The sequence below is a fragment of the Ruegeria sp. L11 genome (assembly GCF_056531755.1).
The window spans coordinates 1-56,741 of record NZ_JBQFMI010000016.1; the positions used below are offsets into that span (position 1 = coordinate 1).

At 59.7% G+C, this 56,741-nt stretch carries 50 protein-coding genes and 4 pseudogenes (1 of these 54 running past the window's edge); 26 read left to right on the forward strand and 28 right to left on the reverse strand.

All coding sequences use genetic code 11. The features are described from left to right. Positions 1 to 35 precede the first annotated feature (35 nt). The 3 genes and pseudogenes from ACR0CE_RS17355 to ACR0CE_RS17365 form a co-directional block, all read right to left on the reverse strand. Positions 36 to 415 (reverse strand): annotated as a pseudogene (locus ACR0CE_RS17355) (transposase); the annotation flags it as partial. 533 nt (positions 416 to 948) lie between these two features. Further along, a complete protein-coding gene (locus ACR0CE_RS17360; RefSeq protein ID WP_480833320.1) occupies positions 949 to 1,488 on the reverse strand; it encodes a DUF4142 domain-containing protein in 540 nt (179 codons plus the stop codon). A 175-nt stretch (positions 1,489 to 1,663) separates the two neighbouring features. Then, the gene (locus ACR0CE_RS17365; RefSeq protein WP_480833321.1) at positions 1,664 to 2,569 is read right to left on the reverse strand and encodes a LysR family transcriptional regulator; all 906 of its coding nucleotides are present in this window, start codon (positions 2,567 to 2,569) and stop codon (positions 1,664 to 1,666) included. A 92-nt stretch (positions 2,570 to 2,661) separates the two neighbouring features. On the opposite strand from ACR0CE_RS17365, the gene ACR0CE_RS17370 reads away from it, so the two are divergent. Further along, positions 2,662 to 3,975, forward strand: a complete 1,314-nt coding sequence (locus ACR0CE_RS17370) for a cytochrome-c peroxidase (RefSeq protein WP_480833322.1) — start codon at positions 2,662 to 2,664, stop codon at positions 3,973 to 3,975. 221 nt (positions 3,976 to 4,196) lie between these two features. Here the strand turns inward: ACR0CE_RS17370 and ACR0CE_RS17375 are convergent. The 3 genes and pseudogenes from ACR0CE_RS17375 to ACR0CE_RS17385 all read right to left on the reverse strand — a co-directional run. Beyond that, positions 4,197 to 4,367 (reverse strand): annotated as a pseudogene (locus ACR0CE_RS17375) (transposase); the annotation flags it as partial. Positions 4,368 to 4,443: 76 nt separating this feature from the next. Further along, positions 4,444 to 4,693: pseudogene (locus tag ACR0CE_RS17380) on the reverse strand (transposase); the annotation flags it as partial. Positions 4,694 to 4,718: 25 nt separating this feature from the next. After that, positions 4,719 to 6,080: a tetratricopeptide repeat protein gene (locus ACR0CE_RS17385; RefSeq protein WP_480833323.1), complete on the reverse strand. Its 1,362-nt coding sequence runs from the start codon at positions 6,078 to 6,080 to the stop codon at positions 4,719 to 4,721. A 108-nt stretch (positions 6,081 to 6,188) separates the two neighbouring features. Here ACR0CE_RS17385 and ACR0CE_RS17390 point away from each other — a divergent pair, with 108 nt between their 5' ends. The 3 genes from ACR0CE_RS17390 to ACR0CE_RS17400 are packed head-to-tail and all read left to right on the forward strand — an operon-like array spanning position 6,189 to position 8,888. After that, positions 6,189 to 6,431 carry a hypothetical protein gene (locus tag ACR0CE_RS17390; protein WP_480833324.1) on the forward strand — a complete coding sequence of 81 codons (243 nt, stop codon included), beginning with the start codon at positions 6,189 to 6,191 and terminating at the stop codon, positions 6,429 to 6,431. Further along, a complete protein-coding gene (gntH, locus tag ACR0CE_RS17395; RefSeq protein WP_480833325.1) occupies positions 6,428 to 7,894 on the forward strand; it encodes a guanitoxin biosynthesis MBL fold metallo-hydrolase GntH in 1,467 nt (488 codons plus the stop codon). Before ACR0CE_RS17390 ends, gntH begins: the two co-directional genes overlap by 4 nt. A gap of 4 nt (positions 7,895 to 7,898) precedes the next feature. Further along, positions 7,899 to 8,888: a CobW family GTP-binding protein gene (locus ACR0CE_RS17400; RefSeq protein WP_480833326.1), complete on the forward strand. Its 990-nt coding sequence runs from the start codon at positions 7,899 to 7,901 to the stop codon at positions 8,886 to 8,888. Positions 8,889 to 9,932: 1,044 nt separating this feature from the next. On the opposite strand, the gene ACR0CE_RS17405 is transcribed toward ACR0CE_RS17400, so the two are convergent. Further along, a complete protein-coding gene (locus tag ACR0CE_RS17405; protein WP_480833327.1) occupies positions 9,933 to 11,519 on the reverse strand; it encodes an ABC transporter substrate-binding protein in 1,587 nt (528 codons plus the stop codon). Between the two features lie 38 nt (positions 11,520 to 11,557). After that, a complete protein-coding gene (locus ACR0CE_RS17410; protein ID WP_480833328.1) occupies positions 11,558 to 13,084 on the reverse strand; it encodes a sulfatase family protein in 1,527 nt (508 codons plus the stop codon). 97 nt (positions 13,085 to 13,181) lie between these two features. On the opposite strand from ACR0CE_RS17410, the gene ACR0CE_RS17415 reads away from it, so the two are divergent. Continuing rightward, a complete protein-coding gene (locus tag ACR0CE_RS17415; RefSeq protein WP_480833329.1) occupies positions 13,182 to 14,087 on the forward strand; it encodes a LysR family transcriptional regulator in 906 nt (301 codons plus the stop codon). Between the two features lie 82 nt (positions 14,088 to 14,169). Here the strand turns inward: ACR0CE_RS17415 and ACR0CE_RS17420 are convergent. From ACR0CE_RS17420 to nth, 3 genes and pseudogenes are all read right to left on the reverse strand, one after another. Next, positions 14,170 to 14,268, reverse strand: a pseudogene (locus tag ACR0CE_RS17420) (IS6 family transposase); the annotation flags it as partial. 264 nt (positions 14,269 to 14,532) lie between these two features. Continuing rightward, complete coding sequence (locus ACR0CE_RS17425; protein ID WP_480774276.1) at positions 14,533 to 15,522, reverse strand: adenosine kinase; 990 nt, start codon at positions 15,520 to 15,522, stop codon at positions 14,533 to 14,535. Continuing rightward, the gene (gene nth, locus ACR0CE_RS17430) at positions 15,519 to 16,163 is read right to left on the reverse strand and encodes an endonuclease III (protein ID WP_209598429.1); all 645 of its coding nucleotides are present in this window, start codon (positions 16,161 to 16,163) and stop codon (positions 15,519 to 15,521) included. The genes ACR0CE_RS17425 and nth overlap by 4 nt, the downstream gene beginning before the upstream one ends. 117 nt (positions 16,164 to 16,280) lie before the next feature. Here nth and ACR0CE_RS17435 point away from each other — a divergent pair, with 117 nt between their 5' ends. Together ACR0CE_RS17435 and ACR0CE_RS17440 are read left to right on the forward strand one after the other, a co-directional pair. Further along, positions 16,281 to 17,132 (forward strand): bifunctional helix-turn-helix domain-containing protein/methylated-DNA--[protein]-cysteine S-methyltransferase, encoded by an 852-nt coding sequence (locus ACR0CE_RS17435; RefSeq protein ID WP_480474266.1) that lies wholly within the window; start codon positions 16,281 to 16,283, stop codon positions 17,130 to 17,132. 177 nt (positions 17,133 to 17,309) lie between these two features. Beyond that, positions 17,310 to 17,744 carry a glyoxalase superfamily protein gene (locus ACR0CE_RS17440; RefSeq protein WP_480833330.1) on the forward strand — a complete coding sequence of 145 codons (435 nt, stop codon included), beginning with the start codon at positions 17,310 to 17,312 and terminating at the stop codon, positions 17,742 to 17,744. Positions 17,745 to 17,805: 61 nt separating this feature from the next. On the opposite strand, the gene ACR0CE_RS17445 is transcribed toward ACR0CE_RS17440, so the two are convergent. Next, positions 17,806 to 19,245, reverse strand: a complete 1,440-nt coding sequence (locus ACR0CE_RS17445; RefSeq protein WP_480774273.1) for an aldehyde dehydrogenase family protein — start codon at positions 19,243 to 19,245, stop codon at positions 17,806 to 17,808. 214 nt (positions 19,246 to 19,459) lie between these two features. Between ACR0CE_RS17445 and ACR0CE_RS17450 the strand changes: the two genes are divergently transcribed. Then, complete coding sequence (locus ACR0CE_RS17450) at positions 19,460 to 20,110, forward strand: peroxiredoxin (RefSeq protein WP_480482809.1); 651 nt, start codon at positions 19,460 to 19,462, stop codon at positions 20,108 to 20,110. Positions 20,111 to 20,244: 134 nt separating this feature from the next. Here ACR0CE_RS17450 and ACR0CE_RS17455 read toward each other — a convergent pair whose 3' ends face one another. Further along, the gene (locus ACR0CE_RS17455; protein ID WP_480833331.1) at positions 20,245 to 20,934 is read right to left on the reverse strand and encodes an outer membrane protein; all 690 of its coding nucleotides are present in this window, start codon (positions 20,932 to 20,934) and stop codon (positions 20,245 to 20,247) included. Between the two features lie 267 nt (positions 20,935 to 21,201). Between ACR0CE_RS17455 and ACR0CE_RS17460 the strand changes: the two genes are divergently transcribed. Further along, on the forward strand, positions 21,202 to 21,837 hold the full coding sequence (locus ACR0CE_RS17460; RefSeq protein ID WP_480482813.1) for a DUF1326 domain-containing protein: 636 nt from the start codon (positions 21,202 to 21,204) through the stop codon (positions 21,835 to 21,837). A gap of 12 nt (positions 21,838 to 21,849) precedes the next feature. On the opposite strand, the gene ACR0CE_RS17465 is transcribed toward ACR0CE_RS17460, so the two are convergent. Together ACR0CE_RS17465 and pnp are read right to left on the reverse strand one after the other, a co-directional pair. Then, positions 21,850 to 22,854, reverse strand: a complete 1,005-nt coding sequence (locus tag ACR0CE_RS17465; RefSeq protein ID WP_480833332.1) for a Hint domain-containing protein — start codon at positions 22,852 to 22,854, stop codon at positions 21,850 to 21,852. A gap of 177 nt (positions 22,855 to 23,031) precedes the next feature. Continuing rightward, a complete protein-coding gene (pnp, locus tag ACR0CE_RS17470; protein ID WP_209505097.1) occupies positions 23,032 to 25,182 on the reverse strand; it encodes a polyribonucleotide nucleotidyltransferase in 2,151 nt (716 codons plus the stop codon). 331 nt (positions 25,183 to 25,513) lie between these two features. Between pnp and ACR0CE_RS17475 the strand changes: the two genes are divergently transcribed. Then, complete coding sequence (locus ACR0CE_RS17475; protein ID WP_480833333.1) at positions 25,514 to 27,226, forward strand: adenylate/guanylate cyclase domain-containing protein; 1,713 nt, start codon at positions 25,514 to 25,516, stop codon at positions 27,224 to 27,226. Positions 27,227 to 27,391: 165 nt separating this feature from the next. Then, on the forward strand, positions 27,392 to 28,291 hold the full coding sequence (locus ACR0CE_RS17480) for a hypothetical protein (RefSeq protein WP_480833334.1): 900 nt from the start codon (positions 27,392 to 27,394) through the stop codon (positions 28,289 to 28,291). A gap of 88 nt (positions 28,292 to 28,379) precedes the next feature. On the opposite strand, the gene rpsO is transcribed toward ACR0CE_RS17480, so the two are convergent. The 6 genes from rpsO to rbfA form a co-directional block, all read right to left on the reverse strand. Next, complete coding sequence (gene rpsO / locus ACR0CE_RS17485; RefSeq protein ID WP_170329634.1) at positions 28,380 to 28,649, reverse strand: 30S ribosomal protein S15; 270 nt, start codon at positions 28,647 to 28,649, stop codon at positions 28,380 to 28,382. A gap of 144 nt (positions 28,650 to 28,793) precedes the next feature. Beyond that, positions 28,794 to 29,828 carry a calcium-binding protein gene (locus ACR0CE_RS17490; protein WP_480774269.1) on the reverse strand — a complete coding sequence of 345 codons (1,035 nt, stop codon included), beginning with the start codon at positions 29,826 to 29,828 and terminating at the stop codon, positions 28,794 to 28,796. A 94-nt stretch (positions 29,829 to 29,922) separates the two neighbouring features. Beyond that, entirely contained in the window at positions 29,923 to 30,426 is a 504-nt protein-coding gene (locus tag ACR0CE_RS17495) for a DUF1643 domain-containing protein (RefSeq protein WP_480833335.1), read from the reverse strand. 21 nt (positions 30,427 to 30,447) lie between these two features. After that, positions 30,448 to 31,353, reverse strand: coding sequence for a tRNA pseudouridine(55) synthase TruB (gene truB / locus ACR0CE_RS17500; RefSeq protein ID WP_480487926.1), 906 nt, complete (start codon positions 31,351 to 31,353; stop codon positions 30,448 to 30,450). Between the two features lie 54 nt (positions 31,354 to 31,407). Continuing rightward, the gene (locus ACR0CE_RS17505) at positions 31,408 to 32,151 is read right to left on the reverse strand and encodes a phosphodiester glycosidase family protein (RefSeq protein WP_480833336.1); all 744 of its coding nucleotides are present in this window, start codon (positions 32,149 to 32,151) and stop codon (positions 31,408 to 31,410) included. Further along, a complete protein-coding gene (gene rbfA, locus ACR0CE_RS17510) occupies positions 32,148 to 32,543 on the reverse strand; it encodes a 30S ribosome-binding factor RbfA (RefSeq protein ID WP_209505090.1) in 396 nt (131 codons plus the stop codon). Before rbfA ends, ACR0CE_RS17505 begins: the two co-directional genes overlap by 4 nt. 92 nt (positions 32,544 to 32,635) lie before the next feature. Here rbfA and dapB point away from each other — a divergent pair, with 92 nt between their 5' ends. Continuing rightward, positions 32,636 to 33,445, forward strand: coding sequence for a 4-hydroxy-tetrahydrodipicolinate reductase (gene dapB, locus ACR0CE_RS17515; protein WP_480547389.1), 810 nt, complete (start codon positions 32,636 to 32,638; stop codon positions 33,443 to 33,445). 39 nt (positions 33,446 to 33,484) lie between these two features. Beyond that, positions 33,485 to 34,168 (forward strand): DUF2306 domain-containing protein, encoded by a 684-nt coding sequence (locus tag ACR0CE_RS17520; RefSeq protein ID WP_480833337.1) that lies wholly within the window; start codon positions 33,485 to 33,487, stop codon positions 34,166 to 34,168. Here ACR0CE_RS17520 and ACR0CE_RS17525 read toward each other — a convergent pair. The 3 genes from ACR0CE_RS17525 to tmpA are packed head-to-tail and all read right to left on the reverse strand — an operon-like array spanning position 34,155 to position 36,543. Beyond that, positions 34,155 to 34,823, reverse strand: coding sequence for an ureidoglycolate lyase (locus ACR0CE_RS17525; protein WP_480482837.1), 669 nt, complete (start codon positions 34,821 to 34,823; stop codon positions 34,155 to 34,157). The genes ACR0CE_RS17520 and ACR0CE_RS17525 overlap by 14 nt on opposite strands. Next, positions 34,820 to 35,410 (reverse strand): (R)-1-hydroxy-2-trimethylaminoethylphosphonate oxygenase, encoded by a 591-nt coding sequence (gene tmpB / locus ACR0CE_RS17530; protein ID WP_480482839.1) that lies wholly within the window; start codon positions 35,408 to 35,410, stop codon positions 34,820 to 34,822. Before tmpB ends, ACR0CE_RS17525 begins: the two co-directional genes overlap by 4 nt. Beyond that, entirely contained in the window at positions 35,407 to 36,543 is a 1,137-nt protein-coding gene (gene tmpA / locus ACR0CE_RS17535; RefSeq protein WP_480833338.1) for a 2-trimethylaminoethylphosphonate dioxygenase, read from the reverse strand. Before tmpA ends, tmpB begins: the two co-directional genes overlap by 4 nt. A 99-nt stretch (positions 36,544 to 36,642) precedes the next feature. On the opposite strand from tmpA, the gene ACR0CE_RS17540 reads away from it, so the two are divergent. Beyond that, positions 36,643 to 37,497, forward strand: a complete 855-nt coding sequence (locus tag ACR0CE_RS17540; RefSeq protein WP_480622587.1) for a LysR family transcriptional regulator — start codon at positions 36,643 to 36,645, stop codon at positions 37,495 to 37,497. 4 nt (positions 37,498 to 37,501) lie between these two features. Here ACR0CE_RS17540 and ACR0CE_RS17545 read toward each other — a convergent pair whose 3' ends face one another. Next, positions 37,502 to 37,684, reverse strand: coding sequence for a DUF1674 domain-containing protein (locus tag ACR0CE_RS17545; protein ID WP_480538530.1), 183 nt, complete (start codon positions 37,682 to 37,684; stop codon positions 37,502 to 37,504). Between the two features lie 88 nt (positions 37,685 to 37,772). Here ACR0CE_RS17545 and ACR0CE_RS17550 point away from each other — a divergent pair, with 88 nt between their 5' ends. From ACR0CE_RS17550 to ACR0CE_RS17580, 7 genes are all read left to right on the forward strand, one after another. After that, on the forward strand, positions 37,773 to 39,032 hold the full coding sequence (locus tag ACR0CE_RS17550) for an RsmB/NOP family class I SAM-dependent RNA methyltransferase (protein WP_480833339.1): 1,260 nt from the start codon (positions 37,773 to 37,775) through the stop codon (positions 39,030 to 39,032). Between the two features lie 89 nt (positions 39,033 to 39,121). Next, the gene (locus ACR0CE_RS17555; RefSeq protein ID WP_480538534.1) at positions 39,122 to 40,861 is read left to right on the forward strand and encodes a heparinase II/III family protein; all 1,740 of its coding nucleotides are present in this window, start codon (positions 39,122 to 39,124) and stop codon (positions 40,859 to 40,861) included. Positions 40,862 to 40,883: 22 nt separating this feature from the next. Beyond that, on the forward strand, positions 40,884 to 42,473 hold the full coding sequence (purH, locus tag ACR0CE_RS17560; protein WP_480833340.1) for a bifunctional phosphoribosylaminoimidazolecarboxamide formyltransferase/IMP cyclohydrolase: 1,590 nt from the start codon (positions 40,884 to 40,886) through the stop codon (positions 42,471 to 42,473). Further along, positions 42,473 to 42,949 carry a signal peptidase II gene (gene lspA, locus ACR0CE_RS17565; RefSeq protein ID WP_480833341.1) on the forward strand — a complete coding sequence of 159 codons (477 nt, stop codon included), beginning with the start codon at positions 42,473 to 42,475 and terminating at the stop codon, positions 42,947 to 42,949. Before purH ends, lspA begins: the two co-directional genes overlap by 1 nt. A gap of 50 nt (positions 42,950 to 42,999) precedes the next feature. Further along, positions 43,000 to 43,515 (forward strand): DUF3035 domain-containing protein, encoded by a 516-nt coding sequence (locus ACR0CE_RS17570; RefSeq protein ID WP_480482853.1) that lies wholly within the window; start codon positions 43,000 to 43,002, stop codon positions 43,513 to 43,515. Positions 43,516 to 43,597: 82 nt separating this feature from the next. After that, a complete protein-coding gene (locus tag ACR0CE_RS17575) occupies positions 43,598 to 44,938 on the forward strand; it encodes a M16 family metallopeptidase (RefSeq protein WP_480482855.1) in 1,341 nt (446 codons plus the stop codon). After that, on the forward strand, positions 44,935 to 46,245 hold the full coding sequence (locus ACR0CE_RS17580; RefSeq protein WP_480774265.1) for a M16 family metallopeptidase: 1,311 nt from the start codon (positions 44,935 to 44,937) through the stop codon (positions 46,243 to 46,245). The genes ACR0CE_RS17575 and ACR0CE_RS17580 overlap by 4 nt, the downstream gene beginning before the upstream one ends. A 22-nt stretch (positions 46,246 to 46,267) precedes the next feature. Here ACR0CE_RS17580 and ACR0CE_RS17585 read toward each other — a convergent pair whose 3' ends face one another. The 3 genes from ACR0CE_RS17585 to deoC form a co-directional block, all read right to left on the reverse strand. Continuing rightward, entirely contained in the window at positions 46,268 to 47,077 is an 810-nt protein-coding gene (locus ACR0CE_RS17585) for an SDR family oxidoreductase (RefSeq protein ID WP_480538540.1), read from the reverse strand. A gap of 224 nt (positions 47,078 to 47,301) precedes the next feature. After that, positions 47,302 to 49,635 (reverse strand): aldehyde dehydrogenase family protein, encoded by a 2,334-nt coding sequence (locus tag ACR0CE_RS17590; protein ID WP_480833342.1) that lies wholly within the window; start codon positions 49,633 to 49,635, stop codon positions 47,302 to 47,304. 47 nt (positions 49,636 to 49,682) lie between these two features. Further along, the gene (deoC, locus tag ACR0CE_RS17595) at positions 49,683 to 50,681 is read right to left on the reverse strand and encodes a deoxyribose-phosphate aldolase (protein WP_480474226.1); all 999 of its coding nucleotides are present in this window, start codon (positions 50,679 to 50,681) and stop codon (positions 49,683 to 49,685) included. Positions 50,682 to 50,879: 198 nt separating this feature from the next. Here deoC and ACR0CE_RS17600 point away from each other — a divergent pair, with 198 nt between their 5' ends. From ACR0CE_RS17600 to mutL, 5 genes are all read left to right on the forward strand, one after another. Then, positions 50,880 to 51,833 (forward strand): metal ABC transporter solute-binding protein, Zn/Mn family, encoded by a 954-nt coding sequence (locus ACR0CE_RS17600; protein ID WP_480833343.1) that lies wholly within the window; start codon positions 50,880 to 50,882, stop codon positions 51,831 to 51,833. A 3-nt stretch (positions 51,834 to 51,836) separates the two neighbouring features. Next, entirely contained in the window at positions 51,837 to 52,640 is an 804-nt protein-coding gene (locus tag ACR0CE_RS17605) for a metal ABC transporter ATP-binding protein (RefSeq protein WP_480833344.1), read from the forward strand. Positions 52,641 to 52,643: 3 nt separating this feature from the next. Next, a complete protein-coding gene (locus tag ACR0CE_RS17610; protein ID WP_480833345.1) occupies positions 52,644 to 53,849 on the forward strand; it encodes a metal ABC transporter permease in 1,206 nt (401 codons plus the stop codon). Then, complete coding sequence (locus ACR0CE_RS17615; protein WP_480833346.1) at positions 53,846 to 54,775, forward strand: metal ABC transporter permease; 930 nt, start codon at positions 53,846 to 53,848, stop codon at positions 54,773 to 54,775. The genes ACR0CE_RS17610 and ACR0CE_RS17615 overlap by 4 nt, the downstream gene beginning before the upstream one ends. Positions 54,776 to 55,036: 261 nt before the next feature. Beyond that, positions 55,037 to 56,741, forward strand: partial view of a DNA mismatch repair endonuclease MutL gene (gene mutL / locus ACR0CE_RS17620; RefSeq protein WP_480833347.1) — the 5' portion only. The gene runs 158 nt beyond the window's last position; only the first 1,705 of its 1,863 coding nucleotides appear in the window; the start codon lies at positions 55,037 to 55,039; its stop codon lies off the right edge, out of view.

Below are 56,741 nucleotides of genomic sequence, written 5' to 3' on the forward strand. Positions count from 1 at the left end.
TCTCATCGCTGCAAGCAGCGACTGTTGGGTGACAGATATCTCATTCGTCGTCTCCCCCATCCTCGAACATGCTTTTTTTGAGCAGCCGGTTCTCAAAGGTCAGGTCGGCGACTACCTCTTTCAGCGCCGACGATTCCGCTCTCAAATCCTTCACCTCAGAGCTGGTAGCCTGGCGTGCGGTATCGCCAGCCAACCGCTTCTTACCGGCCTCAAGGAACTCTTTCGACCAGCTGTAATACAGGCTCGTAGCTATTCCTTCACGGCGACACAGCTCCGCTATGCTGTCTTCACCACGAAGCCCATCCAACACAATACGGATCTTCTCCTCTGCCGAATGCTGGCGCCGTGTCTTCCTGCGGATGTCTTTGACAACTCTCTCTGCTGACGCTTTCTGTTTCCCGGATTTCATTCTCATCTCCACTCTCTGATGGTTACGATGAGCCTGAAATCCTCCGCTACGCAATCAACCTAGTCTGTTCCATGGGTGCTGATGGCGGACACTCGTTGCCGTCATCGGAACAACCGCAGCATTTCATTGGAGGGCCCAGATCACGACAATGAAGTCGGCCCCAAGCCGACCTTGCGCGAGGTCTTCTGATGCTGCACTTGCAAGCTGCGTTGCTGACATTCGCCGCGAGCGCATATTCCGTTGGATTGCGATTTCACACATCGCGCAACAAAACGGTCTTTCGTCTTTTGAATACACTGACTGCCATCAGCGTAAAGCGGAACCCCGGTTGTGCGCGAAGGGTGGACTGTAGTTATAGCGCGGTCACTTTACCTTCGATTCTTAGCACCGGAAAAAGGACGATCTGGGTGGATTGACTAACAGGGCATTCATTAATGCTACGTGATACTCCGACGGAATGATCCCCGATCGAACGGATCAAGAGGCGTCCCGTGTTTCCGAGAGGCCGCATCCTGAGAGGCAGCCTCTCAAGAGCCAGGTCATTTTGCTATCTCAACACCCAGCCTCTCTGCGGCTTCAATGTTGGCATGCAGATGGTGCTCGAAAGCGGGCAGGACCGCTTTGAAATGCTCCTTCAGCTCGGGCGCATCCGCCTCGGGCAACAGCAGCCCTTCGACCGCCGCAATTGCAGAACGGTGAAAGGCGACTTCATGCGTCAGGTAAGCTGCGTCAAATCCGTCGGGGCCCGCGGCGCGCAAGGTCTCGATTACCTTGTCATGCTCCATGGCCGCTTCGATCCGCGCCGGAGGCAGCACGGGCACGATCCCCAACTCGCTCGCCAACTGGTGGACACCGGCGCGCACACCGGAATGGTCATTCGAGACCATTTTACCAAGGGCCCGGACCTCTTCCGATTGTCCCATGACTTCGCCCAGAAGAGCGGTTTCGATGTCGAAGCTGTTGACCTGGGAATAGATACCGATGATTTCGGCGTCGCTCAGACCATCCGCAATGGCGCCCGTGCCCGACAGGGCGATTGCCGCCACGGCGATCATTGTCTGCATTTGTTTCAAAGGCATGTTTTTTCTCCTGTCAAAGCCATTTGATGCGCACAGGATTCCATTCCCTCGAATAATAGAGAAATTTTATTTTCTGATCTTTTTATTTGCAGAATCTATAGGATCGCCCCGAGGGTGTCGTTATCCGGTTGGACAGGCGGCTTAATCTTTGCACTCACCCGAGACATGTCCGCACTTACCCCCTGCCTTGAACAAGCTTTGGGACGCGGTTGTGGATGTGATCGTGCAGCGCGACCACATGGGGCGGCATGGCAAGATCGGGCTTCCAGGCCCAATGAAATTCGAAACTTGCGGGAGATCGATCATGTGCCAGGAGCAGGAGCGCGCGGTCCTTCTCAATCGAAAGCTTCGCGGACGGCAGAATGCCCGCGCCGACCCCGATCCCGGTCCATTGCTCGATCACCGGGTAGCTTATCGCGGCCCCCGGATAGGGCGTGAAGTTCTCGGCGTTCTGACCAAACAACCGCTCAAGCGAACGGTTCAAGCCACACCCACCGCCAGTCATGATGATCGGAGCATCCGGTAGCATTGCAATCTCGATGCTGCCTCGAGTCGGAACATCAGCCCCATCGCTTGGGATATAAAACAACGGGTCCGCGTAGAACCGCAGATGGTCCCAGCCGGTTTCCACAATGTCACGAGGCACCACGGCGAGATCCACGGAGCCGCTCGCCAAACGCTCGCCCAGGTCATCAATCAGGCATTCCTTGAAATAGATGGCAACGTCCGGGTTGTCCTGCCTGTAGGGCTGAAGAACATCATTGAGCAGCGCCATGTCCACCAACGGAGACAAGCCGATCCGCAGAATCTTGTGTTCAGGGTGCAGATAGGCTTCACAGGCTTTCTCCATTTCGCTGCGCGCATCCAGAACGGCTTCGAGGTAGGGCAGGATGTACCCCCCGAAAGGTGTCAGATCGACCGAGCGCGTCGTGCGTTGAAAAATTTTGGCACCGAGTTCCTCTTCCAACTGCACGACCGCATTCGAGAGGGTTGGCTGGGTTGCGTTGCAAATGTCCGCTGCATGGCTGAACGACCCTGTGCGCGCGATTTCACGGATGAACTCAAGTTGCCGGAGCTTCATTTTATTTCCATTTCTTATAAGTATGATAAAGTCTATCAATTTCACTATTAGTCAAGGCCCTCCTATCCTTCTCTGCAAGAAAGGAGCAGCCAATGTTCTCGACAGCAAGCACAACTCTACCAACTCTTATCCTTGGGCTGTTCGTTGGCGTTTCCGCCTTGGCCATGGTTGCCAACGAACTTGGGAAACGGAGTGGTTTGTCTATCCCTGCTCGGCTCTTGTTGTCGGGCGGATTGGGAATGGGTGTGCTGTCGGTCGGCATAAAAGTCGTGATCGTTTCAGTCCTGTCTCAGGTCGACGGCCAGGCTCTGGCTGCGGCCGGGGCGGCGACGAGAGTGGTAGTTGATGATCTGCTCCCCGACACCCAACGCGAACCCCACGAAGAAACGGTCAGTGCCCGCCCTTCCGGGTTTCGGACCTGGCGCGCCCTACCCATGGAGCCGCCCCAACCACGCAACAACCGAACCACGCCTGCAAAGATCGAACTCGGCCGGGTGCTGTTTTACGACGAAAACCTCTCGATGGACCGCAGCCTCTCTTGTGCCTCCTGTCACACTCTGGCCGATGGCGGCGACGACAATGCCCAGTTTTCGACCGGTTTCCAGGGGCAGGTCGGCGATCGCAACGCGCCAACCGTGCTGAATGCCGCCTTTCTGCGCCGCCTGTTCTGGGACGGGCGCGCCCGCTCGCTCGAACATCAAGCCGAAGAGCCGTTTGTGAACCCGGTGGAAATGGCCATGCCCTCTCTCGCCGCTGTGGAACAGCGCGTGAAGGAAGATCCTGTCTATGGGCCGCTGTTCGACAGGGCCTTTCCGGGCTCGGGCGTGATCAACATTACCCACATCACAAAGGCAATCGCGGCCTATGAAAGAACATTAATTACCCCGGGCACCCCCTATGATCGCTTTATCCGGGGGGATGATACCGCCCTGTCCCCGGCAGCCCTGCGCGGAATGGCCTTGTTCGACGAAATCGGCTGTCGCAACTGCCATATGGATCCGGTTTTTTCGGCAGCGGGGACCGAGAAGACATTGGGCATATATCGCACTTTCCCGGTTTTCCGCGAGAACAATCCGTTCCTGAGCAAATATGGCCTGCTCGTCGACGGAAAGCCCGAGCGTTTCCGCGTCCCCTCGCTGCGTTATGTGGCTCTGACGGCGCCGTATTTTCACAACGGATCTGTTGGCGAACTTGAGGAAGCAATTCGCATCATGGCCGTCTCACAACTCGGACGCACCCTCAGCAGCGATCCTCTGGACGACCTGTATGTGGTTTCACAGGTGGTCGACGACACCACACCGGGTCGAAACACGGCCCTGATCCGGGATCGTGCGTTGAGTGAGCAGGAGGTCTCCGACATCGCCGCGTTTCTTCGCTCTCTGTCTGCAAAGTCCATTCCCGAGTAATGCACCGACTGCAAACCCAACGTAGTTTGCAGGTCGTACTCGGGCCGGAAGGCACCACCCTCTACGTCGACGATGACGGCTTGATAAGGTTCGCAGCCATTTGTCACGCGTGCGGCATCAGGCACTATGATCTGAGTCTGTTGAAAAACTCTCTGATTTTGGCGGGTCTGTTTGAGCAATCGCTCTGATTTTATTTAGATGTCGAAAGCGTAGCCGTCACTTCAACCAGCAACGGGCACCATGGGCTTAAGCTTTGCGAGCTTCCGGAGGTTCTGAGCGGTGGCTGTGAGGGTAAATTCATCTTGGACGCCACATGGGCCTCGTATTCGGAGCCGTCCGAGGCCGAGGATGCGCTTTAGATGGGCGAAGAGCATTTCGACCTTTTTTCGTCGCGCCTGAGCCTTGGCGTTGAAGCCTGAGGCGGTGCATTGGCGGGTAAAATCTCTCGGGCCGCCCAGTCTTCGGGATTGCTCGAGTTCTGCTTTTGAACATCGGCGTTGATCAAACTGGCATCCACGGCGAAACCCTGACCTCCAACCAGACCCTCTTCCATGCAGCGCGCGACCGTCGCCTCGAATACATGGCGTAGCTGATCGCTGTCGCGGAACCGACCGTGCCGGTTCTTGGAAAAGGTCGACTGATCCGGGATACGGTCCGTCAGATCAAGGCGGCAAAACCATCGATACGCGAGGTTCAGATGCACCTCTTTACAGAGCCGGGCAATTCCAGCCGGGTTGCCCGTCCTACAGTTTCGGCTTGTATGCCTCGAGGGTTTCAAGAACCCGGGATCGAGTTTCCGGTGCGTGCTCAAAGAAACGGCTGGCAACATTGTTGGCGGGGAAGCCGGGCCAAGTCCGATGCATCTCGCCTATTGCTAGACGTGCGGCCTCGCGTTCGCCGTTCGCATAATAGGCCGCGGCGAGCATCATGAGGCTCGGCGCGCTCACCGGTTGGCCGCGTTCGGCCGCCGTGGTGAACGCCTCGATACATGCTTGATAGTCCTGAAGCATGAACTGGGAAGCTCCCCAGATATTGTTAGCGCCGAACCTACCGATTCCAAAGCGGCGGCGTTCCGGGTTGGTGACCTCTGCCGCGAATGTGGGGTCATTTGAAATGAGCGCCGTGATGCCCGCCAGGTCCAGAACGTGGCCGTCTTCCGGCGACAGGTCAACGGCCATTCGGGCTCGACGCAGCGCTTCATCGGTGTTGCCTTCTACCGCAAGTGTCCAGCCCATGGCAGCATTCGCCCAGCCATCAGTTGGGCCGCGTTCCAGGGCCTGTTCTGCCATACTGCGTGCTTCGGCAAGTAGATCGGATGCGCGTGTGGCATCATTGGACAGATAGGCCAGAAGCGCCAAAACCTGTGCCGCGCCCGCAAATCCGCCCGGTAGGTCAGGGTCGAGATCGATGGCGTGCCGAAACGTGGTGAGCGCAATCTCCTGGCGCTTCAGATCGAAGAGCGGGAAGAACATTCCGCGCGCCTGTTCGGCGAGATTGGTCGCCTGCACACTGGCCATGGATCGTTCCCTGAGCGCAGCGAGCTTGGCATTGCTTTTGTCCGTAGCGGGGTGAGTTGCTTCGTGGCGGAGATTTGCCGCAAAGAATCCACCCGTGATCAGCGCAACAGCGAGTACTCCGAGCGCGGCCATCCATCTCCGAGAGGCGGAATGTGCGTCGTTGGGTTCAGCTTTCTTCGGCCTTACCTCTTCGGAGAACGAACCCGGCGTGTGTCCAAATGTCAGTTTAGGCTTGTAGCCGCCTGAGGGGATGAGGATGCGGGCGTCGTCTTCTGATCCTTCGCCCTCATAGTATTCCTGGAGCAACCGCCGCAGGCGCCCGGCCTCGACCCGAACAAGGCTCAGTCCGCCGCCATCGCCGTCTAGTCGCCGCCCGTAGACTTCCACTGCAATGGCTTTGCCACGAATGCGGTCGCCGTGTCCGGAGAGTGTCTCCTCGATGACGTAGGTCAGAAACTGTCTCAAACGCGGCGACGTAGCAAAGACATCGCTCTCAACAACCTTAGTCAACGCTGCGCGCGCCTGATCAACGAACTCAGACGTTAGTTCTTTTTGTTCAGTGCCTTGCGTCACTTCCCGCGCCACCATCTTACGTCCAACTAACCCCAGCTTACCCCAGCTTACTCTGACTGGCGAGTATGCGGGGTTACCCTTGGGTTCAGTGCGCATGCCATCAACCGCCAATCCAGAGGCAACATGACCCTTCGCTGCGATCTACCTGATCTCGCCAATTTGATCTTCGCACTTGCGCTGGATCACCCGTCACTCAGGGGGGCCCTGAAAGACTATGAATTGGCCTGTTCAAGCGAGAAGGATGAAACGTTGAGTCCTGAGTTGCGTGCTGAATGGGCCACTATCCGAAAGGAACTGGTCCGCGAGATCGAACGTCAGACTCGGCGTATTTCCGCTACTCCCGACCAACAGAGGACAATTGAATGACCAAAGACCATCGTGACGACCCGCAGCACCCGAACCAAATCGATTCCGATCAGCCGCAGGATCCGTCGCGCCGGGACATTCTGAAAGGCGTCGGTGTTGGAGCAGTCGTTGCTGGCGGGGTCAGCTTTGGCGGTGCCGCGCAAGCTCATCCGGGCGAAGGACCGTTGGGGGAGGCGCTGGTTAATCCCTATGGGGGACGTCCCGCTGGCGGCATCACACTTCCAGAGTATTTCCGTCCGACGAAATACATGACCGGCTCCAACGCCAACTATTTCCCCTTGGCCGAGGAACTCGGCCCTGACGAGATGCGGATTTCCTTTTGCGGTTCGACGCCCTTCCCACCGCGCGAGGATCAGGCCGGCACTTGCATCATGGTCGAGCTCGGAAACGGTAAGCGCTTCTTCTTCGATTTCGGCTCCGGCTGTGTACGCAACATCATCGGCATGCAGGTGCCAGGGCAGTTGATCAACGACATCTTCATCTCCCACCTGCATATCGATCACTACGCCGATATTCCCTACATCTATCCCTTCCGCGCATGGTCTGGCGGCTACACCCCCCTGCGCATTCATGGTCCCTCCGGGCGGACCCCCGAACTTGGAACCCAGGGCATGGTGAACGGGATGAAACAGATGCTGAAATGGCATCTGGAAGCATTCGACGTGTTTCCCATTGGCGACGGTTACGAGATCGAGGTAAACGAGTTCGATTTCCGCAAGGAAGGCGGCATCGTCTATAACGAAGACGGTGTCACGGTCCGCTCCTGGCCGCGCAGCCATGCCAAGGACGGCGCCGTGGGGTATCGCCTCGATTGGAACGGCCTCAGCTTCGTCTGGACCGGCGATGGCCGCCCGGATGAACTCAGCCTCGAATACGGCAAAGGCGTCGATGTCTTCGTGACGGAAATGTCCGGGCAGGATATCGGGCAGTTGATGACGTACAAATACGGCCTGCCGCAGGAACTTTTCAACTACACGATCGATACGCATCACACGTCCCACTATGCCGTCGGCAAGATCATGGCCGAAGCTCGTCCGCGCATTGCGATGGTCACGCACTACACCCAGGACGAGGACATCGACGCCGAGATGCTGGCAGGCATCCGGGCCCATTACGACGGTCTGTTTGCCTGGGGTCTCGACGTCGCCGTCGTCAACGTAACGAAGGACGCGCTCTGGTACCGAAAGGCCGTGCTGCCGGGCAAATCCGGCTCGGTCGCGCCATTCCGAGAACTCGCTAAGCTGGAAGCCGCGGGCAAAATCACGTTGCCGGACGAAATCAAGCCGCCCGCACCACGCCTGACTCGCGCGGACCAGCAGGATCAGAAATACCGGGACATGGAGATCGATCCGAAGGCGTATTATCCGGCGGATGTGTTCCGAGCTCCAGCACCGGATTGGCCGAGCGACTTCACGATCAAGGTCGATGATGTCATCCCGAACCGCAAGAAAAAGTCGGAGTGATCGAATGATCGAGTTCGGTTCGGCATCCGCTGTCCCTGTCACCATTCTTACCGGCTTCCTCGGGGCCGGTAAGACGACCCTCCTGAACCGGATCTTGACTGGAAACCACGGCCTGCGCGTCGCTGTCCTGGTCAATGATTTCGGCTCTATCAACGTGGATGCCGACCTCGTGGTCGGTGTCAAAGACGACGTGATGAGCCTCGCGAATGGCTGCGTCTGCTGCTCGATCCGAGATGACCTGATCGAGACGGTCGAAGCGGTGCTCCAACGCCCGGAGCAGCCAGAATACATCCTGCTGGAAGCCAGCGGTGTGTCAGATCCGTCCTCCATCGCCATGACATTCACGGACCATCGGTTCCGCAACTTGATCCGACTCGACAGCATCATGTGCCTCGTCGATGCCGAACAGGTCTTTGCTTCACCCGAGCAGATGGAACTGAAACTGCGCCAGATTGCATTCTCGGACATGGTGATCCTGAACAAGGTTGACCTTGTGGAGCGCGAGACGGTTCAGAAAGTCCATGACTGGCTGGGATCGCGCTTCCGTCGCTACAGGCTGGTGGAAGCCGTCAACGCGGAGGTGCCGCTTGACATCCTGCTCTCTGTCGGACGCTTTGCCGCCGAACAGTTGGATGCGGAACCGTCAGAACACGCCCATGGCCCAGGCTGCGGTTGCCCCGAACATGAGCATCACCATAACCACGCGGCGAAGTTCTCGACTACGATGCTACGCTCGGATCTTCCCGTTAATCTCTCCGGCCTGCGAGACGCAATCAAGGGACTGCCCGGTGAGGTCTACCGGGTGAAAGGGTTTGTCTATAGCGAGGAAGACCCGGAGCACCGTATTGTCGTGCAAGTCGTCGGCAAGCGTATCGACATTGCCCGGGACGAGAAGTGGGGAACGCGCAAGCCGGAAACTCGTCTGGTCGCGATCGGCGCGCCCGGGGCCGTTTCGGAAGACACCTTGGGAAGAGTGTTCCTCGAAGTGGCATAAAGGAGACTACTCTTTCCGCGATTACCTTGCCAAATACCGTCGAAAAGAGCGAACCGGACCTTCGTTGAGATCGCAGCGAATTCACACTTCCCGCCCCTTTGACCGTAAACTCAAAGCAAAGCTTATTAGTGAAGCGCAAAACATAGGGCCAACACCGAGATGGACCTGTCACGTTTTCGTGCCGCTCCAAGTGTTCGTTTAAGCCACTTTCCGTTCGAAGGCGACCGGGCTTTTCCAGCTCAGTGCTGAGTGCTTTCGACGCGGATTGTAGAACACATTGTTCAGCGTTTGTACCGGGAACTACGCCCCAACGCGACGAGTTCATCAGCGTCCACCATCAAATACGCGGGGGCCGAATGATGCGCGATGAAATGCATATCGAACACGATTGTCTGAAGTCAGCGCCAATGGGACAATTTAGGTCGATTTGATAAGAGAGGGTTTCTGGCACATCGTAGCCACCAAGGCGTGGAGATGAGACAGAAACCCCGAGCCAAGCGGAGCCACGGCGAGAAAGATGCCAAAGACATCCGTTGGCAGTGGAGAAATATGAGCGGCGCAGCAGTGCCAAACCAACCGAGCAGGAGTTGGCCTGACTTCGTGATAAACAGTTGTCGCGGTGAGTATCTTCTCGCGCTTTTCGCGTATCGTTTTATTGACGCAACGTCGATTCAGTTGTTGTGGCCATTAAGAAGTTTACGCAAACGTAAGCAGCGATTTGATTTTTCGACTAATCGCTCAAAAAGTGACGTCAGACGGCGTTTTCTTCCCCCTTACGTGTCAGTTTGCAACTCTTACATGCGCTCAGTCGCTGCGGGTTGGCACTCACAGTAAGTGATCCTTGAGCCCTCCTTACCAGCACGGATCGGATCAGACCCGCAGCGGCTCTATTCAAGTCGTAGTTCCTCTCGCCAGGGCATGGGATGCCAATCAATGCCCGACACGTGCCATTTCTTTTGAAACGCTGGTTCGAGTCGCAATTGAACAGGCGCAGTTCGGGATAAGAACTGCGCCTGTTCATGGTCAAACCCGAAAACCGCGCGTTTAAGCGGCGACCCACATCTTCAACGGTGCGCGGAAATCCATCAGGTCAAAGCCCTTGTGATCGTCAACCCAACCGCTGATCCGATCTGAAGTCGCACCGACAAAGTCGTTGAACATCGGACAGATCAGACCACCATCATCACGGATCAACGCTGAGGCTTCTGCGTACATTTCCTTGCGCTTCGCATCATCGAGTTCGGCGCGCGCTGCGATGACGATTTGATCGAAACGCTCGTTGAAGAACCGGGTGTCGTTCCAATCCGCTGTGGACAAATATGCTGTGGACAGCATTTGGTCCTGAACCGGACGGCCACCCCAGTAACTGGTGCAGAAAGGTTGCTTGTTCCAAACTTCAGACCAGTAGCCGTCATTGGGCTCGCGCTTCACATCCAGCGTTATGCCCGCGGCAGCTGCGGACTGCTGGAACAACGCAGCCGCATCCAATGCGCCGGGGAACGAGTTCTCGGACGACCGAAGCGTGACCGGCCCGCTATGACCCGATTTCTTGAAGTGGGACGCCGCCTTGTCCGCGTCGTATTCGCGCTGTTCGAACTCAGTTGCGAGGGGATAAGAGCTGTTGATGGGTGTGTCATTGCCCACAGAGCCGTAGCCGAAGAGGATCTTGTCCACCATTTCCTGACGATTGATGGCGTATTTCAAGGCCATACGCAGATCATGGTTGTCGAACGGCGCGGTATTGACGTGCATGATAAACACGTAATGACCTGCGCCGGACGTAGAGCGCACCGTGATACCGGGCGCGCGGTCAACAAGACGAGCAGTACGGGGCGGCACACGGTCAATCATATCGACCTGACCAGATTGCAGCGCCGCGACTCGTGCGGTGTTGTCGTTGATGACAATCACTTCGATCGTGCCTGCATGACCAATCGTGTCATCCCAATGGTTGGGGTTGTGTTCAGCCACGAAACGCACACCCATATCGGCGGCTTTCAAAACATAAGGACCGGTGCCAATTGCAGCAGCTGGGTCCTCTTTACCGCCACCAGGCTGAATGACGAGGTGATAATCCGAAAGCAGATATGGAAGGTCCGCATTGGGCGCTTCCAGCTCGACGATGAACAGGTCGCCATCCGTTCGCATATTTGCGATACCACGCAACAAGCCCAACGCCCCGGATTTGGTCTCTTCGTTCGAGTGCCGGTCGATGGTCTGTAGAACATCCTCGGCAGTGACGGGCTGACCGTTTGAGAAGGTGATGCCGTCTCGTATCTTGAACGTCCACGTTTTTGCGTCGGCAGAAGCCTCAAAGCTTTCTGCGACCTTGGGCTCAAGGCCGCCATCAGGTGCAAGCGTCAAGAGCGTCTCACCCCAAAGGCGGGCGACCATATTAGCGGTTGAGTTTGCGGCGGTCGCAGGATCAAGGCTGTCGGTTGTACCGCCGCCCTGGATGCCAACGCGAATGGTGCCACCTTTTTGTGGGCCAGCGGCTTTGACCGCTGACGACATCGCCAGATTTGCTGTTGCAGCAGCCAGCCCCAAGGCGGACGCCTTCCCAAGAAATTCACGGCGGGGCATTTTGCCAAGCGCTGCCTGTTTTGCCAGATATTTGATATGTTCGTTCATGGTGACTTCCCCGTTGTCGTTTGAGAGCTCAGATTTGATTAGTAGGTTGCAAGTGATACTCCGCCTGCATCCGCAGCTGGCGGAAAGTGTCGTGACAATTTTTCAATGATCTCGTCACGCGTGCTGCGGTATTCTTCTTTGAAGAAGAGATTGACGTGTTCACCCGGATCGTTGCGAAGATCGAACATCTCTCCCCAGTCTGCGTTTTGAGGATAGATTGTGACACGCCATTCGTCTGTCATTACCGTCTGGTTGTAAGTGTCCATGCGCGTGCGTGGGTGATATTCGGCAAAAAACGCGCGACGCCCCGGGCCATCTGCCTGCGTCATCAGGTGAGCGAAAGAGACCCCTTCGGTCGGCTGATGCTCCAGCTCCAAAAAATCCTGCAGGGTCGCGCGCAGATCCAGATGACTTGTTGTCCCGTGACGTTCGCCAGGCTCGATCCCCGGACCTGCAGCGATCAGCGGTACGTGCAAAAGCGATCTGTAGGGGCTGGGGCCTTTTCGGATAAGCCCGTGATCACCCAACAACTCGCCATGATCCGAGGTGAAAATGACAATGGTGTCTTCAAGGAGACCTTGATGCTCCGCCTGTGCCATGATCCGGCCGACGCAAGCGTCAATCATCGAAATCATTCCATTGGTATACGCGATCGCACGGCGAATTGAATCGTCCGAGAAGCTCGATGTTGTCTGCAAAAAACCCTGTTCTCGCGGTGGTCCCGGATCGCGCAGGAAGTCCACATAGCTTTTACCTTTTTCCTCATCATCGCCGTCGCGCAGGAAAGACGGCATCGCTGACAGCTCATCAGGCACATATGAGGGCATTGGCATGTCCGCCGGATCGTACATGTCGCACCATGGCGCAGGGGGGGAAAAAGGATGGTGCGGATCGGGAAAGGAAACAAACAGAAAGAACGGGTCTGACCCGTCATTTTCAGTCAGGAACTCGCAGGCCCGATCTGTGATCCAAGAGTTGTAATGCAAGTCGAAAGGGATGGCCGATTTCCAAACTTCGTCAATATCCCCACATTGCGGTTCAAGCGCGTTTTCCGGGAGATAGAGCTCGGCCGCTCCCGGCGCGACGGATTCCAGCCAACGGGCATAATGCCCACCTTTTGTGGCACTAACGGATTCTCCAATCAGAATGTCGACCGCGTCAAACCCGTAAAAGGGGCCGCACCATCCCTCACTTTCCGGTAAGTCCCAAAAGGCGTTTGAATCCGGCATAAGATGCTCTGGCCCGGCCAGAATAGGTTGGAAGTGGAATTTCCCAACCCCATGGGTCTTGTACCCCATGGCCTGAAAGTCATGGGTGATCAGTTTCAGATCCTCAGGCAGGGCAACCCCGTTGCGCGTCAGGCCGTGCGACCTTGCATACTGACCGCTGAACAAAGTGGACCGGCTTGGAGAGCAGATCTGGTGCGGTGTGAAATGCTTGGTAAAGACGGCGCCCCGCTGGGCCAGTGCGTCTATATTCGGTGTCCTGACATGCTTGTTTCCGGTGCAGCCCAGACTGTTGGCGCGTTGCTGGTCCGTCATAATCAAAATGACATTTTTCTTCATTCTTGGCGCTGCCCTCCGAAACAACGGGACAGTACCACAGCGCTTACATTTGAAATAATACTATCTGTTTCGACTGATATTTGTTAATCGAATACCTATGTTCACCCATAACCAACTCAACGTCTTCTCTGCGATCATGCAAACCGGGTCGGTTTCCGCTGCTGGTCGCAGGTTGAATCTGTCACAACCCAGCGTCAGCCGGCTTTTGTCGGATCTGGAGCGGGAGTTTGGCGTTCCTTTGTTTCGTCGCCGGAGTAAGGGTGTGACACCGCTCCCCGAAGCGGAAGAATTCTATCAAGAGGTTAAACGCAATTTTTCGGCCCTTGCGAACTTGGACGAGATCGCCTCTCAGATCGCTCGGAAGGATCGCGGGTCCTTGTCAATTGCCACAATAACCGCCGCCTCATTAGACCTCGTGCCTCAGGCCCTGAGACGGCTGAACATAGCGGAAAAGAACATCCGGATCGATTGGCGGGTACGATCTTCAAACTGGATACTGGACTATGCCCGTTTCGGCGCGATGAGAACAGGCTTCGCCTATGTTTCGCGCTCTCTGAAGCAAATGAACGTCCTGTTTGAGGGAAGCTTACCACATATTTGTTTTGTTCCCGAAGGTCACCCTTTAGCCGCAGGTCAGGGGGCGCTGACACTGGAACAGATGGCGCCCTATCAGATCATCGGGCTGCGCAACGAAGTTGAGAGTGCTTTGTCGCTAAGTGACTTGCTAGAGGGTGAGCGCCCACCGGTGACTGTCGAAACATCTTTAGCTGCACTTACTCTTAGCAAATCCTGCGGTGGGTTGCCTCTCGTGGATGCTTTTACGGCTTTTCATTGGTTGCAAGGGAACAAAGGACGGCCGCGGATCGTAGAGGGCCTTCCTCTCTATCGGTTTGCGGTCGTTGAACCAATTGGCATCAACGCTTCACAGATAGACAGGGATTTTCAGGATTGCCTGATCCAAGAGATCGAACGCGTTGTTTTGTGGACCAAACAACTCGGCTAAAAAACAAAGCGTTCATTGACGTTCAGACTTCTACGGATACACCGGCATTGCGGGACTGTTGCATGCGTTGATGGGTCCCGCTTTTGCCACCGACCAGGATATGCCTCTCGTCCACGCGCCAATCGACACTGGCACGCCGCACGTGTTTCTGGGTCCGCGTTGTGTGCTCCGGCGCAAACTTGGGGCAACGAAGACCAAAATCCAAGGCACTTGCGCGTAGACAGAGGTTAAAACAAGCAAACACCCTTAAGGGTGAGAATGATTGGACGCTCAAAAAGGCAGCACGCTTCTATGAGTGGCCAACCATAGTCCGAATGACTTCAAGCCAGTTGCGCCTCTTCACAAAACCACCGCGCGGACCGGATCACAACGCAATACCCAGCCCGCAACATGCGGATTGGCCGTTCAGCCTTCGATAAAGGAGGAGTCTTTCAACAAAATGGGCTCAAAGCAGCCCTTCTTCCCGCAACAATTCCAGCATATCCGCTTCGGGTCTTGGGCCGATATGGCTGATGACCTCGCGGGCGCAGACGTTGCCGATCCTGGCGCAGGTCTCGTAATCGCGCCCTGTGGCCATTCCATACAGGAACCCCGCGGCGAACTGGTCACCGGCACCGGTTGCGTCTACCGGCACGATCCTCTTGACCGGCACGTCGATGCGCGCGCCTCCGTTCAGGACGGTCACGCCATCACCCGAGCGCGTGCAAACCACCAGCGGGCAAATCTCGGCGGTCTTGATCAGCGCCTCTTCCAGATCGTCGGTTTCAAACAGCGATTTGATTTCAGCCTCGTTGCCGATGACGAAATCCAGCTCATTCTCGATCAGCAGCAGGAAATCGACCCGGTGCCGTTCCACGCAAAACGGGTCGGAAATGGCGATCCCGGTCTTGCCGCCGCCCTTGTGGCAGGCGCGCGCGGCCTCAAGAAACGCGGCCTTTCCCTTTTCCTTGTCGAACAGATAGCCCTCAAGGAACATGATCTGGCTGCTTCCGGCGACCTCATCGGGCACGTCATGCGACGACAGTTCCGAGGAGATGCCCAGATAGGTGTTCATCGACCGCTCGCCATCGGGCGAGACAAAGATCATCGAGCGCGAGGTCGGCAATTCCCCGCCCGGAACCGGCGGGTTCACGAAATCGACGCCATCTTCGTTCATCGCATCCGCATAGAACCGGCCCAGCGCGTCGTCATGCACCCGCCCGATAAAGGCGGCATCCAACCCCAGCGCACCTGCGCCCGCAATCGTGTTGGCAACGGACCCGCCCGGCGTCTGCACCCGGCGCTCCATCGAGGCATACAGAAGCTCGCCGCGCTCCTGCTCGATCAGTTGCATGATGCCTTTTTCAATGCCCATCAGTTCCAGGAAACTGTCATCGGCCTGCGAGATCACGTCCACAACGGCATTTCCGATACCGGTCAGCTGGTAGGTTTTCATAATGTCTTGTCCTCGAATTGACAGAGATCACGGATGATACAGGTCGGGCATTGCGGCTTGCGCGCCTTGCAATGGTACCGGCCATGCAGGATCAGCCAGTGATGCGCATGGAGTTGAAAATCGGCGGGGATATTGTCTTCGATGGCGCGCTCGACCGCGTCCACGTCCTTGCCGGGGCAGATGCCGGTGCGGTTGCCGACGCGAAAGATGTGCGTGTCCACAGCCTGCGCTGGCTGCCGCCACCACATGTTCAGCACAACGTTGGCGGTCTTGCGTCCGACACCCGGCAGCGATTGCAGCGCTGCGCGGGAATTTGGGACTTCACCGCCATAGTCTTCGACCAGAATACGGCTCAGCTTGATGACGTTCTTGGCCTTCTGGCGGAACAGGCCGATGGTCTTGATATGCTCGATCAGGCCCTCCTCGCCCAGATCCAGCATCTTTTGCGGCGTATCGGCGATCTTGAACAAGTCGCGCGTGGCCTTGTTGACCCCCGCATCGGTTGCCTGCGCCGACAGCGCCACGGCCACGACCAGCGTGTAGACATTCACATGCTCAAGCTCACCCTTGGGTTCGGGGTCGGCCTCCTGAAAGCGCGTAAAGATCTCGCGGATCGTATGATAGTCGAGTTGCTTTGCCATCCGGGCCTTAATGCCGCCCGAGGGGCCGCGACACAAGCCCAAAGCCAATGCGCAAGTTCCGGGTCGCGGCAGCGTGTCGCGCGCGCTATGGTTTGTGCCAGACAATGAGGTGCAACCATGAACGTCCAGACCCCCGAAAGCGGATACCACTATAACGTCATGCGCCGGGCAATCGACCTGATTGATCAGGGCGGTGAAACCCTCAGCCTCGATGAGTTGGCCCGCCAGATGGATATGAGCCCAGCGCATTTCCAGCGCCTGTTCTCGCGTTGGACTGGTGTGTCGCCAAAACGGTATCAGCAATACCTGACGCTGGGCCATGCAAAGGCGCTGCTGCGCGAACGGTTCACCACGCTTGAAACCGCCCATAATGTCGGCCTGTCCGGCAGTGGCCGCCTGCATGATCTGTTCCTGAAATGGGAATCCATGAGCCCCGGCGAATACGCCCGCAAGGGCACGGGTCTGACGATCTACTGGGGCTGGTTTGAATGCCCCTTTGGTCCCGCGCTGGTCATGGGCACCGACAAGGGGATCTGCGGCATCGCCTTCGGGGCCGAAACCGGAGAGAAGGCGGCGATGGAGGATATGGTCTCGCGCTGGCCCAACGCGGATTATGTCGAAGATACCATGCGTCTGCGCCCCTGGGTTCTCAGCGCTTTCGGCACGGCCCGCGACCGGTTAGAGCCGACGCCGCTCTACCTGATCGGCTCGCCCTTGCAGATCAAGGTATGGGAAGCACTGATGCACATCCCGTCGGGGCAGGTGACGACCTATTCCGAGATCGCGCAGCGCGTGGGTTCGCCGCAGGCCGTGCGCGCCGTGGGCACGGCGGTCGGGCGAAACCCGGTCAGTTGGCTGATCCCGTGTCACCGCGCCCTGCGCAAATCAGGGGGGTTGGGCGGCTATCACTGGGGTCTGCCGGTCAAAAGGGCCATGCTGGCCTATGAGGCGGCGCAGGCCGACGCCTGATTGACAGAAGGCCCGACCGCTGCCAAAAAGCAACGCAGGTTCGGGTCCCCTGCCGTTCGCGGCCATAGGCTTTGGTGAAACCCGGTTGAACAAACATCTGTTGCCCTTTCCCGGCGCGCGGATGGTAATGCGAACCCCGTCCTAAACTCGCGCCCGTTCAAGGAAACGAGGCAAAACATGACACTGTCACAAGACATCGCTCCGCTGGAGGAGCTGAAAGAACAGGCCAAACGCCTGCGACGGAAACTGCACGACACCGGCGTTCAGCTGTCGCACGGTCAGGCGCTGGAACTGGTGGCTCATCAACATGGGGTGCGCGACTGGAACACATTGCACGCGATGGCGGGCAACCGGATGCGCTTGCGCGTGGGCGACCGGGTCGAAGGTCGATACCTGGGCCAGCCGTTCACGGCGGAAATTCGTGGTCTGACAATGCTGGGGGACGGTGCACACCGCCGGGTGACCCTACAGTTCGACACGCCTGTCGATGTGGTCCGGTTCGACAGTTTCTCGGCCTATCGCCAGCGCGTGACTGGAGAGATTGGCTGGGACGGTCGTTCCCGTCGCCATACGTCCAACGGGGAACCCCAGCTAGTGGTGCGGCCTGTCTGACATAATAAGGGCGAGGCAACCGCGTTGCCCCGCCCTCTCATCTTGCATTGCGCTGGGTGGATTATTCAGCCGCCCAGCCGCCGACGGATTTGACTTCCAGAAAGTCTTCCAGCCCCCAAACGCCACCTTCGCGCCCGTTGCCGGATTGCTTCATCCCACCAAACGGAGAGCCCGCGCTGCGCGACTGGCCGTTCATCTCGACCATGCCCGACCGCAGAACCCGCGCCATGCGGTTGGCGCGCGCCTTGTCCTGCGTCTGCACATAATTGGTCAGGCCATAAGGCGTGTCATTGGCGATCTCGACAGCCTCTTCCTCGGTGTCGAACGGGATCATGGTCAGGACGGGGCCAAAGATTTCCTCGCGCGCGATGGTCATCTGGTTGTTGGCATCGGCAAAGACCGTGGGGCGGACATAATAGCCCTTGTTCAGCCCCTCAGGGCGTCCGGTGCCGCCCGCGACCAGCCGCGCCCCTTCGTCGATACCTTTCTGGATCAGGTCCTGAATCTTGGTCCACTGAACCTCATTCACGACGGGTCCGATATGGCGGCCCTCTTCTGCGGCACTGCCCACCGTGACCTTGCTGGCGACCTCGGCGGCGATCTCAACAGCCTGATCATAGATCGGTCGCTGCACCAGCATCCGGCTGGGGGCGTTACAGCTTTGGCCGGTGTTGTTCATCATATGCAGCACGCCGCGTTTGACAGCCTTTTCATCGGCATCGGCAAAGACCACATTGGCGCCTTTGCCACCCAGCTCCAGATGCACTTTCTTGAGCGTTTCCGCCGCGTTCTTCGAAATCGCCGTACCCGCACGGGTCGAGCCGGTAAAGCTGACCATATCCACGTCGGGATGACCCGACAGCTGCGAGCCGACGCCCGCGCCATCGCCGTTTACCAGATTGAAGACACCGGGCGGGAACCCTGCCTCGTCCATCATCTCGGCAAAGATCATCGCGTTCAGCGGGCTTTGCTCGGAGGGTTTCAGAACCATCGTGCAGCCCGCAATCGCCGCTGCGCCGACCTTGAGCGTGACCTGGTTCATCGGCCAGTTCCAGGGCGTGATCAATGCGGCCACGCCAACCGCCTCATAGATGATCCGGTCATTCGGGGCGTGATCCCCCAGAGGGCGTTCAAACTGAAACGCCTTGGCCGCGCGGATGAAGTTCTGCAAATGCCATGTGCCTGCACCAACCTGCTGGCTGCGCGACATGTCAATCGGCGCGCCCATTTCCAGCGACATGGCCTGCGCCAGATCTTCCGCGCGGGTCTGGTAGATGTCGATCAGCTTCTCGACCAGCGCGATGCGGGCCTCTACCGGCGTTGCCATCCAGCCCGGCAGGGCGGCCTTGGCGGCGGCAACTGCCGCATCCGTGTCGGCCTGCCCACCCAGTGAGATCACCGCGCACGGCTCCTCGGTCGAGGGGTTGATGACCTCGAAATCATTGGGTTGCGACGGCGCGACCCATTGACCATTGATAAAGAAATTCCGCTTTTCGATCATCCTGAGCCCTCCTGTCGGTCCAGCTAGAATCCGGCTGTTCGCCGACACTCTGTCACCCAAGCGAACAGGGGGCAATAGGTGATTTGATCAAATTATTTTTCCTGTGAAACCGGTGAATTTCCGGGCCGCGACCACGATGCAAGTTTTAACCCATGGGCAAAGTGATTAGGTTGCGGGCAATCGACTCAGGTTAATACTGGAAAGGAGATACCCCATGGGTTTGCGCATCAACGACACGGTCCCGAACTTCACCGCAGAAACAGATCAGGGCACCATTCAGTTTCACGACTGGATTGGCGACAGCTGGGCCATTCTGTTCTCGCACCCCAAGGATTTCACACCTGTCTGCACCACCGAATTCTCGGCCGTCGCTCAGCTGAGTGACGAATGGGCCGCGCGCAACACCAAGGTGATCGGCGTGTCGGTTGACGGTGTCGAAGACCACAAGAAGTGGAAGAAGGATATCGAGGAATACGGCAAGGCCAATCCCGGGTTCCCGATCATCGCTGATGAGGGTCTGGCGGTGTCGAAAGCCTTCGACATGCTGCCAGCCGAAGCCTACCTGCCTGATGGTCGCACCCCGGCTGACAGCGCCACCGTGCGGTCGGTCTTTATCATCGGCCCGGACAAGCAGCTGAAACTGTCGATGACCTACCCGATGACCGTGGGCCGCAACTTTGCCGAAATCCTGCGCGCGCTGGACGGGTTGCAGATGTCGTCGAAAGGTGTCGCAACACCTGCCAACTGGGTGCCGGGTGAAGACGTGATCATCCCGCCCTCAGTGTCGAACGAAGACGCCAAGGCCAAATTCGGCGCGTTCGAGACGATCTTTCCCTATCTGCGCAAGACCAAAGCGCCGTCCTGAGGCGGTCACCGGGTCAGGGGGGGGGGGCTGTCTGCCCCCCATCGCGCCTGCCGGCACGATTCCCCCCGAGGATATTTGGGGCCAGATGAAGCAGGCGGGGGCAGGGTGACCGGCGGGAAACCTGCCCCTAGACCTCAGAACCTGTACCGAAGCCCGAAATTGACACTGAACGTATCCAGATCGTCTTCGACGATGCCGGTCAACGCGCCGTTCGGGGCCAGCCGCCGCGACGAGACGTCAAAGGCGCGGGCATAGCGGGCGTCGACGGTAAAGGCGGTTGACGGGTTGATCTCGTAAGCCACACCGGCGATCAGCTGCGCGGCAAAGGCGGTGTCGCTGTCATCCAGCGCCACACCGGGCCCATAGGCAAAATCCAGATCCGAATAGGTGGCCCCCAGACCAAACCCGGCATAGGGCGTCAGCGCACCCGCCTGTTTGAAATCGAACAGCACATTGGCAAACAATGAGGTCTGCGTGACATCGCCCGAGATATTGCCCTCGGCCCCCGGCCCGTTGCCCGAGAAGTTCACACCATCCACGTCGCTGTCGCGGTAAGACAGCTCCAGCTCAATACGCGTGCCGAACCTGTCATTGGACCATTGCGGGATCTCCTTGCCGATGGCCACGCCCAGACCGAACCCTGCGTCGAACTCCGTGTCGACCGACTGCGGCGCGCCGCCGATCGTGCCTGCGAAATCGCTGTCCTGCAACTGGCTGTACCCGACAAAGCCCTGAACATAGGTGCCGTCGCCCAGGCTTTGCGCGGCAAGCGCCGTCGCGCTGGCGGCGAGGGCCGTTGAGGTAAGTAAAATGCGCTTGAACATGATTGTCTCCGTAGCTCCAAAACTCTGCTTGGCCTCGATGTGGGCGGGCTTGACGGAAAGGAAAGGCGCGGGGCTATCACTTCGTTTCACAGGTTTTTGGACGCGCGTGAGTGAATAGATCCGGGGCTGGGGCAGCGCTGTTCATCGGCTTCTTCGGGCCCCTCAGGTTCTGGTTCGCGCCGAATTGTGATAGGGTGCTTAGGGGCAAAACTCAGGCATGCGACCAATCACCTCGGGCTTTCGGACTGTTCAAAGCAGGAGAAGACCATGGCTTTTACAGATTGGTATGTTGAAGGAGAGAGTTTCGGGAACTGCAACTGCGGCTATGCCTGCCCCTGCCAGTTCGAAGAGTTGCCGACCCATGGCGATTGCCGGGGGTTCGAAGTGCTGGAGGTGACCAAAGGGCATTTCGGTGACACCGACCTCAGCGGGACCAAAGCCGCGCTGATCTATGCCTGGCCGGGGCCGATCTTTGAGGGCGGCGGCGAGATGCAGGTGATCGTTGATCCCGCAGCAACCCCGGCACAGCGCGACGCGCTGGAAAAGGTCTTTCACGGTGAAGAAACCGAAGAGATGGCGACGCATTGGTATGTGTTCAGGGCAATGTGCGAGACGGTTCATGACACGCTTTACCTGCCGATCGAATTCGAGATGGACCTCGAAGAACGCACGGCCAGCGTTACCGTTGGTGATGTTCTGAAATCCACCGGACAGCCGATTCAGGCCCCGCATGGCGGCGGCGCGCATCGGGTGCGCATCGATATCCCCGGCGGGATCGAGTTTTCCATTGCCGAGATTGGCAGCGCCTCGACCCGCTCTGATGCCGCGATAAAGCTGGACCTGAAGGACAGCTATGGCCAGTGGCATCTTCTGAAACATGGGCCCGGCGGGGTTGCTCACTGATCGGCACCCCTGTCAGGCGGCGTGCGCAGATGTGTTCGGGACCGATGACCAGCAGGGCAGCGTCAGATCCGCCTTCAGCACCCGAACCTCAAAGGGTTTCAGCACCGGCAACGCGGTTGACCCATAGCCACCGGCACCGCAGGCCAGATCCGGGAACAGGGTGAACAGCTCGCGCCTTGTGGCGAGAGCCATCGCGCCCAGTGTCGTGTCGCCGGGATAGAAGGATTCGGACCAGACCCCTTCGACATTCACCAACTCATGCCGGTCAAAAAGGATATGGACATACTCGACCCCTTGCGCGGGCAGCTCCTGAACGATTGTCCGCCCGTTGATCAGCCCCTTGGCCGGGGCCAGCATCGCGGTCTCGCAATGCATCAGCTCCATCATCGCCGAGGTGACGGCGATCCGGTGTTGTGGCGAGACGACCAGATCACGGTTGGGGCTGTTTGGCCCGAAACATCCCGCCATGATCCGAACCGGACAGAGATGAGGGTCCTGTTGCAACTCCTGCGCTGACAAGCGACGCCTGCCGATCCAGCGCACCGGGCGGATATGGCCCTTGGCAGTGACAACCGGGTCGCCGGGGTTCAGCGTTTCGACACGGCGCAGCCCGGTGGGCGTCCGGATCAGGGACCCGGCGGTAAAACACACGAAAGACGGCAAGGTCTGATAGGTGCTTGGCGCTGCCGTCCCGCCAAAGCTGGTCCCCGTGATCGTATCGTTCAGCTGCGCCTGACCCGAGGTGACGATGATGTAGCGCGGGTTCGAGAACTGAACCAGAATGAAGGTGACAGGCGCCCCGTTCACCGTTCCCGAATAGCTTTCGAAGGTGCTGAAATTCTGGCTTGTCCCGGAAAAACCGGGCAGGGCCGACAAATCAAGCTGCGCGCTGTCAGGGTCGGGATCCTGCAACAGGGCGTCATTGTCGGTGATATCAACGGAATAAGCGGCAGTAATATCGACGCTTCTATTGCTATAGGGGTCTGCGCTGATTTCGAAAACGGTTATCGAGGCCACGGTCGAAAAGCATCCCTGAATGCAACAAGATCATCCTTATGGTTGAGTAAATACACGCATGAAGTGTTAACAATTGATTTACCAAGCCACGGGACACCCGGTGTTCTTGACCGCACGGACAAAAAAAAGCCCCGGTCGAAACCGGGGCTTTTCGCATTCAATCAGAGGGTGGGCAGATTACTCTGCGCTTTCCTCTTTCTTTTCTTTCTTCTCGGGAACGATCTCTTCGCCGGTTTCCTGATCGACCACTTTCATCGACAGGCGAACCTTGCCGCGATCGTCAAAGCCCAGCAGCTTGACCTTCACTTCCTGACCTTCCTTCAGAACATCCGACGGATGGTTCAGGCGGCGGTTTTCGATCTGGGACACGTGGACCAGACCATCGCGCTTGCCAAAGAAGTTCACGAAGGCACCGAAATCGACGATCTTGACCACCTTGCCGGTATAGACCTGACCTTCTTCCGGCTCGGCCACGATCGACCAGATCATGTCATAGGCTTTCTTGATCGATTCCCCATCGGGCGATGCGATCTTGATGACGCCATCGTCGTTGATGTCGACCTTGGCACCCGAAACCTCGACGATCTCGCGGATGACCTTGCCGCCCGAACCGATCACTTCACGGATCTTGTCGGTCGGGATGTTCATGGTCTCGATTCGCGGCGCGTGGACCGAGAACTCGTTGGTCTCGGACAGGGCTTTGCCCATCTCGCCCAGGATGTGCATCCGGCCGTCCTTGGCCTGTGCCAGGGCGGTTTCCATGATCTGAGGCGTGATGCCCGCGACCTTGATGTCCATCTGAAGCGAGGTGATGCCGTTTGCAGTACCCGCAACCTTGAAGTCCATATCGCCCAGGTGGTCTTCGTCACCCAGGATGTCGGTCAGAACTGCGTAAGACCCGTCATCTTCCAGGATCAGACCCATGGCCACACCGGCAACCGGAGCTTTCAGCGGAACACCCGCATCCATCATCGACAACGACCCGCCGCAGACAGACGCCATCGAGCTGGAGCCGTTGGATTCAGTGATCTCGGACACCACGCGGATGGTATAGGGGAAGTCGGTCGGCGCAGGCAGAACCGCCTGCAGCGCGCGCCATGCCAGCTTGCCGTGACCGATCTCGCGACGGCCGGGCGAACCCACGCGGCCCACTTCACCCACCGAATAGGGGGGGAAGTTGTAATGCAGCAGGAAGTTCGATTTGAAGTTGCCGTGCAGCGCGTCGATGAACTGTTCATCGTCGCCGGTGCCCAGCGTGGTCACGGCCAGCGCCTGAGTTTCACCGCGGGTGAACAGGGCAGAGCCGTGTGTGCGCGGCAGCAGCGAGGTTTCGGCTTCGATGGCACGCACATCGGTGGTCGAACGACCGTCGATGCGCTTGCCGCCCTTGACGACGTCACCGCGCAGAATACCGGCTTCCAGCTTTTTCATCGCCGAGCCAAGGTTGGCGTCTTCCAGCTGTTCCTCGGTCAGCGCTTCCTTGATCGCTTCACGGGCAGCGGCAACAGCGGCGGTGCGCTCCTGCTTGTCGGTGATCGCGAACGCGGCGCGCATCTGCTCTTCACCGGCAGCCGAAACGGCGGCGTAAAGCTCCGAGTAATCGGGTGCGACGAATTCAAACGGCTCTTTCGCGGCGTCTTCGGCCAGCGAAATGATCAGGTCGATGACCGGCTGGATCTGTGCATGCGCAAAGGTCACGGCACCCAGCATTTCGGCCTCGGACAGCTCATAGGCTTCCGATTCCACCATCATCACGGCGTCTTTGGTGCCGGCAACAACCAGATCCAGACGCTGTTCAGGGTTCAGGCGCAGGTCCTGCATGTCATCCACGGTCGGGTTCAGGACGTATTCGCCATCCACGAAACCAACGCGGGCACCGGCGATCGGGCCCATGAACGGCGCGCCGGAAATGGTCAGTGCAGCCGACGCGGCGATCATCGCGACGATGTCGGGATCATTGACCAGATCGTGGCTCAGCACGGTGCACATCACCAGAACTTCGTTTTTGAAACCGTCAACGAACAGCGGGCGGATCGGACGGTCGATCAGACGCGCGGTCAGCGTTTCTTTCTCGGTCGGGCGCGCTTCGCGCTTGAAGAAGCCACCCGGAACCTTACCGGCGGCGTAATATTTCTCTTGGTAATGTACGGTCAGCGGGAAAAAGTCCTGACCAGGTTTTTGGCTCTTGGCAAAGGTCACGTTGGCCATGACGCTGGTTTCGCCCAGCGTGGCAATCACGGTGCCGTCGGCCTGACGGGCAACCTTGCCGGTTTCCAGTGTCAGCGTCTCCTCGCCCCACTGCATCGATTTCTTCGTTACATCAAACATATGCGTATCCTAGAACGGAGCACTCCCGCCCCTGCGGGTCTCCGGTTTTGCATGGCGGCCCCATTGCCGCCGACCCCATTTATCTTCCGTTCGAGTGCCGGGGTCAGGGCACAACGTCTCAGATACCGCGCGCATACATGAGAATGCGTTGGAAGGAAAGCGAAACCGAAAAAGCTGGCCGGATCATGCTGAGGCAGGCCCTGCCCCCTCGCAGCGCGACACAAGGCACAAGGGCCGCATGATGGTGCGATGCGTGCCATTACCCCCGTCCGGGAAATGGCCTGACAGAACCGGATCACTGCGCTAACCTAACTTTCATCGGGGGGTGCGAATGAAAAGACGGCTTACGACAGTACTGGCGGCTGACGTTGTCGGGTACTCTGCGCTTATGGATCAGGACCGGCAGGGTACACTTGCAGCACTGAAATCGTTCCGTGACGACACGCTCACTGCCCTTCTGAAATCCCACAACGGCACATTGATCAAAAGCATGGGGGATGGCTGGATCGCTGAATTCCAGTCAACGTCCGACGCGTCGGATTTTGCGATTGCCCTGCAATTCTGCGACAAGCCCGAAGGGCTGCGGCTGCGCATCGGTATTCACACGGGTGAGGTCATTACAGAAGGCGAGGACATCTTCGGTGATGGCATCAATGTCGCTGCCCGGCTCGAAGCTCTGGCCAAACCCGACCAGATCCTGATTTCGGACACGGCGCATCACAGTCTCGACCGGGGCGATGCAGCCCTGTTCGACGGCGGCGGGCAGGCCGAGCTGAAGAACATCACGCGCCGCGTTGGTGTCTGGTGCTGGCCAAAGGGCTCAACCTCCAATCTTGCAACACCCGCCGACACCCGCCCGGGGATCGCCGTCCTGCCCTTCGACAACATGTCCGGCGACCCCGAGCAAGAGTTCTTTGCCGACGGTATAACCGAGGACATCATCACGGAACTGTCGCGCTTTCGCTGGCTGATGGTCGTGGCCCGCAACTCGTCCTTCATCTTCAAGGGAAAAACGACGGATATCCGCCAGGTCGGCCTGACGCTCGGGGTTCGGTATGTGCTGGAAGGATCCGTCCGCCGCGCGGGACAGCGTGTCCGGATCACCGGGCAGTTGATCGATGCGGAAAATGGCAGCCACCTGTGGGCCGATCGCTTTGACGGGGTGCTGGACGATATCTTCGAGCTTCAGGACAAGGTCACGCAAGAGGTCGTCACGGCGATCGAACCTTCGCTGCGCCAAGCCGAAACGAACCGGTCCCGCGCCAAGCCGACCGAAAACCTCGAAGCCTATGAACTCTATCTTCAGGCGCAGTCGCATTTTCATCTGCTGACAGATGACGCCAATCGCGAAGCCATCCGGCTGACAACGCTGGCGCTGGACCGCGACCCGGATTACGCCGCTGCCGCAGGGCTGCTGGCCTGGCTGCACATTCAGCGCCTTGTTCAGGGGCTCGATCCCATCGGCGAAGGGCCCAGGGCCGCCATCAGCGCCGCAGAACGCGTTCTCATGAGCGACCGCGCCGACGGCATTGCCATGGCTTATGCGGCGCATTCAATCTCGATGCTGGCCCGCGACTTGCCGCGCGCGCGGGCGGCGTTCAAACAGGCTCTGGCCGAAAACCCCAATGCTGCAAGTGTTCACATGCTCGCCTCTATCAACCTGTGCATGTTGAACCGGTCGGACGAGGCATTGGAACACGCAACACATGCCATTGAACTCAGCCCGAAAGACCCGATGCGCCATGCGGCGCATATCGCCCGGGCAAGTGCGCTTTTTCAACTGCGCCGGTATGACGAGGCCGCCGCCGCAGCGCGTGACGCTCTGGCCGTTCGGTCAGGATTTGTCATGAGCCACCTGATGCTTATTGCCGCCTTGGGCCAGATGTCGGATGCCGCAGCGGCGCAGGCGGCGATAAGCGACCTGCAAGCGCTGCGCCCCGATATCACCGCTTCCTCGGATCAGACCAGCCTGCCAATCTTTACCGTTCCGGCCTGTGCGGAAAGCTGGCGCGAAGGGTGGAAAAAGGCCGGTCTTCCCGAATAACGGCTGATCTACAGACACACGTTCTGCTGCGGCCACGAAACGCCGCGCGCCCCCCCCGGTTGGCGGTGACTGGTTGTTCAAGTGTGATGTTCACCACAGAGAGATTTCAAAACTCGTCTATTGTGCAGGCTTATTGTGTCAAAGTTAATGAAAGTAGGTTTACCCATGAAGCTCCATTCCGCCTCTGGCATTTCATTTAACCCTGATGTGTTCGACGAGTCATTCATCGAAATGCTCGACAAGCTCCCCGAGGACGCGGTCGAGGATATCGACCTTGATGCAGGCCCGAAGATGCCGCTGATGACAGCCCCCGCCGCCGAACCAAGCGCGGCGGACGTGGCCGCGATCATGGAAAGCGCATGGGAAGAGCTTTATGCCTCAGACGAAGGGGCCGATATCCGCGCGCTTCCGGCCGACCAACAGGCGCAGATCAAGGCGCGGTTCCTGTCCCCCGACCCGATACCCGAGACCGAAGCCGCCACGGTTCCCGTCGATGCCGCGCCGTTTTCGGTGCAGGAAACTGCGGACAGCCTGATCCTGATGCAGGGGGACACGCCGCTTTTGGGGGCACCGCTGGGCACCAGCAGGAAAAAGCGCAAGAAAGCCGCGCTGAACACCTTTATCGGGGCCGCCGCCAAGGCGTTTGCCGATATCATCACGATGGCCATGGCCGCGCTGGGGGTTTATCAGGCGCTCGGAACCAAGACGGTCACGCGGGCCGGGGCCGGGATTGCCGTCAAATGCAGCGGCCCGATCAGCCGCCATGCCGGCGCAATCGCCAAGGCCGGAACGGCGGGCAGCGATCTGGCCATGATGAAGGCCATGCTGGGCGTCGCCAAGGCGTCCGTCGGGTTCACCAAACTTGCCGGCATCGTTCTGACCGACATGAGCGGCCTTGAAAAAGCCGCCGCGATTGCCACCTGCGTCGGCGGCATGACACTGGCCGTCGCCTCGGCAAGCGGGTCGTTCTGGGTGTCGATGCTAGCGATGGTAACCGCAGTTGCGATGTTCGTGATCGACACCGCCTTGGCGGTCGATACCTACAAAAAGTGGCAGGCAATCTGACCCGGAATCAAAAACGCCCGCCAATTGGGCGGGCGTACAAATCTTACAAACCGGGGTTCAGAACCGGTACAAAACGTAACAAATACGTTTAGCGGCGGATGCCCAGCTTTTTGATCAGGTCCTGGTAGCGCGCCTCTTCCTTGCCCTTCAGGTAGTCCAGCAGCTTACGGCGCTGAGCAACCATTTTCAGCAGACCACGACGACCGTGGTTGTCTTTCTTGTGGGTCTTGAAGTGCTCGGTCAGGGTGTTGATGCGCGAGGTCAGGATAGCAACCTGTACTTCAGGCGAACCGGTGTCGCCTTCTTTGGTTGCGAATTCTTGCATGACGCGTGCTTTTTCTGCGGCAGTGATCGACATCGGGGTCTCCTTTAAAAGGTTAGAGTTGATGGCGCAGGCCGGGATGTCGTCCAGCACAGGCCCATGGAGAAAACCGCACCGATTCCGATGCGGATGGGCGCGTATAAGCGCATTTGACCCAAATGGCAAAGGGTTTCTGCGGGCTCAGGCCATCTGCCCGTATTGCGCCAACTGGGCTTCGGTGATCAGCTGAATGTCGGCCGCTGTCATCCCTTCGGCACCATATACCTGCGCAACTTCCTGGCCATCTATGAAAACCCTTGTCAGGTTGGCGTTTTCGGCGTCGACCTCAACCTCGATTGCCGGGTCGGTCTCATCCTCCCACGTCACCAGCAGCTTGTCTTCGCCGGGTTGAAACCCCATCACGGTCACCTGATCGTCGCCTGGGTTCAACACGATATCATCGGCCCCGTCTCCGCCCGTTACCACGTCTTTGCCGCCTGCCAGAATGGTATCGTCACCCGCACCGCCGTTCAGGAAATCCCTTTCGGCGGCCCCCTCTTCGATCCCGAAAACAAAGTCGTCTCCATCCCCGCCAAAGACGGTATCCTCACCTTCGCCCCCGTTCAGAACATCGTCCCCGAACCCGCCCTGCAACGCATCATCCCCTGCGCCACCGTCCAGCCTGTCGTCGCCCTGACCGCCAAACAGTTCGTCCTCACCCGCACCGCCATCCAGTGTGTCGTCACCAAAGTGACCGTAAAGGGCGTCCTCCCCGTCATCTCCGAACAAGAGGTCGTCATCCGCCTCACCGTGCAGGATGTCATTTCCCTGCCCGCCCGATATCTCATCCGCGCCGTCGCCCCCGTGCAGAACGTCGTTGCCCTTGGCACCGCTTATCGTGTCGTCCCCGCCATAGCCGTTGATCTGATCGACACCGTCCTGCCCGGTAATCACGTCCGAACCATCGTCACCGGCAATCACGAGATCGCCTTCAAACTCCGAGATCACAGTCCCGGTGGAGGGTGCCTCGTCACTGTCCGGCGAAGGTTCGGTGTCGGTGCTTTCCGGATCTTCGACACCCTCGCCGATGACCAGAAACTCACCAGTATCAACCTCGGCTGATGGTTCACCTTCGGGGTTTTCATCCGGCGTGTCGTCCTCTTCGATCAGAAAATCGCTCATCGCGTAAGCAGCGCCGCCAATGGCGGCCAGTCCAAGCAATCCGGCCAGAAACATGGAACCCCTCCGAAAGCATGATGCTCCGAGGGTGGAATATCCCATATCGCCCGTCACAGGGTCAAAGGTAAACCTTTGAAATGGTTAACCCTTGTCACCAGAGCTCAGGCTGCTGCGTATAGGCGATATAAAGCGGATGTTTGGGGTGTCCGTCCTTGGTCAGGCCAAGATGGAACAGCGATTGGCCGGTTCCGCGCAACAGGGTTTCCACCGCAGGGCCGCGCCCCAGATGCGCGCCGTGCGTGCCCCAGGCCGCGATGACCTGATCGGCCCATTGCACACCGTCCAGAATGGCCGCGTCATTCTCGGGCCCGACCGGATCGGCGGCAGCCCGCATCTTGCGCGGGTCGGTATCGCGCCACGCAAAGATGTTCGTGACCTGAAACGCGCCGAACCCAAGCGCGCGTGCGCGCCGTTCACAGCGTTCCACCGTCGGGTCGTTCTGCACCTCGGTCGCGGTTGACGGGTTCAGCATCACAAACAGCGCCTTGCGACCTTCAGGGTCCCAGATGCGGGTCAGGCTATAGCGGTATTTCTCGCAATCGGAATAGATGGCGGTCGAGGGCGCGTCGCCCTTGGTATGGGAACGGGTGATCATGCCCTTCGCCTAACACGGCTCTCAGTCGACGAACACCCGGCTGGGGTGCAATTCACCGGATTTATAGATGCCAACGGCCACGGCCTTGCCGTCGAATGAAGCCCAGGCCTCGTCGCCGTATTCAATGTCTGAGGCCAGCACCATGCCCGGATTGCCATTGCGCAGACGGGTTGCCCCCTCGGCGGTGCATTTCAGCTCGGGCAGGTCGGACAGGCCGGTTTCCAGCGGGTGCAGATATTCGTCCAACGCGGTTGTTTTCGCCATCTCGTCAATCTGCTCGATGCTCAACCCGTCCTCGGCCTCGAACGGGCCGGACCAGATGCGGCGCAGTTCCTTGACGTGGCCGTGGCACCCCAGCGCCTCGCCCAGATCGCGGGCGATAGACCGCACATAGCCGCCTTTGCCGCAGGTCATCTCCAGCACCACGTGATCTTCGTCGGGGCGGTCGACAAGGATCAGTTCCTCGACCCAGAGGGGGCGAGCGTTCAGCTCCACATCCTCCCCATCACGGGCCAGTTTATAGGCGCGCTGGCCGTCGATCTTAACCGCCGAGAATTTGGGCGGTACCTGCATGATATCGCCCAGAAACGGGGTCAGCGCCTGTTTGATATCGTCATCCGAGGGGCGCGCGTCGCTTTGCGCGATCACTTCGCCCTCGGCATCGTCCGTGTTGGTGGCCTGCCCCAGTCGCACGGTAAAAGTATAGGCTTTCAACGCATCGGTGATATAGGGAACGGTCTTGGTCGCCTCGCCCAAGGCAATTGCCAGAACGCCGGTCGCCTCGGGATCCAGTGTGCCCGCATGGCCCGCCTTTTTGGCATCCATCGCCCAACGCACCTTGTTGACCACGGCGGTCGAGGTCATGCCCGCGGGCTTGTCCACCACCAGCCAGCCGGAAATGTCGCGACCCTTGCGTTTGCGTCCCATCTTGCACCTTGAATCTTGCTAAGGCGCGCGAGTTAACGGATCACTCTGCCACTGTCAATTTGCGGGCGTTTCTTCGACGACGCCGACAATCGGCCCCAGCGAGAACCCCAGATCCGAGCGGTTGCTGGCCCGCTCATACATCCGCGAGATATTGCCGTCGAAAAACAGCGCGTTTGGTGTGCCAAGCACATCGCGGAACAGACGCCCGAACTCGTGGAAGGTGACATAATCTTCCGAGATCGCAAACACCGCACGCGTACCATCGGAACTGGTGCCGACGCCATTGCGAACATAAAGCGAGGTCGAATCGGGCAAGAAGCGCGGGTGCAGTTCTCCGTCGATCACAAGCATAGGGCCGGATTGGGTGGCAAAGCGGCAGGTGGGGGCCTGATCCACGTAATCAAGCGTTTCAAACACATCCGCCCGGCCCTCACGGATGCAGAACACGCCATTGGGCAGCAACCCGAAATTTCCGGGGCCGGGGTTGGTGATCACACGCATCTGCTCCTGGCCGTCCTCGACATAATGGCCAACGGGTGAACGGTCGTCGTGATACATGCCCGCGTTCATCGCAAAAGCCAGCCGTTCGCCTTCCGGGGCCAGCACTTCGTTGACCGACGAAAAATACCCCAATACCTGACCGTCTTCGCCGTTAAGAAACAGCCTCAGATCTTCATTGGCGGCATCGACGTTGCAAACCGTATAACGTTTGTCCTCATGGGTCAGCTTTTCACAAGTGACCGCTCCTGCCTGCGCGGCCCAAAGAAGCGTCGCCAATGTGACAAACGTGCGGATCACTCGTCCAGATCGCGGCGCACCGCGTCCTGTTCGAACATGCGGCGGGTGTCGTCCAGACGGTCGAACGTGTCATCCAGCCGAAAGCGCAGATCGGGCGCGAATTTCAGGCCGACTTTCTTGCCGACCATGCGCCGCAGCTCACCCTTGTTGCGGGCCAGAAGTTCGATCACGTCCTCCTGCCCTCTGCCGCCAAGGGGCAGCACATAGGCGGTGGCGATCTTCAGATCGGGCGAGGTGCGCACCTCACCCACGGTGATCGACATGCGATTCAGGTCGGGGTCGTGGACATCTCCGCGCGCCAGAACTTCCGACAGGGTGCGGCGGATCAGTTCGCCGACACGCAGCTGCCGTTGGGACGGGCCGGGGCCATCATGGAATTTGTTCTTTGCCATAATCCCCGATCTAAGCGCAAAGCGGGGCTTTGCCAAGCGGGCGCGAACCGGGTAGGAGGCTTTGAGCCGACTTAACGAAAAGGACCAGCGCAATGACCCATATTCCGGGGATCGTCATCACAGGGGCTTCGGGCCGTATGGGGCAGATGCTGATCAAGACCGTGACGGACAGCGATCAGGCGCGTCTGGTCGGCGTGGTCGAACGCAAGGGCCATGACTGGATCGGTCAGGATGTGGGCACGGTCATGGGCGGGCAGGCGCTGGGCGTTACCGTCACCGACGACCCGCTGGAGGCCTTTGCGCAGGCGCAGGCAGTGATCGACTTCACCGCGCCCGAGGCGACACTGGAATTCGCTGCGCTGGCGGCGCAGGCGCGCTGTGTGCATGTGATCGGCACCACCGGCATGTCCGACGAACAGATCGCAGCACTGGAACCCGCGTCCCGCCATGCGGTGATCGTACGAGCCGGAAACATGAGCCTTGGCGTCAACCTTCTGGTGCAATTGACCAAAAAGGTCGCAGCTGCGCTGGATGAGGATTTCGATATCGAAATCATCGAAGGTCACCACCATCACAAGGTAGATGCACCTTCGGGCACCGCCTTGATGCTGGGAGAGGCCGCAGCCGAAGGGCGTGGCGTTGAGTTGTCGGACGTGTCCGACCGGGGTCGGGACGGCATCACCGGCGCGCGCAAGCGTGGAGATATCGGCTTTCACGCTATTCGCGGCGGCGACATCGTGGGGGAACATGATGTCCTGTTCGCCGCCCCCGGAGAACGCATCGTCCTGCGCCATCTGGCCACCGACCGCGCCATCTTTGCCCGCGGCGCGTTGAAAGCGGCGCTGTGGGGGCAGGGCAAATCCCCCGGTCAATATGACATGGTGGATGTGCTTGGGCTGTAAGCCATAGACGGGCCGCTCGACGGCGTTACACTCGGGCGTATGCGGAACCTGACATCACGTGTGATGACCGGATTGGTGCTGGTCCTGTTCTATCTGACCCTGCTGCCCTTCGTCGCGCAGGGGTTTGACATGATCGGCGTCGGGCTGTCTGAGAGCGCGGCACAAAAAAGCTACTTGTTTGCCTATGACCAGAGTGTCGCTAATGCGGCGATGATGTTGCATATCCTTGCCGGAACGGTGTTGGTGGCTCTTGTGCCGCTGCAGCTGCTGAAAGGGCTTCGGCTGAAATACAATCGGTTTCACCGCGGCTTGGGTGTGGCTCTGATTGCGTCGGCTTTGATCACCGGACTGGCAGGAATGACCTATATCCCCCTGCGGGGAACGATCGGTGGACCGATGATGTCTGCAGCGTTTTTCTTGTATGGGCTCTGCCTGTTCACTGCAGCTCTGATGGTGGCGCGCATGGCTATATTCGCGGATCGTGCTGGCCATTGGGCATGGGGTCTGCGTCTGTTCTGGCTGGCGCTGGGGTCGTGGCTCTACCGTGTGCATTATACGGTTTGGTATCTGTTGACCGGCGGGTTGGGGTCAGAGCCTGATTTCTCGGGCCCTTTCGATCAGGTTCAGAACTTCGCGTTCTTCGTACCATACCTGCTGGCTACGCAGATTTGGATCGCGCGTTGCCGATCTGCTCATCGGGGGGCTCTGATCACAAATCCCTGATCTTGTCGGCGCGCAGCGGGCAGGCGAGGTAGACGCCAAATTCCTGACCGATATCAGCGCTGACGCGGGCGTGCACCGCACCCTGCCGATCGAGGAACCGCTGGTTGTCTTCAACCGGGAATATCCCCTCGTGCCAGATACCGGGATGGATATACAGCCCGCGCGAACCGTCGCACCAGAACGCCACCACCTTTTCTGGTGTCAGGTTGTCGCCGGGCAACGCGGCAGGAATGATGAAGGGCTTGTTGTCGAGCGGCCAGAACATCTGCCCGCCATCCGGGTGGTAGTTCATGTGCCACAGCAGCACCTGATCGCGGGGCGCTGTTTGGCGGCTTGTCTGTGCCTGCTGCGGATCGGTGGACCAGCCGAGGACATAGTGGCCATTGACCGCTTCGTTCTCGCCATAAAGCACGTCGCCCTTCCACTCACCGCGAAAGGTGCCTTCGACCCAGCCGCCTTCGTCGCCGGTGCCTTCATCGATCGGCCGCCACCCCTGTTGTGGCCAGCGGGTGATCTCGATCTCGAACCCTTCGGGATCATCGATCAGACACCCATAGCCTTTGACCGAGGCGTCCGTCGCGCGGATCAGGGGAACCTCGTGCCAGGGCAGCGAGGGTTTGGTGCTGGCTTCAAAGATGTATTCCGGGGCGTTCATGCGGCCTCCATGTGTTTGTCGACCATACGCTGCACCATCGGCGCAAAATGTGCAAAGTCAGGGGTTTCCATGTCGGCGCGTTTCCCGGCCTCATCCAGATAGCGGACCTGGATAATCTCTTTCAGGTTCGGGTTGGCTTCGAACACGGCAACTTCTTCGGCGCTCATCGGACCACCTTGCAGTTCCAACGTGTGAACCGATGCGGCGGACAGGCGATTGAAATACTCGGGTTTGGTGGCACAAAGATACCGCTTGGCCGCCACGTGATAGCGGCAGCAATCGGTGATGACCGAAGGGAAGAACTGCTCCAGTACCTCGGCGCCCGCGTCCTCATGATGACGGTCTTCGGTGTCATCCGGGTGGTAGGTGCCGAACTCGGATGTGAAATGGCCGATGTCGTGCAGCAAGGCGCCCACGATAATTTCCTCGGGCATCCCGTTCTGCTCGGCAATGGTGGCGCCTTGCAGCATGTGCTGGGCCATGGTGACAGGCTCGCCCAGATATTCTTCACCGCCGCGGCGCGCAAAGATGTCACCGATGAAGGCAACGATATTGTCCCGGTTCAGTGTCGAGAAATCGGGTTTCATTCCGCCGCCTCCGGATGCGCCATCTCCATCGCCGCCAGTGTGGACAGCAACCCGTCCTTGTCGGCGTAACATCCCTGCAACCAGCGCGATCCGGCCCCGGAATAGCCAAGCCGCGCGTGCAGGACGCGGGTGTTGTCGACGATAAAGCTTTCCCCCGGTTCCAGTTTGAACGACACGCCCATCGCCGGATCGTCGATGATATCTCCCAGTTGGCGATAGGCGGCGTAATAAGCCTCCATCTTGTCAAACGGCACATCCACAAAGGGGGCGGAAGAGCGGTTGTTGAAGCGGATGCCGATCAACTCACCATCCGGCGACAACTCGATCATCGGGCGGCGCGACCGCAGGCAGACCCCGTCCGAGCCCTTGTATTCGAACCGCGCCGGATATCCGGTCAGCAGGGCAAAGCCTTCGGGGTTTGAGTCACGCAGTTTTTCGATGGCGCGGAAGCCATCAACAACAATGGACTCCCCGCCTTCAGCCGAGTTTTCCAGACAATAGAGGATTTGCAAGGTCGGCACCGGGTCGCGATAGGGGTTGTCGGTATGCGCCTGAAGGCCAAGCCCGGTATAGGCAAGGTTGGTCGGGTTCACCTCGGTCCGCACCTCGAAATAGGGGCCATAATTGGTTTCGCGGACATAGCCGAACAGGTCAGCGACCTTCAGCAACGATTCAGGCTCGGTCGGGCCGCCGGTCAGCTTGGCAAAGCCGAACTCGGCCACAGCGGCCAGCCAATTGCGCTTGGCCGCCGGGCTGGCATGGACCTCGTTCCAATCGCCGCTGGGCGCGGCGATGCCACTTTCCCAGGTCGTGATGCCGGGGGCGATGCGACCCAGCGCAATGTCATGATCGCGGTCGTAGCTGTTTTCGGCCAACCAGTCCGCCGGGAAGGTAACGATTTTGCCCTCAGGCTGGAACGTGACTTGCAGGTCGCCCGCGACCACCTCGGCTGAACTGACCGAGATGTCGGCAGGAATATCGCCGATGGTGATCAGGCGCTGACCGTTGCCCGGCGCGCGGGTATCAGCGTCCAGCGCGTTGTCGCGCAGCCAGATGGCGTGGAAACGGGCCTTGGCCCCGGTGTCGAACGCGACTGTAACAATCGAGGTGTCGTGGGTGGCGGTGCGCAGCATTGGGGGTCTCCTGTTCGGCGCGAGCTTTGGTTGAGCAGATACGCCGTTCGTGGCATTACGACAATTAATCCTTATTTCGGCTGAGGCTTGGAAAAACTAATGGCTAAAAATAAGACCGGATTACCGCCGCTGGATTGGTTGCGTGTGTTCGAAGCCGCTGGGCGGCTTGGCGGGTTTTCGGCGGCTGCGAAAGAGTTCGGGTTGACGCAGGCCGCCGTCAGCCAAAGGATCGGCAATCTTGAGGCTTGGCTGGGCCGGTCCCTGTTTGTGCGCGAGGCGCGCGGCGTGTCACTGACGGTCGAAGGCGAAAGCTATCTGCCGCTGGTGCAGGACAGCCTGCTGGCGTTGGAACGCAACACTGAGGATCTGTTTGGAAAATCGCCACGCGAACTCAGGGTCGCCGGGTTGTCATCAAACATCCACGCCCTTGTTGTACCAGCCCTGCCTGTGTTCCGAAATCTGCGCCCCGAGGTGCGGGTGATGACCGACTCGGTTGCGCGCCGGTCGTCGCTGGATGAGGAACGCACCTGGCTGCAAATCCGCTATGGTCGCGGAGTGTGGGCCGGGCGCGACGCGGCGTTGATCGCGCATGAGGTGCTGGTGCCGATGGCCGCGCCGGGCGTTGAATGGGGTGCCCCCCTGATCGATCTGCGCGGCGAGCGTCCTGGCTGGCGCGAGTGGAACCGGAAATACGGGCATGGGGACGTCGCGCCATCTCATGTCAGTTTTGATTCGATGGAACACGCCGTTTCGGCGGCAAGGCGCGGTATGGGGATTGTGCTGGGCTCGGTTCCGCTGGCGTCCGGTGATCTAAAGGATGGCCGGTTGCGCAGGTTAGAGCTGCCAGAGCTGCAGACCAAGGACGGGTATTGGCTGACATGGCCCGAAGATCGGGCGCAGTCCAGAAAACAGCGCGCCCTGATCGATGATTTTCTGAAGGCGCTGCGCGGCTGAGGGCCTAGAAATCGATGGCGATGCCTTTCTTTTCCCAATCACCGTAACGGGCGGGGTCCAGCCCATCGCGCCCGCCCAGTTCCTTGGGCATTTCCCTGGCTTCGGCCTTGGCTTTTTGGCGGCGTTCTTCCGCTTCGGCCAGCGCGCGTTGGGCGGCGGGGGGCAGGTCTTTGCGGTCGTCACTCATGACATCGGGTTCCTTTCCGTGCATAGCCTTGATATACGCCCGCGTCCGCCAATGGCAATGCGGGCACAGGTCACATGAAGGCGGTACCATGACAAACAGCGCGACAGCAGCACGGCGCAGCGCAATCTATCTGTTGGATCAGGTTCTGGGCGAAGGCCGCCTGTTGTCTGAATGCCTCGCTGCGGGCGCTTTGGATCGGTTGGGGCCAGAGGATCGCGCGCGTGCCCAGCGGCTGGCCTCGGAAACCCTGCGCGGGCTGGAGCGCGCCGACCGTCTGCTGGACAATCACCTGAACCGAACACCCGCCCTGACCGTACACAACGCGCTGCGGCTGGGCGCGGTCGAGCTGTGCAACGGGGAAGCTGCGCATGGGGTGGTGAACTCCATGGTTGAAATCATCAGCCGCTCGCGCAAGCACGGGCGTCTGAAAGGCTTGGTGAATGCCGTTTTGCGCAAGGTCGCGTCCGAGGGTCCCGAAGCATGGCCGAAAATGCGTGTCCCGCGTCTGCCGGAGTGGTTGCGAGACCCGCTGCTCGCGGCGTGGGGTTCCGAAGCGGTTGCCGGAATGGAACAGGCGCATTTCGCGGGCGCACCACTGGACCTTACACTGAAGCCGGGGGCAGAAGGCCCTCCGGGCGAAAAACTGCCCACCGGGTCTGTGCGTATTCTGGATGCGGGTCAGGTCTCGGCCTTGCCGGGATACAAGGCTGGGGATTGGTGGGTTCAGGACGCGGCAGCCGCGCTGCCGGTGCGTGTTCTGGCACCGAAGGCGGGCGAGAAGGTGTTGGACCTTTGCGCAGCTCCGGGCGGTAAAACCATGCAACTGGCCGCGGCGGGGGCGGATGTGACGGCGCTGGATGTATCCGCGGCGCGCACCGAACGCGTGCGCGAAAACCTCGCCCGGACCGGGTTGCAGGCAGAGGTCATCGTGGGTGACGCGCTGGACCATCAGGGCCAGTACGACGCAATTTTGCTGGACGCGCCCTGCTCGGCCACGGGTACGATCCGCAGGCATCCTGACTTGCCGTTTGCCAAGGATGGCTCGGAATTTGGCGGATTGATCGAATTGCAGGCGCAGATGTTGGCCCACGCATGGACGCTGCTGAAACCCGGCGGGCGGCTGGTCTATTGCACCTGTTCGCTTTTGCCGGATGAGGGCGAGGTTCAGATCGAAGACGCGCTGGGCATGTATCCGGACATGCGTGTTGATCGCGAGGCACTGAAGCTCTCCGGCATCGAAGACAATTGGATCACCGAGGAAGGCGGCCTGCGTCTGCGGCCCGACTACTGGCCCGATCGCGGGGGTATGGACGGGTTCTATATCGCCTGCCTGAACAAATCCGCCTGAGCGCACGCTTTTCGATGACTTGACGATCGGCGCGGTCTATCGTTGGGTCTCAAGCGCCAGCAGAGCGCAAGGGGCAGAGTAACACGCGCATGTCAAATTCGGACACCATGGCCAGTCGGTGGATGCGGTTGCAGAACCGTTTCTACGCGCGTCTCAGCCAACGGCAAAAGGCAGCTACGGGGTTTGTTGCGCAGCCCCAGCCGCGCACCGTTGGTTCGTTTGCGCGCGGGCGGCAGCTGGTTGCGGGGAATCTCTTGTTCGCCGGCTATTTGGTCGAGGCAGACGATACAGCGTTGTGGGATGTCATTGCCCCCAGCGCCGGCTTTGACGAGGAACGCCATGGTTTTGCATGGCTGGATGATCTGGCCGCCGTCGGTGATATGCGCGCACGGGAAAAAGCGCAGCGCTGGGTTTGGGGCTGGATCGAGGCGCATGGCCGCGGACAGGGCCCGGGCTGGGTGCCTGACCTGACCGGGCGGCGGGTGATGCGCTGGATCAACCATGCACTCTTTCTGCTGCGCGGGGCAGATGAGAAGCAAAGCAAACTGTTCTTTCGGTCTTTGGCGCAGCAAACATGGTTCCTGTCCAAGCGCTGGCAGGCCGCGACACCCGGGTTGCCGCGTTTCGAGGCGCTGGCCGGTCTTGTGCAAGCCGGGTTGGCGCTGGAGGGGTTGGAGCAGATGGCCGATCCGGCCCTGCGGGCTTTGGCTGGCGAGTGTGACCGGCAAGTGGATGCGCAAGGCGGTATTCCAACACGCAACCCGGAAGAGCTGCTTGAAGTGTTCATGCTGCTCAGCTGGACGTCGGCGGCGCTCAGCGATCTTGGACGCGGTACACCTGTCGCGCAGGCCAAGGCGATCAAGCGGATTGCACCGACCTTGCGCAGTCTGCGCCATGCGGATGGCGCGCTGGCGCGGTTTCACGGCGGTGGGCGCGGGGTCGAAGGGCGGCTGGAACAGGCGCTTGCGCAAAGCGGCGTCAAGCACAAGGCGGCGACCGAACTGCCAATGGGCTATGCCCGCCTGTCCGCAGCACGCACCACGGTGATCGTGGATGCCAGCGCGCCGCCGTCCGGAGCGGCCTCATTCAACGCGCACGCATCCACGCTGGCGTTCGAGCTGACCTCGGGGCGTCGCCCTTTGATCGTGAATTGTGGATCGGGGGCCAGTTTCGGGTTGGATTGGCGCCGTGCCGGGCGTGCGACCCCATCTCACTCAACCCTGTGTCTGGACGGGTTCTCGAGCGCGCGGTTGGCCAACCCGTTGCCGGGCCGCGAAAGTCAGGCGCTGGTCGATGCGCCGCGGGACGTTCCGGTCGATTTTGAAGATGCGTTCGAAGGCATCCGTTTCATGGCTGGGCATGACGGATATGTCAAAGTCTTCGGGCTGACCCACGCGCGCACATTCGAATTGCGCTTTGACGGGCGTGAGCTGACGGTCGAGGATATTCTGCTGACCGCAACCGACAAGGCCAAGCGTCAGTTCGACAGGGCGATGGACGCCTCGGGCCTCAGGGGCGTTGGCTATGACATCCGTTTTCATCTGCATCCTGACGTTGATGCTGCGCTGGATCTGGGCGGGGCGGCAGTGTCGATGGCGCTCAAAAGCGGCGAGATCTGGGTTTTCCGCCATGATGGTGTGGGAAAATTATCTGTCGAACCAAGTGTTTACCTTGAAAAAGGACGTTTAAAGCCACGCGCGACAAAACAGATCGTTCTATCTGGCCGCGCAATGGAGTATGCGACGCGCATCCGGTGGACGCTGAGCAAGGCGCAGGATACAGCCTATGCCGTGCGCGATACGCACCGGGACGAGCCCAAGTTTGACTGACGCCAAAAGGACCTTTGGACCCATGACTGACCTTCACCCCGTGCGCCGCGCGTTGCTTTCCGTTTCCGACAAGACCGGGCTGATCGAGCTGGGCAAGGCGCTGTCCGAGCGCGGGATCGAACTGTTGTCGACCGGCGGCACAGCCAAGGCGCTGCGCGATGCAGGGCTTGAGGTTCGCGATGTCAGCGAAATCACCGGCTTCCCCGAGATGATGGATGGCCGGGTCAAAACGCTGCACCCGATGGTGCATGGCGGGTTGCTGGCGCTGCGTGACAATGACACCCATGTTGCGGCGATGGAGGAACATGGCATCGGCGCCATCGACCTGCTGGTCGTAAACCTCTACCCCTTCGAGGCAACCGTCGCCAAGGGCGCGGGCTATGACGAATGTATCGAGAATATCGACATCGGCGGCCCGGCGATGATCCGCGCGGCCTCAAAAAACCATACCTTTGTGAACGTGGTGGTGGATGTCGAGGATTATTCCTCCTTGCTGGATCAGCTGGAAGAAAACTATGGCAAGACATCCTATGGCTTCCGCCAGTGGCTGGCGCAAAAGGCCTATGCCCGAACAGCGGCCTATGACGCCGCCGTGTCGAACTGGATGGCCGATGCGCTGCAACTGGACGCCCCAACGCGCCGCGCATTTGCTGGCGAGTTGAAGCAGACCCTGCGGTATGGTGAAAACAGCCACCAGCAGGCAGCGTTCTACACGGACGGCACCAACCGCCCCGGCGTCGCCACCGCCGTACAGCATCAGGGCAAGGAACTGAGCTATAACAACATCAACGACACGGACGCGGCCTTTGAGCTGGTGGCCGAGTTTGATCCGGCGAATGGCGCGGCTTGCGCCATCATCAAACACGCCAACCCTTGCGGTGTAGCCACAGGTTCAACCCTTCTTGAGGCGTACAAGGCGGCATTTGACTGCGACCGCACCTCGGCTTTTGGTGGCATTGTTGCGCTGAACCAGCCGCTGGATGAAGAAACAGCGCAAGAGATTACGGGCATCTTCACCGAGGTTGTAATCGCCCCCGGTGCCTCGGACGAGGCCAAGGCGATTTTTGCCGCCAAGAAAAACCTGCGCCTGCTTACGACCGAGGCGCTGCCGGATGTAACCGAAGGTGGCAAAACCGTCCGTCAGGTGGCCGGCGGGCTGTTGGTGCAGGACAAGGATAACGGCTTTGTCGGCATGGACGACCTCAAGGTCGTGACCAAGAAAGCCCCGACCGACGCGCAGATGCGTGACCTGTTGTTCGCGTGGAAAGTGGCCAAGCACGTCAAATCCAACGCCATCGTCTACGTCAAGGATGGCGCGACCGTGGGTGTTGGCGCGGGGCAGATGAGCCGAGTGGATTCGGCCCTGATCGCGGCCAAGAAAGCCGAACGTATGGCCGAAACGCTGGGCTTGCCGCAACCGCTGACCATCGGTTCCGCCGTGGCATCGGATGCGTTTTTCCCCTTCCCCGACGGGTTGATGGAAGCCGCCGAAGCGGGCGCGACCTGCGTCATTCAGCCGGGAGGGTCCATGCGCGACGATGAAGTCATCGCCGCAGCGGATGAGGCTGGTCTGGCGATGGTCTTCACCGGTATGCGTCATTTCCGTCACTGATGCGGTCACGCCTGCTTCTCTGGGCGGCCTTGGCCGCCTTCGCGATCGACCAGATCAGCAAATATCTGGTCGTTCACGTCCTGCGCGTGGCTGAACGGCCCGACGGTATCGATGTTCTGCCACCGCTGCTGGTGTTCAAATACGGCGAGAATCGGGGCATCAATTTCGGCCTGTTTCAGGGCGACTCTGAGGCTGCGCGCTGGTTTTTGATCGGTGTGTCCGTGGTGATCTGCATCGGTGTGCTTGTCTGGCTTGGTCGTTCGACGCGTTCGAAATTCATGTTGTTCTGTGGCGGCATGCTGATCGGCGGAGCGCTTGGGAATGTGGTCGACCGGCTTCTTTATGGGTTTGTTCTGGATTTCCTGAACATGTCCTGCTGTGGCATCAACAACCCGTTTGTGTTCAACTTGGCGGATGTGCTCATATTCGCCGGAGCGCTGGGGCTGGTTTTGTTTGACGGCAAAAAGCCCTCGTGACGCGCGGAATGATATGCGATAAAAGCGCCTGAAACAGGCTGGAGACACCAATGCGGATGCCGCGCGCCATATTTGTTCTGACAGTTGCCGCTGCGGTTGCGGCATGTTCGAATCCCGGACTGCGGGATCTGGCGCCTCCGGGACAGGGTCCGGATGAGTTTTCGGTATTGCCGGTCAAGCCGCTGACCCAGCCTCAGGATTACGCGTTCCTGCCGGCACCGACGCCGGGTGGTGGAAATCTGACAGACCCGACCCCTCAGGCCGATGCGGTGATCGCGCTGGGCGGTAATGCCGCCGCCCTGAACCCCAATGCCGGTGTGCCGTCGTCGGATGCAGCGCTTGTGACGGCGTCCAGCCGTTATGGCGTGCCAGCCGATGCACGGCAAGTGGTCGAAGCCGAGGATGCCGCGTTCCGCAAACGCCGGGGCCGCTGGACCGGTCTGCGCCTGTTCCCCGTCGACCGCTATAATCAGGTCTACGAACGCCAGTCGATCGATCCGTATTCGGAAACCGATGCCGCCCGCCGGGCCGGGGTCGAAACCCCGACCTCGCCCCCGAATGAATAATTCTTAACTTTCCGTCATCGGGCTTGAACCCGGGCCGCACCACCGTAGTTTGAATACTATAAAACGAAACGGAGGATGCCCCATGGTTCGGGCCCTGGCCTTGTCGGCTGCCCTGATCGCCACCACCCCGGCTTTTGCCGGGGGCGGGAAAGAAGCGGTCACCACATTCACTTTGGACAACGGCATGAATGTCGTCGTGGTCGAAGACCATCGCGCGCCTGTCGTGCAGCACATGGTCTGGTACCGCGCCGGATCGGCGGATGAGCCGATCGGATCGTCGGGTGTCGCGCATTTTCTTGAACACCTGTTGTTCAAGGGCACAGATACTTTGGCGCCAGGTGAGTTCTCGGCTACCGTCGCGGCCAATGGCGGCAACGATAACGCGTTCACCTCGTATGATTACACTGCCTATTTCCAGCGCGTCGCCGCCGACCGGCTTGAGTTGATGATGCGCATGGAATCGGACCGTATGCGGAACATACGCCTGAGCGATGAGGATATCGTGACCGAGCGCGATGTGATCCTTGAGGAACGCAACCAGCGCACCGAAAACAACCCGCGCGCCCTGTTCGGCGAACAGATGAGCGCGGCACAATACCTCAATCACCGTTATGGCGTGCCGATCATCGGCTGGAAGCACGAGATGGAAGAACTGGAACTGGAAGACGCACTGTCTTTCTACCAGACCCACTATGCGCCCAATAACGCCATTCTGGTTGTCACCGGAGACGTTGACCCCGCCGAGGTCCGCACTCTGGCCGATCAGTATTACGGTGTGATCCCGGCCAATGCGGATTTGCCGGAACGGGTCCGGTCGCAGGAGCCCCCGCAAACCGCCGAACGCCGTCTGACTTTCAAGGACCCTCGCGTGGCGCAGCCCTATGTCCAGCGCAGTTACCTGGCGCCCGAACGCGATCCGGGCGATCAGGAAAAGGCGGCAGCCCTGTTTCTGTTGGCGGAACTGCTGGGGGGCAGCACGACCTCTTACCTGAACGAAAAGCTGCAATTCGATCAGAAAATGGCTGTTTATACTGGGGCGTTCTATCGTGACGTCTCGCTGGATGACACAACATTCGATCTGCTGGTGGTTCCCGCCGAAGGGGTTTCCCTGCAAGAGGCCGAAGATGCCATGGACCAGGCCGTGGCCGATTTCATTGCCGAAGGTGTAGACGAGGACGATCTGAACCGCATCAAGATGCAGTTGCGGGCTGCGCAGACCTATGCGCGCGACAATGTGGACGGGATCGGCAACCGCTATGGGCGCGCCCTGACCAGCGGCCTGACAATACAGGACGTGCAGGCATGGCCTGATATTCTTCAGGCTGTGACCGGCGACGAAATCATCGCCGCCGCCCGCGATGTTCTGCAACCCGAGGCGTCGGTCACCGGCTGGCTGATGCGCGATGATGAGGTGACGCAATGAAACGGTTTCTCGCAACGCTGATTGCCTGTCTGGTTGCTCTGCCTGCCTTGGCCGAGATCGAGATTGAAGAAGTGACCTCGCCCGGCGGGATCACCGCATGGCTGGTCGAGGATCACTCGATCCCTTTCACCGCGCTCGAGCTGCGCTTTCGTGGCGGTACGTCGCTGGACGACCCGGACAAGCGCGGCGCCGTCTATCTGATGAGCGGGCTGATCGAGGAAGGGTCCGGCGAAATGGACGCGCGGACCTATGCGCGCGAGCTTGAGGCGCTGGCCGCATCGTTCCGCTATAACGCCGGTGACGACACGGTTTCGATTTCCGCACGTTTTCTGACCGAAAACCGGGATGAGGTTGCCGACCTGCTGCGTGAGACGATTCACGAACCACGCTTTGATCAGGACGCGGTTGACCGTGTGCGCGCACAAATCCTGTCCGGGCTGCGATCAGATCAAACCGACCCGAACGAGATTGCAGGCCGCAGCTTTGCCCAGATGGCCTATGGCGATCACCCTTATGGTTCCGAAGGCAAGGGCACGATCGAAAGCGTCTCGGCGCTGACACGGGATGATGTGGTAGCGGCGTATGAAAGCGTTTTTGCCAAGGATCGACTTTATGTGGGGGCCGTCGGCGATATCACGGCCGAAGAACTGGGCGCATTGCTTGACACATTGCTCGCCGACCTGCCGGAAACGGGCAAGCCCATCCCGGGCAAGGCCAACGTGACCATCTCCGGCGGGATCAGTGTTGTCGAGTTTGACACCCCGCAATCCGTGGCGCTGTTTGGCCATGCCGGAATAGATCGGGACGATCCTGATTTCTTTGCCGCCTATATCCTGAACCACATCCTTGGCGGTGGCGGGTTCGAAAGCCGTCTGATGCAAGAGGTGCGTGAAAAGCGTGGCCTGACCTATGGGGTTGGAACCTATCTTGTGCCCAAGGATCTGGCCTCGGTTTACCTGGGGTCGGTGTCATCGGCCAATGACCGCATTGCCGAGGCGATAGAGGTTATTCGCAACGAATGGGCGCATGCCGCCACCGAAGGGGTGACGCAGAAGGAACTGGACGATGCCAAGACCTATCTGACTGGCGCTTATCCGCTGCGCTTTGATGGCAACGGGCAGATTGCCGGGATCATGGTGGGGATGCAGATGGAAGGATTGCCCATCGATTATATCGCCACCCGCAATGACAAGGTGAACGCGGTCACACTGGAAGACGTGAACCGCGTTGCATCCGAACTTTTGGACCCGGACGGCCTGCATTTCACTGTCGTTGGAAAGCCGGTTGGGCTGGAAACTACCAACTGAACTGCAAGGGGTGAGTTGCGGCTCACCCCTTTTTCATACTCCGCAGCATATCGCCCATCATCTGGCCGAACTTGCCCGATCCGCGCTGATAAAGTGCCCCATCCACGGCCAGAACCGTGCCGCTGATATAGCTGGCCAGATCCGAGCTGAGGAACAGGCAGGCATTGGCCACGTCCTGCGGCTGACCCCAACGGCCCAACGGCACGTCGCGGCGCAGTTCTTCGTGGGCGTTTTTGGTGGGCGCTAGGCGTTTCGCACCTTCGGTGCCTTCGATGAACCCCGGCACAACCGAATTCACCCTGATCCCTTCGACACCCCATTCCATCGACAGCGTGCGGGTGATCTGATCCACCCCCGCCTTGGCGGCGCAAACATGCGACTGGCCTTCGTACGGCAGGTAGGACTGCGGGGCCGAGATATTGATGATGCTGGCACCGGGGCGTTTGAGGAACGGATACGCCCCCTTCATCACGTGGATCGTGCCCATCAGGTCGATATCGATCACGGTCTTGAACGCGTTGACCGACATCTCGGACGCCAGCGCCGGGAAGTTGCCCGCCGCGCCCGAGATCAGCACATCGAAATCCCCAAAGGCGTCATGGAATTGCTTCAGTCCCGCCGCCACAGCGTCGGCATCACGCACATCAAACGCAGCCCCAATCGCATCCTGTGCGCCTGCGGCTTTCAGCGCGGCGATGGTGTCATCGACCTTTTCCCGCGACCGGCTGGCCACGGCCAGTTTGGCACCCGAGGCCGCAAAAGCCTCGGCAATGCCGCGATTGATACCGCTGGTTCCGCCAATCACGATGACGGTTTGTCCTGAAAAATCCATGTAACGCCCTTTATCTTTGATCTACTGGGTGAGCGCCATTCTCTTGACTGAGTTCGTTGCGCATCTCCTCAATCATCGGAAGCACAAGAGTTTCGCGATTTGCGAGTAAGAATACCAAGCACGCAAATGCGCCGACCAAAGAAAAAATCACCAAACGAGCGATAGAAGTCCGATTGGTTTTCTCAGTCGGTAGTACCAAAGTAAACGCTCCCTTGGCGGGAGCCCTACTCGCCGTAGGGCACCCAGATGTTTTTCACTTCTGTTGCAGCCTGAAGGAAGCGGCGGGAATGGTCCATGCTCCAGTCAAATGCCGTCGCGTTATTGACCCAGGTCCGCTTCAGGTTCCCGGCTGAAACGACCTCGATCTCTTTCGACAGGTCGGTGGACGAAAACGACCAGACCGCGTCGACATTCAGATGCGAGGCCAGCGGTTTCGCCAGTTCCGCATGGCTGCCCGTCAGGATGTTGACCACACCGGCAGGGACGTCCGAAGTCTCAAGGATCTGGTAGAAATCCGTCGCCGCCAGCGGGTAGGGCTCAGAAGCCACCAGAACCGTCCGGTTGCCCATCGCAATCGCAGGCGCCATGGCCGAGACCAGACCCAGCAGCGGTGCCTCATCCGCGCAAAGCGCACCGATCACGCCAACGGGTTCCTTCATGGCGATGGCCACGCCCCGGATCGGAACACCATGGACCTGGCCGTCATACTTATCGGCCCAGGCGGCGGCAGTGAACAGGCGTTGGATCGAAGCCTCGACTTCTTTCGCGCCGTCTTTCCTGCCGGTCATGGCGTCGATCCGCGCCGCGAATTCACCGGCACGGGCCGAGAGGTTTTCGCCGATGTAATAGAGGATCTGGGCCCGCAGATGGCCGGTGGTTCTGGACCAGCTTTTGGCACCTGCCGCAGCCTCGACCGCGTTGCGCACGTCCTTGCGGTTGGCAAGACCCACATGGCCCAGCAGGCCGGACTTGCCCCAAACCGGTTTCGAATAACCACCATCGGGCCTCGCCTGCTTGCCGCCGACATACAACTTGGCAGTGCGGTCAATCGGGTCGACCGGTGCCCCTTCGCCCATGGCTGCCTCGACCTTTGCCAGCGGCTTGGCCTTACCCTTGGGTCTGGTATAGGCGGTCAGCCCTTCCCAACCACCTTCGCGGCCAAAGCCGCTTTCGCGGACCCCACCGAACCCGGCAGCGGCGTCAAACAGATTGGTGGCATTCACCCAGACGACGCCCGCAACCAGCTTGGGCGCGATATCCAGCGCAAGGTTCACATTCTCGGTCCAGACAGTCGCCGCCAGACCGTACCGGGTGTTGTTGGCCAGCTCGACGGCCTCTTCCGGTGTGCGGAAAGTCGAAGACACCAGCACCGGACCAAAGATCTCTTCCTGCATCAACGGGTCCGAGGTCTCGAGCCCCGAGATCAGTGTCGGCGGGTAGTAGCAGCCGTTTGCGGGAAGATCGCAGGCAGCTTGATGCACATGGCCCGCTGTGTTGCTTTCGACCATTCCTTTGATGGTCTGCAACTGAACCGGGTCCACAACCGCGCCCACGTCGATACATTTGTCCAGCGGATTGCCGACGCGCAGCGTGTCCATCCGGGCGCGCAGCTTGTCGTGGAAACGGTCGGCGATGCCTTCCTGCACCAGCAGGCGCGAACCTGCACAGCAGACCTGACCCTGATTGAACCAGATCGCATCCACCAGCCCTTCGATGGCCGAGTCGATATCGGCGTCATCAAACACGATGTACGCGGATTTGCCACCCAGCTCCAATGTCAGTTCCTTACCAGATCCGGCAGTGGCCTCACGGATGCGGCGGCCCACAACAGTCGAGCCGGTAAAGGCAATCTTGTCCACGTCCGAGGCCACGATCATCTCGCCCACGGCACCGTCTCCGGTGACGATGTTGACGACACCTTTCGGCAGACCGGCCTGTGTGCAGATATCGGCAAATAACAGCGCCGTCAGCGAGGTATACTCAGCGGGTTTCAGAACCACCGTATTTCCCATTGCCAGCGCAGGCGCGATCTTCCACGCCAACATCAGCAGGGGGAAGTTCCACGGAATGATCTGACCGCACACACCCAACGCTTCAGCGTCGGGCAGCTCGCTTTCCATCAGCTGCGCCATACCGGCGTGGTAATAGAAATGCCGCTGCGCCAGCGGAATATCGATGTCGCGCGATTCCCGGATCGGTTTGCCGTTGTCGAGGCTTTCCAGCACCGCAAACAGACGCGAATGCTTTTGCAGCAGTCGCGCAATTGCATAGAGATACCGCGCACGGCCCGCGCCGCCCAGTTTCTCCCATTTCGGCTGAGCCTTGCGCGCGGCGGCAACAGCGGCGTCCACGTCGGCCTGCTTGGCCTGCGTCAGCTTGGCCAGAACCTCCCCGGTCGCCGGGTTGCGGCTGTCAAACCCTTTGCCCGGCTTGGTGAAAGCACCGTCGATATAGTGTCCGAACTTGTCGCCCTGATCGACCAGCCAGGCCAGCACCTCGGCGGCGCTTTCGGGGGCGGGGCCGTATTCCATGGTCTCAAAAATCTCTTTGACTGTCATGACTTCATCTTTTCCCAAATACTCACTGTCCAGACATATCCGCGGGCTCAGCCCATCGAGTGTCTGTAACCAGCCGAGTAAGCCCCGGTGACATAGTGTTCCAACTGCCGCTCGATATCGCCCAGTAACGATGAGGCGCCAAAGCGGAACAGATCCGGTTCCAGCCAGCGGTCACCCAGCTCGTCCTTGATCAGCGACAGATAAACCAGCGCGTCCTTGGCTTTCGAAATACCACCTGCAGGCTTGTAGCCGACCCGATATCCGGTGCGGTCATAGTAATCGCGGATCGCGCGGATCATCACCAGCGACACGGGCAGGGTGGCGTTGACGCTTTCCTTGCCGGTCGAGGTCTTGATGAAATCCGCCCCGGCCATCATGCACACCAGCGAGGCGCGCGCAACATTGCGCAGGCTACCCAATTCTCCGGTCGCAAGAATGGCTTTGACATGGGCATCGCCACAAGCCACGCGGAACGCCTTCATCTCATCATACAGGGCCTGCCAGTCCCCCGACAGCACGTGACGGCGCGAGATTACGATGTCGATTTCCTCGGCCCCGGCCTTCACGCTTTCCTCGATCTCGGCCACGCGCAGATGGAACGGGGACAGGCCGGCGGGAAAGCCGGTGGACACGGCAGCGACCGGAATGCCAGTGCCTTTCAGGGCGTCCACGGCGGTTTCGATCATGTCGTGATAGACACAAACCGCCCCGGTCGTGATCGGCGGCATGTCCAGCGCCTGAAGGACTGAAGGCGCAACCGGCTGACGGGCCTTTGCACACAGGCGGCGCACACGGCCCACCGTATCATCGCCCGACAGCGTGGTTAGGTCGATCATCGTGATGGCTTTCAGCAGCCACGCAGCCTGATATTCCTTCTTGACCGAACGGCGGCCCGGCAATGTGGCCGCACGGCGTTCAATCGCGGAAGTATTGGCCTGAACGGCGCGCACCCAGTCCAGATCCAGTTCCATTCCGGGGTTCCGGGGTTCGGTCACTTGCGGCAGATGCGCGGTGCGCACGGGGCTTTCTGAGCTCTGCGTATCCATGGTTACGTCCTTTGGGAGGTTTGCGACAAAATCGCACGGGTGGCCCGGGAATGGAAGGTGTTCCGGCGCAATGATCGAATATTTTTGACCATTTGGACAAATAACAGAGGTTTTCTTGCGAATAATTCTCATTAGCGTTGACTTAGTTGCGAATGGTTCTCATATTTGATCCAACACGTATCCAAATCGAGGTTGGAAATGATTCGTCGGCATTGCCTTGCATTTTTGGCTCTGGCCCTTTCGGTGCCAGCCATGGCTTTTGCCGGGGCACCGCTGAAAGTGGTGGCCACGACGGGCATGATTGCAGATGCGGCCCGTCAGGTCGGCGGTGATCTGGTTGAGGTCAGAGGGCTTATGGGCCCCGGCGTTGATCCCCATGCCTATCGCCAGACGCGCAGCGATATTGTTGCGATGACACGGGCAGACCTGGTTCTGTGGCACGGCCTGTATCTCGAAGCGCAAATGGAAGACTTCTTTCATGACCTCGTGCGGAAACGGACCGTCATTGCGGTTGCAGAAGGCGTAGATCAGTCCATGCTGCGTGCGCATGATGATTATGCCGACAAGTATGATCCGCATGTCTGGATGACACCCGCGCTGTGGCGCGAGGTTGTTCTGGAAGTGCAGCGCGCGCTGACGGAGGCACGCCCCGAAGCCGCCGAGGTTTTTGCCGCGAATGCACAAGCCCATCTGGCCGACATAGACCGTCTGACGGCCTATGCCGAGAAAACCCTGTCTTCGGTACCGGACCACAACAAGGTTCTGGTCACAGCCCACGACGCCTTTGGCTATTTCGGTGAAAGTTTCGGGTTCGAGGTTCTGGGCATTCAGGGCATCTCGACCCAATCCGAGGCGGGCCTGAACCGGATCGGAGAGCTGGTTGACCTGTTGGTTGATCGCCGGATCACGGCGGTCTTCGTCGAAAGCTCGGTTTCTGACCGGTCGATCCGCGCGCTGATCGAAGGGGCCGCAGCCAAAGGGCACGAGGTGAAGGTCGGGGGCGAGTTGTTCTCGGACGCCATGGGCGAGGATGGCACTTACGAAGGCACTTATATCGGGATGCTGGATCACAATATCACCGTCATCGCAGGCGCATTGGGCGGAGAAGTTCCCGATCGCGGCATGAACGGCAAACTGTCAGCAGGGTTCTGAGAGATGCTGGGGCTGATCAGCAACGAAGGTGTGACGGTCCAGGAACAAAACCTGGATAACAGCCCTCTGGCTGTGCGGGGTCTGACGGTTTCCTACGGGCAGAAGCCAGCGGTCTTTTCGGTTGATATGACGGTAACGCCCGGCGCGATGACCGCCATTATCGGGCCGAACGGTGCTGGAAAGTCAACGCTGCTCAAGGCGGCGCTGGGCATCGTTACGCCATTGTCGGGGCAGGTGACCGTATTTGGTCAGCCGCTGAATTCGCAACGCGCACGTGTTGCCTATGTTCCCCAGCGTGCCAGCGTGGACTGGGATTTCCCGACACGTGTGATCGACGTGGTTCTGATGGGTCTGTCGCGTGAACTGGGCCTGTTGGGCCGCTTGCGCGCGCGCCACAAGGCCCGTGCGATGGATTGCCTGAACCGTGTCGGAATGCGCGATTTCGCGGATCGCCAGATAGGCCAGCTGTCCGGTGGCCAGCAACAGCGTGTGTTTCTGGCGCGTGCTCTGGCTCAGGATGCTGATCTGTACCTGCTGGACGAGCCGTTTGCCGGTGTCGACGCTGCTACCGAAAAAGCCATCATCGCGGTGCTGAAATCCCTGAAAGAGGCCGGTAAGACAGTCGTTGTCGTGCATCATGATCTGGCCACCGTGACCGACTATTTCGACCACGTTTTCCTGATCAACACTCGCAAGGTGGCCGAAGGGCCGGTGGCCGAGGCCTTCACGGCGGAAACGCTGCAATCGGCCTATGGTGGCAGGTTGGCAACGGCCCAGATCGATCAGATTTCACGCGCGCTGGGATAGTTCATGCTTTGGGATGCTCTGACCCTTCAGCTTGGCTATAACGCCACGCTGGTTGCCATCGGTGCGACATTGCTTGGCGTGTCGGCGGGCGTGACAGGGACCTTCCTGTTTCTGCGCAAGCGCGCCCTTGTCAGCGACGCAATCAGCCATGCAACCCTGCCGGGCGTCTGTATCGCTTTCATGGTGCTGGTCGCGCTGGGTGGGGACGGGCGCAACCTGCCGGGCCTGTTGGTGGGGTCCGCCATTTCAGCCTGGGTTGGTCTGTTGTGCATGAACTGGCTGACACGGCGCACCCGACTGGCCGAGGACGCCGCGATCGGTGCGGTCCTGTCTGTGTTCTTCGGCTTTGGGATCGTGCTGCTGACGGTCATCCAAACCATGGGGGTTGGCCGTCAGGCCGGGCTGGAAGGTTTCCTGTTGGGTTCAACCGCCGGAATGCTGTGGGCCGATGCGGTGATCATCGCACTTGGTGGCGCCTTGACGTTGGCGCTGGTGCTGATCATCCGCCGTCCGATGACCCTTGTCGCATTCGATCCCGAATACGCAGCGGCGCGCGGGTTGCCAGTGCATCGTATCGACCTGGCCATGATGGGGCTGGTCATGGCCGTGACCGTGGTCGGTCTGAAAATCGTCGGCCTGATCCTGATCGTGGCGTTGCTGATCATTCCGGCGGTGACCGCCCGGTTCTGGTCTGACCGCTCGGAACGCGTTGTTCTGCTGGCCGGGTTGGCAGGTGGACTAGCCGGATTTATCGGCGCTGCCATATCCGCATCTGCGCCCAATCTTCCAACCGGCCCGATCATCGTACTGGTCAGCTTTGCCTTTTTCCTCGCCTCCCTCTTCTTCGCCCCGATGCGTGGCGTTCTGGCGGCGGTGCTGCGGCATCTGCGGTTTCAGCGCCGGGTGCATATTCGTCAGGGACTTCTGGCGCTGGCACAAGGGCAGAAGATCTATGAACCCCTGACCCTGCGTTTGCTGCGGCGTGCCGGGCTGGTCCGGGCGGATGGCGTGGCGACGGACACCGGCAAGGCCCGCGCGGCCAAGGCCCTGCGGGATGAAAAGCGATGGGAAATCGTGCGCGCCGATCAGGCGCACGAGGCGACAGCTGCGCTCTATGACGGGTTGCGTGATATCGAGACCGTTCTGACACGCGACCAGATTGATGAGATCGACCGCCAGATTGGCGGACCGCAGGGGATACCGGCATGAGTGGTGAAGAATTCGTTCCGCTGTCTCTGACGCCGCTGCTGATCGGAACATTTGCGGCCATCGCCTGTGCCTTGCCCGGCAACTTTCTTGTGTTGCGAAAACAGGCGCTGATCGGCGATGCGATCAGCCATGTAGTGCTGCCGGGTATCGTTGTTGCGTTTCTGCTGACAGGTGCCATATCCACCTGGCCGATGATGTTGGGTGCGGCTGGGGCCGCGGTTCTGGCTGTTGTCCTGATCGAGGCCATTCGCCGACTGGGGCAGATCGAACCCGGGGCCGCCATGGGCGTGGTCTTTACCACCATGTTCGCAGCAGGCGTTCTGCTGCTTGAGCAGACGGATACGTCAACCGTGCATCTGGATGTGGAACATGCGCTTTACGGCAATCTCGAAAGCCTGATCTGGCTGGACGCGACCGGGTGGTCCTCGTTGCTGGACGCTCATGCCCTTGCCGGATTGCCCCCGGAACTGCCCCGTATTGCGCTGACACTGGTGGGTGTGATGCTGTTCACATGGCTGTTCTGGCGGCCGCTGAAAATATCCACCTTTGACGAAGGTTTCGCCCGCACGATCGGTATTCGCACGGGACTTCTGGGCATGGCGCTCGTCATCACTGCGGCTATCGCGGCGGTTGCCGCTTTTGACGCTGTGGGCTCGATCATCGTGATCGCGATGTTTATCTGCCCTCCGGCAGCTGCGCGGATGCTGACCAACCGGCTTGAGGCACAGATTGGCTGGAGTGTCGTGATCGCTATAACCTCCGCCGTGACGGGGTATGTGATAGCAGGCTACGGGCCCCTGTGGCTGGGTGCAGCGGATGCGGTCAGTGCGGCGGGGATGATCGCAACGATGTCCGGGCTGATCCTGGCACTGGCGGCCATGTTTGGCCCATGCCGCACACGTGTTGGTGTTCAGACATCAGCCTGAGACGGCATTTTCCTGCCGCAGATGCCCATGCGTCATCGGCCAAACTCTGCCCAGATACCGTTAAGGTTAATCTTAAGCAGATTTTTGGGAAGTCTCGTGCTAGAGGCTGCCCATTGATTAGCTGAACACACCACTCACTCTGGTAGGCCCGGATGGTACGGAATGGGGATTCATTCACGGCCATCCGGGCGCCCCTTTCCGATCAGAAGGCATGCTCAAACCGGTGGCAGAATCGTGCGCGGTTGTGCTAGGTCTAGGGGTATGGCGCAAACAAACCCCAATATCAGCGAAAATCGCCCCGTGATCAGACAGCTTGACGATGCTGCCATCAACCGTATTGCGGCGGGTGAAGTGGTGGAACGCCCGGCCTCGGCGGTCAAGGAACTGGTCGAGAATGCACTTGATGCCGGGGCCGCGCGTGTAGCCGTCGAAATCGCCGACGGGGGAAAGACACTGATCCGCGTGACCGACGATGGCTGCGGTATCCCGGCCCAAGATTTGCCGCTTGCCCTGTCGCGCCACGCCACATCAAAGATCGACGGATCGGACCTGCTGAATATCCACACCTTCGGGTTTCGAGGCGAAGCCTTGCCCTCGTTGGGGGCTGTCGGACGCCTGACCATAACCAGTCGCGTGCCCGGTGCGGACGCGGCGCAGATCCATGTTGCAGGTGGCAAGACGGGTTCGGTCAAGCCTGCAGCCCTGCGCGCGGGCACGGTGGTCGAGCTGCGCGATCTGTTCTTCGCCACCCCCGCCCGGCTGAAATTCATGCGCACCGACCGGGCCGAGGCGCAGGCGATCACGGACATGGTGAAACGGCTGGCGATGGCCGAACCATCCGTCACATTTACCCTGCGCGATGTCTCGGGCGGTGGCGAAGGCCGCGTGATCTTCCGCGCGGATCGCGAGAATGGCGACCTGTTTGACGCCCTGCACGCCCGTCTTGCCCGTGTGATCGGGCGCGAATTCGCCGAGAATGCGCTGCGGATTGATGCCACGCGCGAAGGTCTCAGGCTTTTTGGCTATGCGGCCCTGCCGACCTATTCCCGTGGCGCTGCGGTGGCGCAGTACCTTTTTGTCAACGGGCGTCCCGTGCGCGACAAGATGCTGACCGGTGCTTTGCGGGCGGCTTATTTCGATTTCCTCAGCCGGGACCGTCACCCGGCGGCGGCATTGTTCATCGACTGCGACCCGACATTGGTTGACGTGAACGTTCACCCTGCCAAGTCCGAGGTCCGGTTCCGCGATCCGGGCGTTGCGCGCGGGCTTATCGTGTCCAGCCTGCGCCACGCATTGGCAGAGGCCGGGCATCGCGCGTCCTCGACCGTGGCCAATGCGACCCTGGGTGCGATGCGACCGGAACCCGCGCAGTCCGCACCAGCGCGGGTCTATCAGATGGATCGCCCGTCGCCCGTGGCGCGCCAGGCCGCGTACCGCGCGCAGGCTCCGGGTTTTGCGGAACTGGCGCATGATTACAGCGGCAGCATTGTCGATCCGATCCCGGTCGCACCCGCTTCGCAGGGTCAGGAGCCCGATCCGCAGAATCTTCCGCTGGGTGCTGCGCGCGGGCAGGTGCATGAAAACTACATCATCGCCCAGACTGCCGATGGAATGGTGATCGTTGATCAGCACGCCGCGCATGAACGGCTGGTCTATGAGAAGCTGAAAACACAAATGGCCGAGACGGGAGTCGCGGCGCAGGCCCTGTTGATCCCCGAGATTGTTGAGTTGTCCGAAGGTGATTGCGCTCGTCTGATGGCTGTCCGTGATGATCTGTCCCGTTTGGGGCTGACCATCGAACCCTTTGGCGGAGGCGCCATTGCCGTGCGCGAAACCCCGGCCATTCTGGGCGAGGTCGATGCGCGCGCGATGATCCTTGATATCCTCGACGAACTGGCCGATCAGGGCGAAAGCCAGATGGTGCAGGCAAGGATCGAGGCGATCCTCAGTCGGGTTGCCTGCCACG

Coding starts and splice junctions, on each gene's coding strand:
- ACR0CE_RS17360 (WP_480833320.1), bottom strand. CDS start 1,488: ATGCCTTTGAAACAAATGCAGACAATGATCGCCGTGGCGGCAATCGCC.
- ACR0CE_RS17365 (WP_480833321.1), bottom strand. CDS start 2,569: ATGAAGCTCCGGCAACTTGAGTTCATCCGTGAAATCGCGCGCACAGGG.
- ACR0CE_RS17370 (WP_480833322.1), top strand. CDS start 2,662: ATGTTCTCGACAGCAAGCACAACTCTACCAACTCTTATCCTTGGGCTG.
- ACR0CE_RS17385 (WP_480833323.1), bottom strand. CDS start 6,080: ATGGTGGCGCGGGAAGTGACGCAAGGCACTGAACAAAAAGAACTAACG.
- ACR0CE_RS17390 (WP_480833324.1), top strand. CDS start 6,189: ATGACCCTTCGCTGCGATCTACCTGATCTCGCCAATTTGATCTTCGCA.
- gntH (WP_480833325.1), top strand. CDS start 6,428: ATGACCAAAGACCATCGTGACGACCCGCAGCACCCGAACCAAATCGAT.
- ACR0CE_RS17400 (WP_480833326.1), top strand. CDS start 7,899: ATGATCGAGTTCGGTTCGGCATCCGCTGTCCCTGTCACCATTCTTACC.
- ACR0CE_RS17405 (WP_480833327.1), bottom strand. CDS start 11,519: ATGAACGAACATATCAAATATCTGGCAAAACAGGCAGCGCTTGGCAAA.
- ACR0CE_RS17410 (WP_480833328.1), bottom strand. CDS start 13,084: ATGAAGAAAAATGTCATTTTGATTATGACGGACCAGCAACGCGCCAAC.
- ACR0CE_RS17415 (WP_480833329.1), top strand. CDS start 13,182: ATGTTCACCCATAACCAACTCAACGTCTTCTCTGCGATCATGCAAACC.
- ACR0CE_RS17425 (WP_480774276.1), bottom strand. CDS start 15,522: ATGAAAACCTACCAGCTGACCGGTATCGGAAATGCCGTTGTGGACGTG.
- nth (WP_209598429.1), bottom strand. CDS start 16,163: ATGGCAAAGCAACTCGACTATCATACGATCCGCGAGATCTTTACGCGC.
- ACR0CE_RS17435 (WP_480474266.1), top strand. CDS start 16,281: ATGAACGTCCAGACCCCCGAAAGCGGATACCACTATAACGTCATGCGC.
- ACR0CE_RS17440 (WP_480833330.1), top strand. CDS start 17,310: ATGACACTGTCACAAGACATCGCTCCGCTGGAGGAGCTGAAAGAACAG.
- ACR0CE_RS17445 (WP_480774273.1), bottom strand. CDS start 19,245: ATGATCGAAAAGCGGAATTTCTTTATCAATGGTCAATGGGTCGCGCCG.
- ACR0CE_RS17450 (WP_480482809.1), top strand. CDS start 19,460: ATGGGTTTGCGCATCAACGACACGGTCCCGAACTTCACCGCAGAAACA.
- ACR0CE_RS17455 (WP_480833331.1), bottom strand. CDS start 20,934: ATGTTCAAGCGCATTTTACTTACCTCAACGGCCCTCGCCGCCAGCGCG.
- ACR0CE_RS17460 (WP_480482813.1), top strand. CDS start 21,202: ATGGCTTTTACAGATTGGTATGTTGAAGGAGAGAGTTTCGGGAACTGC.
- pnp (WP_209505097.1), bottom strand. CDS start 25,182: ATGTTTGATGTAACGAAGAAATCGATGCAGTGGGGCGAGGAGACGCTG.
- ACR0CE_RS17475 (WP_480833333.1), top strand. CDS start 25,514: ATGAAAAGACGGCTTACGACAGTACTGGCGGCTGACGTTGTCGGGTAC.
- ACR0CE_RS17480 (WP_480833334.1), top strand. CDS start 27,392: ATGAAGCTCCATTCCGCCTCTGGCATTTCATTTAACCCTGATGTGTTC.
- rpsO (WP_170329634.1), bottom strand. CDS start 28,649: ATGTCGATCACTGCCGCAGAAAAAGCACGCGTCATGCAAGAATTCGCA.
- ACR0CE_RS17490 (WP_480774269.1), bottom strand. CDS start 29,828: ATGTTTCTGGCCGGATTGCTTGGACTGGCCGCCATTGGCGGCGCTGCT.
- ACR0CE_RS17495 (WP_480833335.1), bottom strand. CDS start 30,426: ATGATCACCCGTTCCCATACCAAGGGCGACGCGCCCTCGACCGCCATC.
- truB (WP_480487926.1), bottom strand. CDS start 31,353: ATGGGACGCAAACGCAAGGGTCGCGACATTTCCGGCTGGCTGGTGGTG.
- rbfA (WP_209505090.1), bottom strand. CDS start 32,543: ATGGCAAAGAACAAATTCCATGATGGCCCCGGCCCGTCCCAACGGCAG.
- dapB (WP_480547389.1), top strand. CDS start 32,636: ATGACCCATATTCCGGGGATCGTCATCACAGGGGCTTCGGGCCGTATG.
- ACR0CE_RS17520 (WP_480833337.1), top strand. CDS start 33,485: ATGCGGAACCTGACATCACGTGTGATGACCGGATTGGTGCTGGTCCTG.
- ACR0CE_RS17525 (WP_480482837.1), bottom strand. CDS start 34,823: ATGAACGCCCCGGAATACATCTTTGAAGCCAGCACCAAACCCTCGCTG.
- tmpB (WP_480482839.1), bottom strand. CDS start 35,410: ATGAAACCCGATTTCTCGACACTGAACCGGGACAATATCGTTGCCTTC.
- tmpA (WP_480833338.1), bottom strand. CDS start 36,543: ATGCTGCGCACCGCCACCCACGACACCTCGATTGTTACAGTCGCGTTC.
- ACR0CE_RS17540 (WP_480622587.1), top strand. CDS start 36,643: ATGGCTAAAAATAAGACCGGATTACCGCCGCTGGATTGGTTGCGTGTG.
- ACR0CE_RS17545 (WP_480538530.1), bottom strand. CDS start 37,684: ATGAGTGACGACCGCAAAGACCTGCCCCCCGCCGCCCAACGCGCGCTG.
- ACR0CE_RS17550 (WP_480833339.1), top strand. CDS start 37,773: ATGACAAACAGCGCGACAGCAGCACGGCGCAGCGCAATCTATCTGTTG.
- ACR0CE_RS17555 (WP_480538534.1), top strand. CDS start 39,122: ATGTCAAATTCGGACACCATGGCCAGTCGGTGGATGCGGTTGCAGAAC.
- purH (WP_480833340.1), top strand. CDS start 40,884: ATGACTGACCTTCACCCCGTGCGCCGCGCGTTGCTTTCCGTTTCCGAC.
- lspA (WP_480833341.1), top strand. CDS start 42,473: ATGCGGTCACGCCTGCTTCTCTGGGCGGCCTTGGCCGCCTTCGCGATC.
- ACR0CE_RS17570 (WP_480482853.1), top strand. CDS start 43,000: ATGCGGATGCCGCGCGCCATATTTGTTCTGACAGTTGCCGCTGCGGTT.
- ACR0CE_RS17575 (WP_480482855.1), top strand. CDS start 43,598: ATGGTTCGGGCCCTGGCCTTGTCGGCTGCCCTGATCGCCACCACCCCG.
- ACR0CE_RS17580 (WP_480774265.1), top strand. CDS start 44,935: ATGAAACGGTTTCTCGCAACGCTGATTGCCTGTCTGGTTGCTCTGCCT.
- ACR0CE_RS17585 (WP_480538540.1), bottom strand. CDS start 47,077: ATGGATTTTTCAGGACAAACCGTCATCGTGATTGGCGGAACCAGCGGT.
- ACR0CE_RS17590 (WP_480833342.1), bottom strand. CDS start 49,635: ATGACAGTCAAAGAGATTTTTGAGACCATGGAATACGGCCCCGCCCCC.
- deoC (WP_480474226.1), bottom strand. CDS start 50,681: ATGGATACGCAGAGCTCAGAAAGCCCCGTGCGCACCGCGCATCTGCCG.
- ACR0CE_RS17600 (WP_480833343.1), top strand. CDS start 50,880: ATGATTCGTCGGCATTGCCTTGCATTTTTGGCTCTGGCCCTTTCGGTG.
- ACR0CE_RS17605 (WP_480833344.1), top strand. CDS start 51,837: ATGCTGGGGCTGATCAGCAACGAAGGTGTGACGGTCCAGGAACAAAAC.
- ACR0CE_RS17610 (WP_480833345.1), top strand. CDS start 52,644: ATGCTTTGGGATGCTCTGACCCTTCAGCTTGGCTATAACGCCACGCTG.
- ACR0CE_RS17615 (WP_480833346.1), top strand. CDS start 53,846: ATGAGTGGTGAAGAATTCGTTCCGCTGTCTCTGACGCCGCTGCTGATC.